This is a genomic window from Streptomyces scabichelini, assembly GCF_011045015.1.
Classification (GTDB): domain Bacteria; phylum Actinomycetota; class Actinomycetes; order Streptomycetales; family Streptomycetaceae; genus Streptomyces; species Streptomyces scabichelini.
On sequence record NZ_JAAKZY010000080.1, the window covers coordinates 1 to 42,930 of the forward strand.

The following is a 42,930-nucleotide window of genomic DNA, read 5'->3' on the forward strand; positions in this document are numbered from 1 at the left end:
CCGGGCGGGGTGCGGGACGGGGCGGCGCTGCCGTTCCGTCCCGCCGGACTTCGCTGTCATCCCGCAGGGCGCGGGCGGGCGACGATTCCGAGTACCGACGCCGACAAGGTCACCGCGGGCGCGAACCCGCCAGCGTCGAGCGCCCCGGTCACCTTCGCGACGATCTCGTCCGTACGCCGGCCGGGCGGCTCGTAGAACACGTGGAGGGTGCCGCCCGGTGCGAGGAGGTTCTTGGCGAGAGCCAGTTCGTCTCGGGCGGGGCCCGTCCAGAACAGGTTGACATTGATCGCAAAGATCTTGTCGAACCGCCTGCCGCCGATGCCCGAATCGGCCAGCTCACCCACCGAGAACGCGGCGGTCACGATGGTGACCCGGCCGGCATGGACGTGATCGGCATTACGGCGCCGGGCCCGCGCGGTCATTGTCGCGGAACGATCGATCGCGGTGATGCTGCCGGTGGACAACAGGGAGCAGATCGTGGCCACCGCGACGCCACCGCCGCACCCGATCTCCAGCAGCCGGTCACCCGTGCGCGGGGAGTTCCCATCCCGTCCACCGCCGACCCAGGCAGAGCCGAGCAGTCGCGGCCCAGGGCGTCAAGGTCGTTCGTACACTGGCGCGCTCCACCTTGACGCCCTGAACCACGCCCGCTCCACGGTGTGTGGGTCGACGGCGGACGGGATGGGAGCTGAGGTGAGTGGTGAGTTGAGGGTTCTGGATCAGGTGTCGACGGCGTGGAGGAGCGACGCTTTGCCCCTGCTGGTGGCTATCCCTCACCCAGCAGCGGGGCGAGGGGGTCCTGGGTGAGCGGGACCGGCGCGGCCAGGGTCTCCTCGTAGGCCGAGCGCGGGAAGACGTAGGGGCCCAGGGTCAGTTCGCCCCACTCCGGCCGGTGTGGCTGGTAGAAGCCGGACCAGATGATCTCCGTTGCTGTGGCGCGGACCGTAGCAAGCAGGGGCCAGCAGGCGTCGATCCCGCAGGAGCAGCCCAGGAGGCACAGGGCGCCGGTGTCGCGGTCACGGAGATCCGGCGGGGCGTCGCCCATGAAATGAGCCCGGGCCCGGGCGCCGTCGGCGTCGTCGTCCAGGTACAGCGGAGCGTGCTGCCCCAGCAGGAACTCCTCGCGCTCCTGCAGGGTGTCGTCATCCTCGTCGAGCTCCCGACTCCAGAGCGCGCGCGTCGCCTTCGCGACCAGGACGCGCAGGTCAGTGCCGTCTATCCGGATGCCCCAAGCCGTGAGGTGTGGGTAGCCGGGGTGAGGGTGGCGCAGAAACTCCACCCGGTGCGTGACGGTCGGCAGGCTCATACGCCCATCCTGAGACGCCTACCCAACCGACTCCACCGAGTATCGCCACGAGGGGGGCACCTGCTGGGCGGACCAGCAGACCGGCCGTGCCCCATCCGTGCCCGATAGGCCGGGGACTCACGGGGAATCGCGGTCACCAGCAGGCAGCTCACGCGACGAAGGCCCCCGACCGATATCGCTGGTCAGGGGCCGTTCATGTGCGGTGGGTGTGGGATTTGAACCCACGGTGACATCGCTGCCACGACGGCTTCAAGACCGTCGCACCCTGAGCCTCCGCAGCGCTCTGACCTGCCTCGATACGCGGTCAAGCGGCTCAACTGCCCGTACTGGCCCACACATGGCCCACAGCCTTCTGTACGGCGAGACGAAATGAAGCACGCCGCGTGGGTCGACACCCGCTTTAGGAGCGAGGTGGGGCGATCATGGATCTGACCTGCTGATTTCCTACCCTGGGCGAGGTGCAGTCCGGTGGCCTCCTTTTTACCCCGAGTCCCCGTGAGTCCCCGTCCGTTCTGGCACGAGAGTGGCACGGCTGGGGGACCGTACCCCGGCCTCCTCATTGGTGGAGGTTGGGCCCCGACCTGTGTCCCTTTCCCGGCCGCTGCCTCCTCGGCCAGGGGCCAGGCTCCCACACGGGCGGCACCCGCGCCGCGACGCCCTCGGCGGCGGCCACCGGGTGATGGCCGCCGCCAAGACGCGGACGGCTCGTCAGGCCCGGATTCCCCAAGCGTTGATCGGCTTTTTCAGCGACGAGTTGACCGAGGTGCAGTACGCGTACGAGGTGGTGCCGGCCGCAGCCTTCGCTCCTTGCGCCGTCCTCCCGTTCTTGCACTCGGCCACGCCGATGAAGCTGCCGCCTCCCGTACATTTCACGCCGGCGGTGTTGTTGTCGTTCCAGGCCAACGAGCATCGAAAGGCACGCGCTCCGTCGGGAGCCGCGGACGCGGTCGCCGAGGTGGCGGCCACGCCGGACGCCGCCAGGACCAGGGCCGTGAACGCACTCGCCAGTACTCGCTTCATCAGGATGTCCCCTTCGGTTGCGGTAACCGGTAGTCAGTCCGGTCACCGCCAAACGATAGGTCGGGCCCCGATCCACGACGTCAACTCCAGGTTTGACAACCAGGTCAACCCTCGCGGTAGGCACGTCCACCCCGCGCGGTACGCGCCTGCCGGACGCCTCGGCCAAGGAACCCAGCACCGGCCAGAGTGGGCTACTGCCGACCACTGGACCGACTTTGACCACGAAAAGATCACCACAACTCCACCTGAAATCACGCGAGTTGATCCGAATCAGTGTTTCACGTGAAACCAACCACTTGGTGGACCTGTTCATGTTCCGCCGTGAACTTAACAACGGTGAGAGGTCGACTCCGAGACTTTGGGCTGGAGCTGCCATGGGGCGAGTGATCATGGCCCCTTAAGCTTCCGGCGAGTCGGGCAGTCTGTGGACCTGCCCGTTAAAGCACGACGTTGGGGCCATGATCTTCGAGACTCGCCCCATGGTGGCTGCCTAAAGCCTCGGAGCCGACCGGCCCGCCCATGGGCCTTGCGGTGATCGGACTCATGGCTTCCGGCCCTATCCACATGTGGGCGCGCGTCGGCGCAGCGCCCGCAGCGCGGGCCGAAGGCATGAGCGCGGAGGGCGGCGGAGCCGGGAGCGCGCCCGGCGGAGCGGAGCGCAGCCGGGGCTTGATGAGGCAGAGAAAGTTTGACCGCGCTCGGATCAGGGACGTCCTCAAGAGCGCTCCGCTGTCGGGACCAAACCCCCTCCTGACCTGCGTCGGAGCGCAACAGCGGCATCGTCAGGTGGACGCTGGCCCACGGCTCCCGAGATCACCGTGTACCGGGGGTGCTCCCGGCAGTCTCGGGAACGAGTCGGCTCGTGAAGCCGCGGGACGCGAGCCGTTCGTACGCGCGGATCACCTCGTCGGGCACGTCCTGCGCGACCATGAAGCCCTGCGCGGGGTAGATCAGCAGGCGTTGCAGTGACCCAACAAGCATGTCGATGACGAGACGTGCGTCCTGGATCGAGTCGACGTATTCGGGGAGCGTCATAGGAGTGGACGCGCTGACGAATTCGACGTCCGGCCACAGCTTCCGAGCGGTGGCATACGCCCGCCGCTCCTCGTACGGCTTGCTGACGAGAAGCACAGACGAAACGCCGATCCCGCGCTCTTCGAGGAGAGCGCGAGACAGAGTGATGTTCTGGCCCGTGTTGCGGGCACGCGGCTCTACGAGGACGGCGTCCGCTGGTACGCCCAACTCAAGGGCGCGGTCCCGGTAGTGCTCGGCTTCCCCGCGCGGCATACGGTCCTGGGTCGTTCGGCTGGTCGCTCCGGTGAAGACGATCAGCGGCATCATGCCGCGCCGGTACAGGTCGACGGTGGTGTCTGCGACGCCCAGATCGTGACTGCCGAGACCGATTCCGACCGAGCAGGGGCGCGGCTCGTGGTGCATCTGCTGGTAGTCCCACAAGAGTTGGGTGTCCTCCCAGTCCCGTACCGAGATCACGCTGAACTCTCCTTGCCCTTGCTGTCGTCGTTGGCGGAGTCGGGCACCTTGAACTCGTACTCCGACGCGAAGCGTGAGGCCGCATGGATGCCCACTGCGAACTCAACCACCGTGCCATCTGCCGTGTACGTGGTCCGGTGTAGTTCAACCACGGGTTCGCCGGGCGGGAGTTGGAGAAGCTTCACCTCGTCTGCGGTCGGGACCCTGGCGAACAGCCCCTCTGTCATGTGGTCGATCTCGTATCCGGCGTCGTACAGGACCCGGAATCCGCCACCACGGCCGGCGGGTCCTGGGGTGGGGTCAACGATGCGCGTCCCCTCGACATGCTCCGGCCTGTAGTAGCTGGTCAGGGTGTGAGTCGGCTGCGTCCCCTCCTTCACGAGTCGGGCGCGTGCGTACACGTCCGAGCCGACTGGGACGCCTAGCCCCTCGGCTACGAGGCCGTCCGCCTGGACGCGGCTCACGGTCTGCGGCCGCGTAGCGGACCCCACCCGATGTAGCGGCTACACACACCCGCGCCACGGGGTCCGGCACGCCCGCAGGGGCCGGACCCCGTGGCGAGTCGTAGCCGCTACATCTCATCCCCCCGCTACACAGAACCCGCCGCTGACCTGCGATGTAGCGGCGAAGCGGATGTAGCGGACTTCTGAACCCCCGAGCCGACTACTCGCCAAGGAGTCGCACCGTGGCCCGCCCCCAAGCTCCGTGAAGTCCTCGAAGAGATCGACATGAGCCGCGCCGCCTTCTACCGCATGCGCGCCCGTGGCGAGGCGCCCCGGATCCGCAAGCTGCCGAACGGTCAGGTCCGCGTGAGCCGTCGCGACCTGGACGCGTGGTGGGAGCGCTGCGAGCAGAACGCCGCCTAGTTCAACGCCAACCGATCGAGGGGCCCGCTGATTCAGCGGGCCCCTCCCCCTTGGGAGACACATGCTCACGTACGACGTCGATATCTGGTCCATCCGCAAGTGCGCGGGACGGCAGAAGCCCTACGAGCTACGTTGGCGCGTCGGCTCTCGCCCACACTCGAAGAGCCTCAAGCCACAGGCGGATGGGCGCCGTTCGGAGCTGATGACGGCGCTCCGGGAGCGCGAGCAGTTCGACGAGGACACGGGTCTGCCGGCGCGTGAGCTGGCAGCGCTCACCTCGCCCTCGTGGTACGAGCACGCCATGGCGTACGCACTCATGAAGTGGCCGCGAGCGGCGGCCAAGCACCGTGCCAGCATCGCCGAATCACTCGCGATCGTGACGCCCACGTTGGTCACGACCACACGAGGCGCCCCGAATCCGAAGACCCTGCGGGCGGCCCTCTATCAGTGGGCATTCCGCGCCGTGCCGGGGCCCGACGGCCAATTGACCGCGCGCCACGTGGTCGAAGAGCCGCCAGAAGAGATCCGAACGGCCCTGACCTGGATCTCTGAGCACTCGATGAAGGTCAACGCCCTCGAAAATCCTGCCCTGCTCCGCCCCGCCCTCGAAGCGCTCTCGCGACGGCTGGACGGCAGGAAGGCCGCAGAGAACACGGCGCGCAGGAAGCGCATGGTCCTGAGCAACTTCCTGCGGTACACGGTGGAGGAGAAGGGGCTTCTGTCTGCCAACCCCCTTCCCCGCGTCGACTGGACACCGCCGGAGACGGATGACGAGATCGATTTCCGGTACGTGCCCGGCCCCACGCTGGCCCGCGCATTCATCGACGCTGTGCGGGACTCTGGAACGCGCGGGCAGCACCTTGCAGCGTTCTTCGGGTGCCTGTACTACGCCGCGATGAGGCCCGCCGAAATCGCCTCGCTCAAAGCCGCCGACTGCACGTTGCCCCCGGACACCGAGGAAGCCGCGGAGCAATGGGGGGAGCTGATGCTGGGGGAGAGTCGCCCGGAAGTCGGGGGCGGCTGGACGGATGACGGCGCGTCGTACGAGGCGCGCAGCCTCAAGCGGCGGGCCCGTGGGGCGACACGGTCCGTGCCGATTCCGCCGGTCCTCGTGCGGATGCTGCGGGACCACATCGCCACCTACGGGACGGCCTCAGACGGTCGGCTCTTCCGGGCCGCGAAGGGTGGTCGGGTCCGGTCTACCGAGTACTGCGATCTGTGGGACGCGGCGCGCACCGCCGTACTGTCGACGGCGGACGCGGCGACTCCCCTCGCGGAAGTGCCGTACTAGCTCCGCCATGCCGGGGTGTCCCTGTGGATCAAATCGGGGGTCGATCCCGTGGAAGTCGCGCGCCGGGCGGGCCACAGCATCGCCGTACTGTTCCGCTTCTACGCCAAGATCCTTCGGGGTGAGCAATCGCGCTCCAATCAGCTCATCGCGCGGGAGCTGAACAAGGGCGGATAGGGGGCCCACGTTGGCCCACAGATGGCCCATACGTACTGGTCAAACCTGGGACACGGGCGAGTCAGGGTGAGACAGAGTGCATGCAGAAGGGGCGCCGCTCCGGAGAGTGGCACCCCTTCTGACCTGCATAGCTTCTGACCTGCGCGGTGGGTGTGGGATTTGAACCCACGGTGACATCGCTGCCACGACGGTTTTCAAGACCGTTCCCTTAGGCCGCTCGGGCAACCCACCCCGCGCCGACCGTAGATCGGCGCGGGATCAAGACTAACGGGTCGGCTGTCGTAACGGGTCAGCTGTCTCCCTTGCGCTCGCCGAGGGTGACCTCGGCCGTCTGGGTCTTGCCGTCGCGGGTGTACGTGAGCGTGACCGTGTCGCCGGGCTGGTGGGTCCAGATCTCGCCGATGAGGGCGGGGCCGCTGTCGATCGCCGTGTCGTCGATCTTGGTGATGAGGTCGCCCGGCTTGAGTCCGGCCTTGTCGGCGGGGCCGCCCTGCTCGACCGGGTCCGCGCCGCCCGCGCCCTCCTCGGTGATCCTCGCGCCGCCCGTGCCCTCCTCCAGGGAGACCGAGGCGCCGATCACCGGGTAGACCGGCTGGCCGGTCTTGATCAGCTGCTGCGCGACGTTCTTCGCCTGGTTGATCGGGATCGCGAAGCCCAGGCCTATGGAGCCGGACTGGCCGGTGCCGCCCAGGCCGTTGCCGGAGGACTGGATGGCCGAGTTGATGCCGATCACCGAGCCGTTCGCGTCCAGGAGCGGACCGCCGGAGTTGCCAGGGTTGATCGAGGCGTCGGTCTGCAGCGCGCTCATGTACGAGGCCTTGCCGCTGGAGCTGCCGTCGCTGGAGGCCACCGGGCGGTTCTTGGCGCTGATGATGCCGGTGGTCACCGTGTTGGACAGGCCGAAAGGCGCGCCGATCGCGATCGTCGAGTCCCCGACGGTCACCTTTTCGGAGTTGCCTAGCGGCAGCGGGTTCAGGTCCGAGGGGGCGTTGTTGAGCTTGATGACCGCGACGTCGTACCCCTGCGCGTTGCCGACCACCTCGGCGTCGTACTTCTTGCCGTTGGGGAAGGTCGCGGAGAGTTTGCCGCCGTCGACCGCCTCCGCCACCACGTGGTTGTTGGTGAGGATGTGGCCCTGCTTGTCGAAGACGAAGCCGGTGCCCGTGCCGCCCTCTCCGCTGCCGCTCTCCGCCTCGATGGTGACGGTGCTCGGCAGGGCCTTGGCGGCCACGGCCGCGACCGTGCCGGCGTCGCGCTTGAAGTCACCGCCGCTCTGCGAGGCGGACACCGTCGTCGAACCCGTGGAGGTGTCGTTGCTGTCGGCCGCCCAGTAGCCGATGCCGCCGCCCACGCCGCCCGCGACGAGCGCGGCCACCAGGACCGCGGCGAGCAGACCGCCGCGACCGCCGCCGGACTTGGGCGCGGGCTGCTGGTACGAGGATCCCCAGCCGGCCCCCGAGCCGCCGTCCGCGTACGCCGGCGTGGCAGGCGGAGGAGGAGGCGGCCAGGAGCCCGCCTCGGGACCGGGACCGGGAGCGGGAGCTGCGCCTGCGCCTGCGCCTTCCGGCGTACCGGAGGGCATCTTCGGCAGCGCGGCCGTCGGATCACTCTCCTGGGACGGGGACGAAGCCGTTCCATGAGGTGAGGCCGCGCCCTGGGACGGATCCGTCCCCTGGTACCCGGCCGCTTCCGGTCGGGACTCCGTCCGCGGTGGAACCCCATGCTCCGGATGCGCGGAAGCAGCGGGAGTGTCCACCGGCACAGGAGGTGCAGACGGGGCCGGGGGTACCGCAGTGCCCTCGTTCTCGGTGCTCACAGCTCTTCCTCTCGATCCACGGCTGCTCTTTCCGATCGCACTCGGCCACGCTCGCTCATACGTGTTCGCGACCGGCGCGATTCAGCTGTGCATGTGCTTCTTTTGTATGCCGTCAGCTTTTCCCACGGGACGTCAGGGCGCCATAAGCGGTGCCTGTGGGTCCCGGACCTTCCTTTATATAGGACCAGTCAGACATAACCACCGCAGCTCCTGAGCCGCCGCCCTTGGCGCGTACCCACGCGCGTGGGGACCCATGACGCAGCGACACGCGCGCGGTGGCACCATGACGCGGTGACCCACGCACGACAGCACCTGATCCAGGTCGTCGCCCATCGCGGCGCCTCCGAAGAGGCGCCCGAGCACACCCTGGCCGCCTACGAGAAGGCGATCGAGGACGGGGCGGACGCCCTCGAGTGCGATGTACGGCTGACCGCGGACGGCCATCTCGTCTGCGTCCACGACCGCCGCGTCAACCGCACCTCCAACGGCCGCGGCGCCGTCTCCGCCCTGGAGCTCGCCGACCTCGCCACCCTGGACTTCGGTTCCTGGAAGAACCGCGACGAGGCGCCCGACTGGGAGCAGCAACGGCCCCCGTCCTGGGAGCAGCAGTCCGTCCTCACGCTCGAGCGCCTCCTCGGACTCGTCGCCGACGCCGGCCGCCGCGTCGAGCTGGCCATCGAGACGAAGCACCCCACCCGCTGGGCGGGCCAGGTCGAGGAGCGTCTGCTGTACCTCCTGAAGCGCTTCGGCCTGGACGCCCCCGCCTCCGCCGCCGAATCGCCCGTACGGGTCATGAGCTTCTCGGCGCGCTCGCTGCACCGCGTTCAGGCGGCCTCCCCGACGCTGCCGACGGTCTACCTGCTCCAGTTCCTCTCGCCCCGGCTGCGCGACGGACGGCTGCCCGTGGGGGTGCGGATCGCGGGCCCGTCCATGCGGATCGTGCGCAACCACCCGGCGTACATCGAGCGCCTGAAGCGGGCCGGGCATCACGTTCACGTATGGACCGTGAACGAACCGGAGGACGTCGCTCTCTGCGTCGAGCTGGGTGTCGACGCGATCATCACCAACCGCCCGCGCGCGGTGCTCCGTCAGCTGGGGCGCTGACCTGCGAGGTCCAGGGCTTCGGCCATACCGTCGAAATCCGGCCATCCGGTCACGGGGAGTGCTCCGGCGCGTTCGGTCCGTATTCGATCGTTACGAGTGCGTCACTGCATGTGCATTGGCCGGTTTCCGGTCCAGTCCAAGAGGGCATCCACACCGTGGCGTGGGGCGAAGGAGGTCTCGGGGGTGGCGTTGGTGGTGGCACAGGAGGTGCCCACGTCGTCGAGCATGGCCGTACCCCATGGCCCTGCGGGCGTGGGGAAAGCAAGACAGCGGATGCGCACTCAGTTGCGCTCCGGTGGTGTGGCGGATGCGGTCATCGACGATGCCGTACTGATCCTTTCCGAACTGCTGAGCAACGCGTGCCGGCACGGCAGGCCGCTGGGCGACGCGCTGGCCGGCGACGGTGATGTCCGGGCCGCATGGCGCGTGGACCCCGGCGGACGACTCACCGTCGAGGTGACGGACGGTGGTGGTCCGACCCGTCCGGTTCCGGCCACGCCCTCGGTCACCGCGCACGGCGGCCGTGGGCTGAACATCATCACCGCGCTGGCCGACGACTGGGGCGTCAGGGACGACGTCCACGGTGAGGTCACGGTGTGGGTGGTCGTCCAGAAGGACGCGCGCGCGGAGCGTCGCCGCGACGATTTCGCCACGCGCTCCGCCGCTCTCGACTTCGCCCGCGCGGGAAGTGCCCCCGTCGGCCCCCCGGTGTCCGCGATGCCCGACCTGGACTTCGGGGACTCATTCGACGATTTGGGCTGAAGCTTCGACGATTTGGACTGAAGCGCCGGTTCCGCGACGACCCGGCGGTTGTCCACAGGGTCCCGTCGGTCCTCGTACGAGCGGCTAGGCTCGCGCCCGTACGAGACGAGCCGTAACCGGGAGACACCCACGATGGCCAAGAAGCGATCCCAGACGAAGGCCAGGCAGCCGCGGCCGCAGGACGGCGACATCCCGGTTGTGGGTGCCCGCGAACCCTGCCCCTGCGGCAGTGGCCGCCGCTACAAGGCCTGCCATGGACGGAGCGCGTCGCATGCCGTGACCGAGCTGGTGCAGCGCCCCTTCGAGAGGCTGCCGGGCGAGTGCGACTGGGTCGCGCTGCGCGAGCTGGTGCCCGCGGCCACTGTCGAGCTGCCCCTCAAGGAGTCCCTGCCGGAGGGTGTTCCTTCGGTCACGCTGGCGACCGTCCTGCCGATGGCGTGGCCCGCGCTGCGCCGCGACGACGGCTCCGTGATGATCGGTCTCCAGAACGACACCTCTTCCGGGGACATCAGCCGCGACCTTGCCGACACCCTGCAGCGCGCGCTGACCGCCGAGCCCGGCACTCCGGTCCAGGGCCGGCGCGCCCCGGCGGACGGGCCGCGGCTGCAGGACCTGCTCGACCCCGAAGGCGCGTTCGAGCCAGTTGTGCACTCGGGCTTCGAATTCTGGGTTCCGGACTCGGAGAACGCGTCTACGGAGGTGACCGCGTCCCTGGAGCGTGCCAACGCCGCCGCCATCCCGACGGTGAAGCTGTCGGGCGTCGACGCCGCGTACTGGTGCGAGACCCCGGACAAGAACCACCTGCGCTGGGTCATGCCGCACGCAGAGGAGCAGCTTCTGGACGCGCTCGCGCGGCTGCACGCGGCCGGCCGGTCGAGCCTCGGAGAAGGCACCCGCCTCGTGGGCTCCTTCCGTGCGCACGGCCTCACGGTGCCGGTCTGGGACCTGCCGACGGGCGTCACGGCGGAGGACATCGAGAAGCCGGCGGCCGAGTTCGCCGAGCGGCTCGCCGCCGCACTGGCCACGGACGCACCGCTCACCGCGGACGAGCGCCGGGCGCGTGGTGGCCTCACCAACCGCCAGGTCACGCTCAGTTGACGCCCCTTCGACGCCCCGCCTTCGGCTGACCGACCGGTCAGCCGACAGGGGAATCGCGGAACTGGTGACTCCTGTCACAACTCCCTGTTGCGGCAGGAGAATCGGTGTCCGAATAGCCGAGTTCGAATTTGCGAACTGCCGATCTCTTGTTACCGTTCCAATAGCCCGGTTGCTGGTGCATCCCCCGTCGCCAGCAACCGGGTCTTTCCGTTTCCGGATCCCGGCCCGCCGTCGAGACAGTTCTCAACCCGCCCTCCACGCAGGCGAGTTGGCCTCTACGCAGCGGAGTTGCTCCCCGAGCGCAGCAGCAGCGGTCCGTCGGCGCCCGCCGCGAACTCCGTGACCGCCGCGTACGCCCGCGCGTCTCCCGTCGTGCGCTCCCGAGGCGTCTCGCACGCCCCCGGCTCGTCGTCCGCGCCCACCGCGCAATGCATCTGAACGGTGCGGCCGCCGGGCGCCATGAGGGTCAGTACGGCAGCCAGGTCGTCGCCGGTGGCATTGCGGTAATACGTACGCGCCCAGGTGTCCCGCTCCTGGGTCAGCACGCAGGTCTGCGCCTCGATGCCGTCGGGCGAGGCGAGTTCGGGACCGCAGCGGGAGATGCCCGCGGGGCTCAGGCCGAGCAGCAGCGAGCTCGGGCCGGGCTGCGATGCGGCCGCATCGTCGTCGACGCGCTCGGATGTACGTACCGCCGCGGGCCTCTCGTGGCCGACGGGCCCGGCGGAGGCCACGGCCAGCGGCAGCGCGGCCATGAGCGCGACGACTCCGGTCAGCACCGGCAGACGAACTCTTCGGTGATCTGAGGGTCGCCCCCCAGAAGAAAGCAGCATGAAAAGGAAGATAACGACCAAGAGAGGGCGCTCGGTTCTCCGCGCGCCCGATTCCCCTACAACTCGGGCGCGCTCACACCCGGACGAGTGAGGGCCTCCACCACAGCGTCCACTACGGCTTCCACATCGGGCACCCACGGCGCGGCCGAGCCGGGCAGCGGCGCACGCTCCCAGCAGATCTGGCCCTGGCCGGTCTCGGACGGGGGCAGCGCGAGATAGCCGCCCTCTCCATGGAAGCGCAGTGAGCCGGGCACGAAGTCCTTGGCGTAGAGCAGCTCACCCAGCTGCTCGAACGAGTACGGCTGCACGAGCAGCGCCCAGCGCGTGGGGGACGCGATCACCGGGCCGAGGCGCATGCCCATGTGGTCGAGTGCACCGAGCGCGCGAGAGGCGGCGAGAGCCGGCAGGCTCACCGCACACGGGGCCGTGCCTCCGGTGGCGAGGACGATCGGCGCCGCGGGGCGGTTTGTCCACCACCAGCGCACCATGCGCTCGTCGGTGGTGGCCGCGAGCAGGCCGGGGTCGAACGGGTGAGCGCCTGGAACCGTGCACTCCGGATCGGGGCATGCGCAGCGGGCCCGCCCCTGCGGGTCCGGCGCGACGCCGGGGAGTACGGGCCACTGCCATGCGGTCGCGAATGTCAGGGCCGCGCTGAGCATCTCAGGCCTTCCATTGTTTCGCCTGGAAAGGAGCCTGCGTCGCCTTCCGAGGATCTCGCGCATGAGCGCTCGTTCCTTTCCGTTGCACGCCTGGCAACACCGAGGACCACATCACACCATGTGTCGATCACTTCACTGTGCGTACCTACTGGCGCATCACACCCCCGTCCAGGACAAGGGGAACCCCTATGGGCCGAGCATTGGCTGCGTCCGCGTCCATACTGCGCCTATCAACAGCATGGGCATGGCGTGGGGGTGGCGGCGCCTGGCGTTTGCCGTCTCGCGTATTGCTTGCCGCCTCCGCCACGGGAGGATGGGGCACGGTCGTCGGTGGTTAAGACGCCCGGGTCCGTCGCCAGGTTCCGGGACGATCCCAATCACCCCTGGCCTTCACCGAGTACGTACCCATCACGACCGCTGTGACGCTCCGTCGAACAAGGCCAGTCGACCGCAATACACCGTAACCCGAGGCGGTTTTAAGCCAACTTTGCTTTTCTCGAGTTCCTCTTGGACACCAGGAAACCCAGCAGGACAATGCTGGACATCCCCTCACGAGTACGTGTACATGTGGAGACACTGCTAGCGGCGCAGAATGACATGGGGGTTTGCGATGCTTTTGAGCAATACGCACCGGTCGGAAAGCCGGACGCCATGAACGCCCCTCACCTTCCGAAAGTGGCCGGAATCGATTCTACGGTTCCGGCCCCCACACACACTGGCGCGCCCGCGCCTGCCGCCACGGGTACCTCTTCGGCCACTCCTCCAAACGCCCCGGGAGCCGTTCTCCAGGACCGTCTCGCCGGCTGGGTCTCCGATCTCACGACCCTGCACGAACTGACCGAGCGGCTGGTGCGCACCGCGTCCCTGGGCGAGGCACTCCATGAACTGCTGCGCGCGGGAGCCGCCCTCGTGGGCGCCCGGCGCGGTCTGGTCGTACTGGAACCGGGTGACGGTCTCGGCCCGGACACGACCGTCGGCCTGGGACTCGCCCGGGCGGATCTCGGGCACATCGAAACGATTCCGCGCAGCTGCATGTCGTACGGGAAGCTCCTCGACACGCCGGCCGGACTGCCCGGCGGGGAGGCGGAGATCGCACAGCCCGACCTGTTCTCCGAGGACGGTCTCGACCCACGCCACCGCGAGGTGGCCGCCCGGCTCGGCTACGCCGCCAGCTACGCGCTCCCGCTGTCCACGGACGCGGCGGGCCGCCTGGGCGCCGCCGTCTGGCTCTACGACGAGCCCGCCGAGCCGGTCGAGCGGCAGCGGCACCTCGTCGGCCTGTACGCCCGGTACGCCGCCGAGCACCTGGCCCGGCTGGTCGAACTGGAGCGCACGCGCGCGTGCATGACGACGATCACCGAGGAGCTGCTGCCCCCGCGGCTGCCCCGGGTCTCCGGCGTCCAGCTCGCCGCCCGGCATCGCACCGGTCCGCGCGGCGGCGGCGACTGGTACGACGCGCTGCCCCTGCCGGACGCCGCGCTCGGCCTCGCGGTCGGCTCCGTCACCGGCACGGGACCCAGCGCGGTCGCCGCGATGGGACGGCTGAGAGCGTCCCTGCGGGCGTACGCCGTGATGGAGGGCGAGGACCCCGTCGCCGTCCTGTCCGATCTGGAACTGCTGCTCAGGCTGACCGAGCCCGCCCGCTGTGCCACCGCCCTCTTCGCGTACTGCGAGCCCGCTTCGCGCAAGATCACGATGGCCGGGGCCGGGCACAGTCCGCCGCTGCTGATCGGCGGGCGGCGCACCGAGTTCGTGGAGACGTCGCTGTCGGCGCCGCTGGGCATGCTCGCCTGCTGGGAGGCGCCGAGCGTGGAGTTCCAGGCGGAACCCGGAGAGACGGTTCTGCTGTACACGGACGGTCTGCTGCAGCGCACCGGCGACCCCATGGACCGGGCCTTCGCACGGCTGCACGCGGCGGCCGCGAGCGTACCCAGGACGTTGCGGGCGGACCCGGGGGCGCTCGCCGACCATGTGCTGCGGACGGTGCTCCCGGAGGGGCTCGACGCGGCCGACGGACGAGAAGACGTGGTGCTGCTGGCGGCGCGCTTCGAGTAGTCCTCCAGTCCTCCGTAACAGGTCTTCGGCCCTGGGCCCCCTTCCGTACGACCGTACGATGATGAGGGTGCCCCTGCTTCGAGCGCAGCCGAGAGCTCGGGGGAGGGTCCAGTGCCGTATCTAGGAGGATGACCGTGGCCGAAGAGCTCACTCCGGAGACCCCGGCTGAGGAGCCGATCAAGAAGCGCAAGAACGGCCTGTACCCGGGCGTGTCCGACGAGCTGGCCGAGAGCATGAAGTCCGGCTGGGCCGACACGGAGCTGCACGGCCTGGAGCCCATCCCCCAGGCCGAGTACACCGCCGCCCGCCGCGCCGCGCTCTCCGCGCGCTTCCCGGGCGAGCGCCTGGTCATTCCCGCGGGCAACCTGAAGACCCGCTCGAACGACACCGAGTACCCCTTCCGCGCCTCCGTCGAGTACGCGTACCTCACCGGCAATCTCACCGAGGACGGCGTCCTGGTGCTGGAGCCCGAGGGCGACGGCCACAAGGCGACGATCTACCTGCTGCCGCGCTCGGACCGGGAGAACGGCGAGTTCTGGCTCTCCGGGCACGGCGAGCTGTGGGTCGGCCGCCGCCACTCCCTGGCCGAGGCCGAGCAGCTGTACGGCATCCCCGCCGCCGATGTCCGCGAACTCGCCGACAAGCTGCGCGAGGCGACCGGTCCTGTCCGTGTCGTCCGCGGGTACGACTCCGGGATCGAGGCGGCGCTCACCGACAAGGTGACCGCCGAGCGCGACGAGGAGCTGCGGGTCTTCCTCTCCGAGGCCCGGCTGGTCAAGGACGACTTCGAGGCCGGCGAGCTGCAGAAGGCCGTCGACTCGACCGTCCGCGGCTTCGAGGACGTCGTACAGGTCCTCGACAAGGCCGAGGCGACCAGCGAGCGCTACATCGAGGGCACCTTCTTCCTGCGCGCGCGGGTCGAGGGCAACGACATCGGTTACGGATCCATCTGCGCGGCCGGCGCGCACGCCTGCACGCTGCACTGGGTGCGCAACGACGGTCCCGTCCGCTCCGGGGACCTGCTGCTGCTGGACGCGGGCGTGGAGACCCACACCCTCTACACGGCGGACGTGACCCGCACGCTGCCGGTCAACGGCAGGTACAGCGAGATCCAGAAGAAGATCTACGACGCCGTGTACGAGGCCCAGGAGGCCGGTATCGCGGCGGTGAAGCCGGGCGGCAAGTACCGCGACTTCCACGACGCCGCGCAGCACGTGCTGACCGAGAAGCTCGTCGAGTGGGGCCTGGTCGAGGGGCCCGTCGAGCGCGTCCTTGAGCTGGGACTGCAGCGCCGCTGGACGCTGCACGGCACCGGTCACATGCTCGGCATGGACGTCCACGACTGCGCGGCCGCGCGGACGGAGTCGTACGTGGACGGCACGCTGGAGCCGGGCATGTGCCTGACGGTCGAGCCGGGCCTGTACTTCCAGGCGGACGACCTGACCGTGCCCGAGGAGTACCGCGGCATCGGCGTCCGTATCGAGGACGACATCCTGGTCACCGGGGACGGCAACAAGAACCTCTCGGCAGGGCTGCCGCGCCGCTCCGACGAGGTGGAGGCGTGGATGGCGTCCCTGAAGGGCTGATTGTGCCGGGGCCCCTTCCGCGGGGCCGAAATGGCCTCCCTGAAGGGCCGATACACGAGTGATGACCGGGTGCCCTTCTGGGTACCCGGTCCTTTGGTGTGCCTAGGGGGGCGGCTTTTGTGGACGACTTCTGGTCCGGCGTCGGCGTTGATCTGCATCTGGAGCCGGACGCGAGGGCAGGGCGCCGGGCGGGGCTCGAGCGGGCTCTCCGGGATGCCGTACGCGACGGGCGGCTCGCTCCGGGCATGCGGCTGCCCGCCACCCGGCGGCTCGCGGCCGAACTGGGGGTCTCGCGGGGGACCGCGAAGGCGGCGTACGACCAGCTGGTCGCCGAGGGATACCTGAAGGCCCGGCAGGGGTCGGGGACCGAGGTGGCGGTGCTGCCCACGGCAACCCTGGACACGTCGGGGAACGGGGCACGCGCGCGTGCGCCCCGTTTCGATCTGCGGCCCGGCAGCCCGGACGTCGGTACGTTCCCGGCGGCGGCCTGGCTGCGGTCGTTGCGGCGGGCCATCGCGACCGCGCCCTCCATGGCGTACGAATACGGCGATCCGCGGGGACGCGTCGAGCTGCGGACGGCCTTGTCGGGATATCTGGGGCGAGCGCGCGGGGTGATCGCGCCGCCCGAGCGGATCATCGTCACCTCCGGTTACGTGCAGGGGCTCGCGCTCCTCACGCGCGTCCTGGAATCCGGAGTCATCGCGATGGAGGATCCCGGGCTGCCCTTCCACCGGAACGTGGTGCGGCACAACGGCGGGACCGTGGCCCCTGTGAGCGTCGACGAACGAGGTGCCCGCGCCGTGGAGTTGGGCGACGCGGCCGCCGTCGTCGTCACACCCGCGCACCAGTACCCGACCGGAGTGACACTCCACCCGGAGCGGCGGCGGGCTCTCACGGACTGGGCACGCGCGCGTGGAGGACTGATTGTCGAGGACGACTACGACGGGGAGTTCCGCTACGACCGGCAGCCCGTGGGCGCACTCCAGGGAATGGCACCGGGACAGGTGGCCTACCTGGGGACGGCCTCCAAGACCCTCGGACCCGCGCTGCGGCTCGGCTGGATGGTGCTGCCGCCGCACCTGGTCGACGCGGTCGCCGACGCCAAGCTGCACAGCGACCACCACACCGAGTCCATCGGCCAGTTGGCCCTCGCGGAGCTGATCACCAGCCACGCCTACGACCGGCACGTACGCGCGTGCCGACTGCGGTACCGGCGGCGGAGGGATCAGCTACTGGCCCGGCTGGGGCCACGTCGGAGTGTGCACGGGATCGCAGCCGGGCTGCACGCCCTGGTGGACGTGGCGGACGAGAGCGCGGTGCTCGCACGGGCCGCCGAGGAGGGGCTCGCGGTGGGACACCTCGGGGAGCACTGGCACGGACCGGGTGAAGGGCGGCCGCAGGGATTGGTCGTGGGGTACGGGACACCTCGGGAGCGCGTCTATCCAGAGGCGCTGGAGGTGTTGGGGAGGGTGCTGGAGGGTTGAGGCGGCGGGCGCGCAGGTGCTGAATTGGGTCACGAAATGACGTACTGATTGGTTCTGTTGAGGGGTCCACTGCGTCCGTAGCGTCGTGCCCATGACGAACTCGCTTCTCCCGCGCAGGGGCCCGCAGCGTGTCCTGGCACTGGCCCAGTTGAGCAACTCCATCGGAGACGGCGCCTTCTACGTCACGTCCGCCCTGTACTTCACCCATGTCGTCGGGCTCGCCCCCGCGCGCGTGGGGCTCGGCCTCACGGTCGCCTGGGCGGTCGGCTCGGTGGTGGGGGTGCCATTGGGGCGGCTCGCCGACCGGCGGGGGCCGCGCGGCACGGCGGTGCTGCTGGCGCTCGCGACCGGCCTCGCGGTGGCGTCCTTCCTCGTCGTACGCGGCTTTGTGCTGTTCGTGCTCGCGGCGTGCGCGTACGCGGCCGCGCAGTCGGGGCTCGCGGCGGCCCGGCAGGCGCTGCTCGCCGGGCTGGTCTCCCGGGAGGAGCGGACGGAGTTGCTGGCGCATCTCCAGTCGACGCTCAACGCAGGCCTGGCGGTCGGTGCGGGCCTCGGCGGACTCGCGCTGCACGCGGGGACCCGGGAGGCCTACCTGGGGGTGTTCGCCCTGGACGCGATGAGCTTCCTGTTGTGTGCGGTGGTGCTGCTGCGGCTGCCGGCCGTCGCCCCCACAGGCGCCCCCGCGGGTGTGGACCGCGGCAACAAGCCCGGAGTGCTGCGTGATCGCCCGTACGCGCTCGTCACGCTGCTCAATACCGTGCTGCTGCTACGGATGCCGCTGCTCAGCCTGGGCATCCCGCTGTGGATCGCCGAGCGGACCGAGGCCCCCGCCTGGCTGGTCTCCGCGCTGTTCGTGCTCAACACCGGTGCGGTGATGCTCTTCCAGGTGCGGATGGCGCGCGGGGTGACGGGCCTCGCGTCGGCCACGCGCGCGGTGCGGCGTTCGGGGCTCGTGATGCTGGCGTCGTGCGCGGTGTTCGCCCTGTCGGCCGGGGTCTCGACCTGGGTGGCGGTGGGCGTGCTGACCGCGGGTGCGGTGCTCCAGGTCGTCGCCGAGATGCAGCAGTCGGCCGGTTCCTGGCAGCTCTCCTTCGATCTCGCCCCGGCCGACCGTGTCGGCGAGTACCAGGGCTTCTTCGGTACGGGCGTGACGGTGGCGCGCACGGCGGGGCCGCTGGTGCTGACGGCGCTGCTCGTGGGGTGGGGGACGCCGGGCTGGCTGGTCCTGGGCGGACTGATGCTGGCGGCTTCTTACGGGATGGGGCCGGCCGTGCGGTGGGCGGCCGGCAGCCGGGCCACCGCACCACAAACAGAGCAGATCAGGCAGCCGGTGCCCGTGAACTGACCACAGCCGGGAGGGAGTCCAGGAACAAGGCCCCCGCGAGCAGCCCGCTGCTGCCGCGGGGGCTCCACGCGCGCGCGTGGAGGTCGTCGTCGAAGGCGGCGAGGGCCGCACGGCCCGCTTCCGTGGACGTACTGCCCGCTTCGAGAACCCCGCGGGCGCCCGCCTGAACATGACGCAGGCCCTGCGGGCCTGCCGTGTACAGCAACTCCGTGTCCTGGAGCGTGGACATGACGGTGAGCAGGGCGTCGAGCCGGGCGTACGGCTCGGGGGCACCCGCCGAGCGCGCCACGGCCAGCGCATCCAACGCCCGCCGTACGTGCGGGAATCCGGCCCGTGCCTCGCCTCGCGCCCCGGCGGCCCCGTACTTCGCCGAGACCGAGGAGCCCCGGGAGGGCCGTCGCGGCGCCTGCCGGTCGGGGTGTGCCGCAAGCCGCTTGGCGGTCGCGGCGAGGTCGCGGGCCGGGGCACGTGGCTCCAGGGTCGCCGCGGCGACCAGCAGGCCGAGCACCCACAGCGCCCCGCGGTGCCCGCCGCCCGCGAGGCCCACCGAGTGCTCGGTGGACCGTCCGATCGCGCCCAGTTCGGCACGGAGCCCGGGCGTCGCCGAACCGGTGCGGCGGGCGGCGGCCGCCATCGCCGCCAGACCGGGCGCCAGCGCCTTGGCCGACCAGCGCAGGGAGCAGTGGTCCTGTCCGGTGGCGCGGGCGCCGAGATCGCGCGGGTCGGGCAGTCCGGGCTTGGGGGCCAGCGCCAGTTGCCCGGTCAGTGCGGTCACGGCGGCCTGCGCCAGCGTCTCGTCCTCACGTCGAAGCACGGCGCCGCCTGATCGTCTTCTTCCTGTGGTTTCCCGTCATGCGGGGCAACCTAGGTACGGCAACCGTCAGAGGCCTGATGGTCGGCTGTGAAGACGCTGAGCGTCAGGGCGGGCGTCAGCGCGGCGCGGACCTGTGCGACGTATGCGGATCTATGCCGTCAGGAGCGGCGCGTCTTCCCTCCACTTGAGCACCTTGTCGAAGCTGACCACCGCGCCGCCTCTGCCCGATTTGTTGCCGATGTGGACATGATCGGCGAGTTCCTGGATCAGGCACAGGCCCCGGCCGTGCTCGGCGTCACTGTGAGCGGGCCGAAAGGGCACGCGCCCGCGGCCGGACGGGAACCCGGGGCCGGAATCGGCCACTTCGATCCGGCACTTCTCGCCGTCGAGGTAGGCCGTGACCCGGAAGGCCTCGGCCGGCTGTCCTTCGTCGGAGTCGCCCCCGTGCTCGACGGCGTTGGCGCAGGCTTCGCTCAGCGCGACGGAGAGATCGTACGAAATATCCGGATCCACCCCCGCGGTCTCCATCGTGCCGATCAGGAGGCGCCGGGCGAGCGGGACGCTCGCGGCTTCGCGCCGGAGATGGAGGGACCACCAGATGCTCATGCTCCAGCCTCCTGGCCGCGGCTCGACATACCGTTACGTATTGCCGCAAGGGGCGGAGTGTAAGCGTGCGGCTGACGTGATGCCGCCCATACGGCGGATGTGCCGACGACTGCGATCGGTGTAGACGAGGGCGACTCCCACCAGAACGTGATCTTCCGGGCCGTACGGAACCTTGCGGACCTGCCGTATGGAGGGGGCAGGCCCAGTGCGATGATGAGCCCGCAATGAGTGCCCCCCACAAACGTGCGCATCCCGGAGGTGATCTCCGGGTTCCGAGGGCCGCGATGTTCGCCGCGGTCTGCGTCGTGCTGGCCGCTGTCGGGCACGTGGTCGCTTCCTGCGCCGCCGTTCCGCTGTGGTCGCTGGGGGCCGGATTGCTCGCCGTCTTCGCCGTCGCGGCGCCGCTCGCCGGGCGTGAGCGCTCGCTGCCGGGCATCGCCGCACTGCTCGCGGTCGGCCAGACCGTGCTGCACACACTGTTCGGTCTTGGCCAGCACGGCACGGCTGTGCAGGCCGGGAGCGTGGACACCTCGCTCGTGGCGCGGGCCGCGCGACTGGTGTGCGGGGCGTCCGTCGCGGCGATCAGCCCGGCGCAGGCGCAGCGGATCCTCGCCGACGCGCGGATCGACGCGGGCACGGGCGTGGGTGCGGGTGCTGGTGCGGGTCCTGGTGCTGGTGCTGGTGCTGGGCATGCCGTGCAGCACCACTCCGTGGACGCCATGACGGCCGCCGCGGGCTCCTCCGCATCGGTGCTGCCCTCCCTGCCCATGCTGCTCGGCCACGTTCTCGCGGGCGTCGCCGCCGGGTGGCTGCTGCGCCACGGGGACATCGCGCTGCGGCGCCTCATGCGGCTGTCGGTGCAAGGGGAGGGGCCCGTCCGAGCCCTGCGCGGGGCCCTCGCGCTCGTACGGGCTCTGCTGGCGGGCCTTCCAGGTACGCCCGAGGTGCCGCCACGCGTAGCGGGCGCCACGCGGCTCGGGCCGCCCGCACCGCGTACGACCGTTCTTCAGCACTCGGTGATCAGACGCGGACCGCCGTCCGCCGTGGACCTCGCCCTCGCCGCCTGACGCGACGCACCACCACTCCCAGGGGTGCCGTCGTGCGGCACGCGCGCGTGCCCGTCTTTCCGCACGCGCAACCCCTGTTCTTTCACCGAACCAGTGCTGAAAGTGGAGTGTTCTCTGCCATGAAGGCTTCCCGTATCGCCGCCACCGGTGTCATCGCCGCCTCGGCCGTCCTCGTCCTGTCCGCCCCCGCCTTCGCGCACGTCAGCGTGACGCCGGAGGGCACGGCCACCAAGGGCGGCTACGCGACGGTGAACTTCAAGGTGCCGAACGAGCGCGACGACGCCTCGACCACCAAGCTCGAAGTGAACTTCCCGACCGACCACCCGCTCGCCTCGGTCATGCCGGCGCCGGTCGACGGCTGGAAGGTCGAGGTCACCAAGTCCAAGCTCGCCAAGCCGGTCGAACTGCACGGCGAGAAGATCGACGAGGCCGTGAGCAAGGTCACCTGGACCGCCGACGGCAAGGGCATCGAGCCCGGCTACTTCCAGAAGTTCCCGCTCTCCATCGGTGCGCTGCCCGAGAACACCGACGAGCTGGTGTTCAAGGCGATCCAGACGTACTCCAACAAGGAGGTCGTGCGCTGGATCGAGCCCCAGCAGAAGGGCGAGGAGGAGCCCGAGACGCCGGCGCCGGTGCTCGCGCTGTCCGCCGCCGAGGACGACCACCACGGGGCGGACGCCTCCGACAGCGACTCCGGTGACGCCGAGGACGCCCAGGCCGCCTCCAGCGAGTCGACCGAGCAGGCCGCCGACTCATCCGCTGGCAGCGACACCACGGCCCGCGTCCTGGGCATCGTCGGCATCGTCGTCGGCGTGGCGGGCGTCGCGTTCGGCGTTCTGGCCGGTCGCCGGCGTACCGACGCCTGACGCCCAAGTACATCTCTGGCGCGCGCCTTCGGGGTCGTACGACGACGTACGACCCCGGTGCGGGCCGCACCTCTCACATCTGGGACATTTTCCTATGCGCAAGAAGACGTTTGCCGCCGCCCTGGTCGCCGCGGCCGCCCTGACCCTCACCGCCTGCGGCGCCAGCGACGACAGCAGCACACCCGTCGCCGAGGTGTCCGCCGAGTCCGGCTCGGAGAAGGCCGCGACGGTGCTCGACAAGCCGTTCGAGAAGCCCGACCTCGTCCTCACCGACACCCAGGGCAAGTCGTACGACCTCCGCAAGGAGACCAAGGGACAGCCGACGCTGATCTACTTCGGCTACACCAACTGCCCCGACATCTGCCCGCTGACGATGAACAACATCGCCGTCGCCAAGAAGCAGCTGCCCAAGGCCGAGCAGGACAAGCTCCGCATCGTGTTCGTCACCACCGACCCGGAGCGGGACACGCCCACCGAACTCGGCAAGTGGCTCAAGGGCATCGACCCCGCCGTCGTCGGCCTGACCGGCTCCTTCTCCACGATCCAGGGGGGCGCGCGGCAGCTCGGCATCTCCATCGAGCCGCCGACGAAGGACAAGGAGGGCAAGGTCACCTCGATGCACGGCACCCAGGTCATCGCGTTCTCGCCGAAGACCGACGGGGGCTATGTGCTGTACGGGGAGGACGCGACCGTCGACGACTACACCAAGGACCTCCCCAAGCTGATCAAGGGGCAGAAGCCGTGAGGCGCCTCATCGCGCCGGCCGTCGTCATGGCGGGCGCTCTGGCCCTCTCGGGCTGCGGCGGCTCCGCCGACGGCGCCGACGCGGCCCCTGACCTGTCGGTCGAGTCCGCCTACATGCCCCAGCCGGTCACCGACTCCCTGGCGGCCGGCTACCTGACCGTCGTCAACAACAGCGACGCCTCCGACGACCTCGTCTCCGCCACCAGCGACATCGCCGAGGACGTCACCGTCCACCAGACGTCCGGTCAGACGATGAAGGAGGCCGGCCGGCTGAAGATCCCCGCGGACGGCCGGCTCGTCCTCGAAAGCGGCGGCACACACCTGATGTTCGAGAAGCTGAAGCGCAAGCCGAAGGAAGGCGAGACGGTGTCCGTGGAGCTGCGCTTCACCAAGACCGACCCGATCAAGGTCGAGATGCCGGTGAAGTCCGCCACGTACCGGCCGGCGTCCGCGCAGTCCTCATCGTCCTCGTCGACGTCGCAGTCGACGTCGCACCACTGAGGGAGGGACCACCGTGAGGCAGGCCATCGCTCCCCGCGTACGGACGCTGCTGTTGCTGCTCCTCGCCGTCACCGGCGCACTCTTCGCCCAGGCCGCCCCCGTCTCCGCGCACGCCGCGCTGACCGGGAGCGACCCGCAGCAGGGAGCGGTGGTCGACGAGGCGCCCTCCCAGGTGTCGCTCACCTTCTCCGAGAAGGTCGCGATGTCCGACGGCGCCGTGCGCGTACTGGACCCGAAGGGCAAGCAGGTCGACACGGGCAAGACCTCCGACCTCGGCGGCAACACGTACGCCGTGCAGCTGCACTCGGGCCTGCCCGACGGCACGTTCACCGTCGCCTACCAGGTGGTGTCCGCGGACAGCCACCCCATATCGGGTGCCTTCACCTTCTCCGTGGGCGCGCCCTCCAAGACCTCCGTCGCACTGTCCGACCAGTCGGCGGGCGGCGGAGTCGTGGGCGGACTCTACGGCTTCGCCCGCTATGTCTCGTACGCAGGATTCGTTCTGTTCGTCGGCGGCGCGGCCTTCGTCCTCGCCTGCTGGCAACGCGGCGCCGGGGTACGGCCGGTGCAGCGGCTGGTGGTCTCCGGGTGGCTCGCGCTCACCGCGGCCACCCTCGCCATGCTGCTGCTGCGCGGCTCCTACACCGGGTCCGGCAAGGTCGGGGACATCTTCGACCTGAGCCTGCTCAGCCAAGTGCTGCAGACCAAGACGGGCGCGGCGCTCGTCTCACGGCTGCTGCTGCTCGCCGCGGGCGCGCTGTTCATCGCCGTACTCTTCGGGGCCTTCGATAAACGCGAGGACGAGAAGGAAAAGCAGGACCTGACCTTCGGACTCGCCATCGGCGGGATCGTCGTGGCGGCGGGCCTCGCCGCGACCTGGGCGATGGCCGAGCACGCCTCGACCGGCATCCAGACCGGCATCGCGATGCCCGTCGACGTCCTGCATCTGCTGGCCGTCGCCGCCTGGCTGGGCGGCCTGTCGACGCTGCTCATGGCGCTCTACCGCGCGCCGTCGATCGAAGCGTCCGCCGTACGCCGCTTCTCCGGCGTCGCGTTCGGCAGCGTGGCCGCCCTCGCCGCGACCGGCCTCTACCAGTCATGGCGCCAGGTCGGCTCCTGGTCGGCACTCACCGGTACGTCGTACGGGCAACTGCTGCTCGTCAAGATCGGCCTTGTGGCCGTCCTCGTCGGCGTCGCGTGGATCTCACGGCGCTGGACGGCCCGGCTGACATCAGCTCCGGAGGCCGTCGAGGCGGCCGACGCAGAGGACCGTACGGCCGAGGAAGTGCCTACGGCCGAGAAGGAGCCGGCCACCGCGCAGGTAGGCGGCGGTGACAACAAGCGTGCGGCCCAACTGGCCCGGCAGCGGGCCGCCGTGGCCACCGCGCGCGAGAAACGCGTCCGCGACGCCGATCCACTCCGCTCAGGCCTACGCCGCTCAGTGCTCGCCGAGGCGGGCGTCGCCGTGATCCTGCTCGCCGTGACCACCGTGCTGACGTCCACCGAACCCGGGCGCACGGTGGAGGACACCGAGGCCGCCACCGCCGCATCGCAGACGGAGTCCGCAGCGCTGTCCCTGGACCTTCCGTTCGACACAGGCGGCCAGGACGGCAAAGGCATCGCACGGCTCGAACTCGACCCGGCACGCGTCGGCGGCAACGACATGCACGTCTACGTAGAGCGGCCCAACGGCAAGGCCTTCGACATCCCCGAGGTCAAAGTCGCCTTCACCCTCGAGTCGAAGGACATCGGACCCCTGCCCGTGGTCCCCGACCGCATCGCCACCGGACACTGGACGGCGAGCGGGGTGCAGATCCCCATGGCGGGCAACTGGCACATCGAGGTCACCGTACGGACCTCCGACATCGACCAGGTGACCGTGGACAAGAACGCGCAGATCGGCTGAACCTCACCATGGCAGAACAGTCCACTCCGGACACGTCCCCCCCGGCGGCATCCTCCCCGGCAGCCGCTACCGAGGAAGCCGTTTCCCAGGAGCCCTCTCCCAGAGGGGTCATCTCGCGGCGGCGGCTGCTCGGTACCGCCGGTGCCACCGGGCTCGCACTCGGCGCGGCAGGCGGAGCCGCCGGGTATGCCGCCGCGCCCTCCGCCGACCGGACCGCTCCCCTCACCTCGCTCGGCACGGACCAGGTGATGTTTCACGGGAAACATCAGCCGGGCATCACCACGGCCCTCCAGGCACACGGCCACCTCATCGCCTTCGACCTGACGGCGGGCGCGAGCCGCAAGGAGGCGGCCGCGCTCCTGCGCCGCTGGTCGACCACGACCCAGCGGCTGATGGCAGGCGAGACGGCAGGAAGCGACGACACGGATGTCGCGCGCGACGCGGGCCCGTCGTCCCTGACCGTCACCTTCGGCTTCGGACACAGCTTCTTCGCCCGTACGGGACTGGAGAAGCAGCGCCCAATCGCCCTCGACCCGCTGCCCGACTTCTCCTCGAACCACCTCGACAAGGCACGCAGCGACGGCGACCTGTGGGTGCAGATCGGCGCGAACGACGCCCTCGTCGCCTTCCACGCCCTGCGCGCGATCCAGAAGGACACCGGCTCGACAGCCCGGGTCCGCTGGCAGATGAACGGCTTCAACCGCTCACCCGGCGCCACCGCGCAACCGATGACGGCCCGCAACCTGATGGGACAGATCGACGGCACCCGCAACCCGAAGCCGTCCGAGGCCGACTTCGACCAGCGGATCTTCGTACCCGACCCGGGTGAACCATCATGGATGGCCGGCGGCTCGTACGCCGTCGTACGCCGCATCCGCATGCTCCTCGACGACTGGGAGAAGCTCTCCCTCAAGGACCAGGAGAACGTCATCGGCCGGCGGAAGTCGGACGGGGCACCGCTGACCGGTGGCACGGAGACGACCGAGCCGGAACTGGAGAAGACGGATGCGGCGGGCCGGCTCGTCATCCCCATCAACGCACACGCGCGCATCACCCGGCCCGACCAGAACGGCGGTGCCGCGATGCTGCGCCGGCCGTTCTCCTTCCACGACGGCTTCGACGTGGACGGAGCACCGGACGCGGGCCTCCTCTTCGTCTGCTGGCAGGCCGACCCGCTGCGCGGCTTCGTACCCGTGCAGCGCAAGCTCGACCGGGGCGACGCGCTGTCCACCTTCATCCGGCACGAGGCCAGCGGGCTGTTCGCGGTGCCGGGCGGGGCAGCGGAGGGGGAGTACGTGGGGCAGCGGTTGCTGGAGGGATGAGGGCGCCCACTGGAGCACCGGGCGGTCCTGGAGTGACTCGCCGAAATGTGCGAGATGTGCGAGCCGAGTGGCTGACGGGGCCCTTGGTCCTGCGGGGGCGAGAAGCATGAGCCCAGCAGCGCAAGGCCCATTAGGGTGAGGCCATGCCAGCCAGCTACGCATATCTCGGTCCCGAGGGCACCTTCACCGAAGTCGCCCTGCGCACACTCCCGGAGACCGCCACCCGGGAACTCGTCCCGATGGTGTCCGTGCCCGCCGCGCTCGACGCGGTCCGAGGCGGCGAGGCCGAGGCCGCCTTCGTCCCGATCGAGAACTCCGTCGAGGGCGGCATCACCACGACGCTCGACGAACTGGTCGCCGGCGAACCGCTGATGATCTACCGCGAAGTACTGCTCTCGATCACCTTCGCACTGCTGGTCAGGCCGGGCACCAAGCTCTCGGAGATCAAGACGGTGACCGCACACCCGGCCGCCCAGCCGCAGGTGCGCAACTGGATGAAGAACAACCTCCCGGACGTGATCTGGGAGTCTGCGGCCTCGAACGCGGACGGCGCGCGCCTGGTGCAGGAGGGGCGCTACGACGCGGCCTTCGCAGGCGAGTTCGCGGCCCAGAAGTACGGCCTGGAACCGCTGGAGACCGGGATCCACGACGCGGAGAACGCGCAGACCCGGTTCGTGCTGGTGGGCAAGCCCGCCCGGCCCGCGGCCCGGACCGGTGCGGACAAGACGTCCGTGGTCGTCTGGCAGCGCGACGACCACCCGGGCGCCCTCGTCGAACTGCTCCAGGAGTTCGCCGTACGCGGGGTCAACCTGGTGCTGCTGCAGTCCCGGCCGACCGGTGAGGGCATCGGCAACTACTGCTTCGCCATCGACGCCGAGGGCCATATCGCCGACCGCCGGGTGAGCGAGGCACTGATGGGCCTCAAGCGGAGATGTCCTCAGGTGCGGTTCCTCGGGTCCTATCCGCAGGCCGAGGCCGACCCCCAGGACGCACGCATGCCGAGGGCCGGTACGTCCGACGGCGAGTTCGCGGCAGCCTCCGACTGGCTGGCGCGCTGCCAGGACGGCCGGTTCTAGCCCGGTCCTACCAGCTGGTCTTCTTCGTCCACAGAAGTTATCCACAGGTGATGTTCTCGACCTGGGGACAAGTCGACAACGAAGTGCGATGCAGTCGACAAATCGCCCTACGACCCCCAACTGCGTCCACAGCCTGGCAGGTCACCCTTCGTCCACCCGTTTCCGTCAACCAATCCCTTGGGGCGAACCATTTCCACTCGAAAGTGGGTGGAGAGGGGGTGAGGTTCGGGAGTTTTTCGCCCCCGCATACGGGTTTCGGAACGATCGGCTCCGTAGTCCACAGATCTTTCGCACAGCCTGTGGATAACTCTTGGAGGGGGCGGACTCCTGTGGACAACGCCCGCATCAAGTCCCGTTTCCCGCAAGGGAATCGAGTCAACTCACCGAATCCCACCTGCACCATTCCAGGGATTCACACTCCTTTTATTGACAGAGTTGATCAATTCCCCCATAACGTGACAGAGCAGGCAGATCGGAATACCGAGTCGTGGGCCCGAACCCCGCACCGGTAGCCTTGAGGGGTGATTGACCTTCGCCTGCTCCGTGAGGACCCCGACCGTGTGCGTGCGTCGCAGCGCGCCCGTGGAGAGGACGTCGCGCTCGTCGACGCCCTGCTCTCCGCCGACGAGCGGCGCAGGTCGTCCGGCGTCCGCTTCGACGAGCTGCGCGCCGAGCAGAAGGCTCTCGGCAAGCTGATCCCCAAGGCTTCCGGTGACGAGAAGGCCGAGCTCCTGAAGAAGGCGAGCCAGCTCGCCGCCGACGTCAAGGCGGCCGACGCGGCACAGGACGAGGCCGCGGCTCAGACCCAGGAGCTGCTGCTCCAGCTCGGCAACCTCGTGCACCCAGGCGTCCCGGTCGGCGGCGAGGAGGACTTCGTCACGCTGGAGACGCACGGCACGATCCGTGACTTCGCGGCCGAGGGCTTCGAGCCCAAGGACCACCTGGAGCTCGGCACGACGCTCGGCGCGATCGACGTCGAGCGCGGCGCCAAGGTCTCGGGCTCGCGCTTCTATTTCCTGACGGGCGTCGGCGCGCTGCTCGAACTCGCCCTCGTCAATGCGGCGATGACCCAGGCCACGGCCGCCGGCTTCACGCCGATGCTGACCCCGGCGCTGGTCCGCCCGCAGGCCATGGCCGGCACGGGCTTCCTCGGCCAGGCCGCGCAGGACGTGTACCACATGGACAAGGACGACCTGTATCTGGTCGGCACGTCCGAGGTGGCTCTGGCCGCGTATCACATGGACGAGATCATCGACGGCGACCGCCTCCCGCTGCGGTACGCGGGCTTCTCGCCCTGCTTCCGCCGCGAGGCCGGCTCGCACGGCAAGGACACCCGCGGCATCTTCCGCGTGCACCAGTTCGACAAGGTCGAGATGTTCTCGTACGTCGACCCGGCGGACTCGGAGGCCGAGCACCAGCGTCTGCTGGAGTGGGAGAAGCAGTGGCTGACCTCGCTGGGGCTGCCGTTCAGGGTGATCGACGTGGCGACGGGCGATCTCGGCTCGTCGGCGGCCCGTAAGTTCGACTGCGAGGCGTGGATCCCCACCCAGGGCAAGTACCGCGAGTTGACGTCGACGTCGGACTGCACGGAGTTCCAGTCGCGCCGCTTGTCGATCCGTATGCGGGACGGGAAGACGGTCAGGCCGCTCGCGACGCTGAACGGCACGCTGTGCGCCGTGCCGCGCACGATCGTGGCGATCCTGGAGAACCACCAGCAGGCCGACGGCTCCGTACGCGTGCCGGAGGTGCTGCGTCCGTATCTGGGCGGCCGGGAGATTCTGGAGCCGGTCGCCAAGTGAGCACCTCTGCTTCCGCCTTCCCGTACAGACTTGTCGCGACCGATCTCGACGGAACGTTGCTGCGCTCCGACGACACGGTCTCGGAGCGCACGCGTGAGGCGCTCGCCGCGGCCACCGCGGCGGGCGCCGCGCATATTGTCGTCACTGGGCGAGCGGTGCCCTGGACCCGGCACATACTGGACGAACTCGGGTACGACGGGATCGCGGTGTGTGCTCAGGGGGCGCAGGTGTACGACGCGGGGGCGCACCGGCTGCTCACCTCGCTGACCCTCGACCGGCAGCTGGCCGGTCTGGCGCTCGCGAAGATCGAGGCGGAGGTCGGTGCGCTGGCCCTCGCCGCAAGCCGTGACGGTCTCGACGGTGACGTCCTGATCGGCCCTGGCTACCGGGTACAGGGACAGCTGCAGGCCGTCCCGTTCACCGACCTCGCGGAGCTCTGGGCCGAGCCGCTGACCAAGATGTACATCCAGCACCCCCGCCTGTCCGACGACGAACTGGCGGATGCCGCCCGTCAGGCCGTGGGCGGTCTGGTGTCCATCACGATGGCGGGCGAGGGGATCGTCGAGATCCTCCCTCTCGGCCTCTCCAAGGCCACGGGTCTCTCCCTGGCGGCCCGGCGCCTGGGCGTCAGGGCCGCGGACACCATTGCCTTCGGCGACATGCCCAACGACATCCCGATGTTCAACTGGTCCGCCCATGGCGTGGCCATGGCCAACGCCCACGAGGAACTCAAGGCGGTCGCCCACGAGGTGACACTGTCCAACGAGGAGGACGGGATCGCGGTGGTGCTGGAGCGGTTGCTGGGCTGAGTGCGCGACGCTGTCGCTGTGACTCGGCAGTGGCCACGTCACAGCGACGGCGTCGCGTCAACGTCGGGGAGGGCGGCCCGCGCGAGATGCGCGCTCGAAGCGGCCGCCCCGGGCAGCTCCCCGTGCGGGGCGGACTCGACGGAGCGGTAGCTACTCCGGAGTGCGCCGCGGGCTGCCCTGTCGGGAGCTCGACGGACTGCTGCTGATGGGCATCGTCGCGCTCCTCTCCCAGAATTCGGCGCCGGAGGAACCCGGCGACCTGGACATAATTACTCTGCCCGTACGCCGAGTTGGGCGCCACCGAATAAAAAGGGGAGCCTCCGGGATGGGCGCTCCGGGAACGGCTACCGGCGGCGCCACCTGCGCCGTCGCGCCTTGCTGAAGAACCAGCCCGCGGGAGGCTCGTCGGACCGCCAGGGCTGCGGTTCGGGGCCTCTGTCGCGCCAACGGGCGGCGAGCATACGGGCTCGTGCCGACGGTTCGGCCGTCTCGGCGGACCGTATGAAGTCCTCGTCCAGGACAAGTTCGTCCCAGGTGTCCTCGGACTCCCCCTGACCGTCCTGGCCGTCGCTCCGCGATGCCTGCCCTGCCATCCCCGTTCCTCCTCGCTGTGCATCCCTTTGCCACAAGTGTGCCGTTGCGCGTGTAAAGCCGATCTCAAGATCAAAAGCGGCCTCACATCACCCCACATCAAAAGCGGCCCCACGCGCGCGTGCACCCGAACAGCGGTCACGCGCGCGTGGAGCCGCCCCGACTCCCCGGAGGGCTTATTCCTCCCCGGCCAGTGTCAGCGTCCGCAGTTTCTGCCCCGCGAACCATGTGGCGGCGACAGTCACCGCGACCAGCAGTACCGTCCCCGTCGTCAGGCCGACGTCCGAGGTGACGAGGTCTCCGCCGGTGACCTCATGGGCCACGGCGAGCGACCACTGCTGGACGCTGAGCGTGCGCGCCCCGGACACCAGCGACCCGAAGAGGGCCTCCCAGACGAGGGCGTAGACGAGCCCGAAGACCACCGCGTGCCGCGTGACCGTGCCGAGCAGCAGGAAGAGGGCGGCGTACGCGATGGAGGCGACGAGCGCGGCCACGGTGTACGCGACGGCGATCTGCTGTCCGTTGCCGTTGAGGATCATCCCCGCGATGAACGTCGGGAGCGCGGAGAACGCCATGGTCACGGCGATGGCGACGATCAGCTTGGTGAAGATGATCGTGGGCCGCTTGATCGGCTTGGCCAGCAGGTACACCACCGAGCCGTCGTCGATCTCCGGCCCGATCGCGCCCGTACCGGCGATGACGCCGATGATCGGCACCATCGTGGCGAGCGCGAACCCGCCGAGGACATCGGCGGCCACCTGGTCGTCGGTGCCGGTGAAGGCACGGACCGCCACGGAGATCACGATCAGCAGGACGGGCAGCGCGCCCAGGATGAGGGCCCGGCGGCGGCCGAGCAGGCCACGGTAGGTGAGTCGGGCGACTGTGGGGTCGTACATCTTCGGCCTCCTACGCCGCGACGAGATACGAGAAGACGGACTCGAGGGACTCGTCCGAGGGCGAGACCGTCAGCAGCCGGATGTCGTGGTCCCGGGCCACCCGCGGCAGCAGTGCCGTGAAGCGCCCGAAGTCGACCGCCTGGATGCGCAACGCGCCCTCCTGGAGGTCCACTTCGATGCCGGCGGTCGAGGGGTCGGCGATGAGGGCGGCCGCGAGCGCGCGGTCGTCGCTGGAGCGCACGAGGTAGCGGTGCGGGCGGTCGGTCATCAGTCGGCGGATGCGCCGGAAGTCGCCGCTCGCTGCGTGCCGTCCGGCGACGATCACCTCGATGTGCGAGGCGAGTTGCTCGACTTCTTCGAGGATGTGGGACGAGAACAGCACCGTGCGTCCCTCGTCTCCCATGCGGCGCAGCAGGTCCATCAGCTGCATGCGCTGGCGCGGGTCCATTCCGTTGAAGGGCTCGTCGAGCAGCAGCAGGGACGGCTCGTGGACGAGCGCGGAGGCCATCTTCACGCGCTGCCGCATGCCCTTGGAGTACGTCGAGATCTTCCGGTCCTGCGCGTACTCCATTTCGACGGTGGCGAGTGCCTTCTGGGCGGCCTTCTTGCCGAGGCCGTGCAACTCGGCGTTGGCGACGACGAATTCGCGGCCGGTGAGGAAGTCGTACATCGCCTCGCGTTCGGGGACGATGCCGATCTTCTTGTAGATCTGTTCGTTGCGCCAGGTCGGCTGTCCGTCGAGCGTGACGGAGCCCGTGGAGGGGGCCAGGAAGCCGCCCATCATGTTGATGAGGGTGGACTTTCCGGCGCCGTTCGGGCCGAGCAGGCCGGTGACGCCGGGGCCGATCGTCATGGTGATGTCGTTGACGGCGACCACGTTGCCGAACCAGCGCGAGACGTGGTCGATGTTGAGCGTGGTCACAGTCCGACCTTTCGGTAGCGGCGCATCAGGAGGCCGTAGCAGCCGGCGATGAGGCCCAGGACGGCGAGGAGGTAGACGACGCCCTCGCCGTTCGACGGGCCCACTGCTCCGGGGAACGAGGATGAGGCTCCGAGGAAGGCGGTCTGCACTCCATCGATGAGCGTGATGGGCGAGAAGAGGCCGAGCCAGGCGATCGCGTCGGTGCTGTTCTGCTCGTACGCGATGGCCTGGACTGTGGAAACGGCTCCGTAGGAGATGGTCAGCGTGGCGATGACGGCCGCGATGCCGAAGCCGCGGCGCGGGGTGATCGCCGAGATGACCAGGCCGATGCCGGCGAAGAGCAGTGAAAGCAGTGCCACGGAGACGAGCCCCTGTGCGAATCCCTTGGTCTGGTCGGCGAAGTCGAGTTTGGCCAGCAGTGCGCCCACATAGAGCACGAGCAGCGGTGCGGCGGTGAGGATGAACATCGCCGAGGCCAGTGCCGCGTACTTGGCGCGGACGTAGTCGGCCGTCTCGATGGGGCGCGAGAAGTACAGCGGTACGGTCTTGAAGCGCAGGTCGCGCGAGACGGACTGCGGTGCCTGCGAGGCCACGTACAGGCCGATGACCGCCTGCAGGAAGATCGCATAGCGCGTGTAGTCGACCGGCAGATCCTTCGCCGTGGTGGCGACCGCGACGGCCACCATGATGGCCGCGGGCACGCACATCACCACGAAGAGCAGCATCGGCAGGACCTTGGACTTGGCCGAGCGACCGAGGCCGTACGCGCCGCGCAGGGACTGCGAGTAGAGCGAGCGGCGGGCGTATGCGCGGCCCAGGCGCGGGCCGTCGTAGTTGCGGTAGCCGATGTTGTGGATCCGGGTCTGCTCGCCTGCCCGGGCCGGGGTCTGCTCAACCGCCATGGCCGACCGCCTCCTTCCGCTCTTCGTCCCGCGCTTCGTCGGCGTCCTTGAAGACCTCCGAGATGTGGTGCCTGCGCTGTTCCATGCGGACCAGGCCGAGGCCGAGGTCGGCGACAACGTCGCGTACGAGGTCGTACGTCTCCTCGCCGTCAGCCGTGAGCAGCAGGATGTGGCCGGCGCCCGGCAGGCCGCTGCCGTCGTGGGTGTCGATCCCGCGCGCGTGCAGCACGTCGCGCACCGCGCGGGTGCCGTCCGGGTGGTCTTCGGTGTCGGTGACCTCGATCGCGAGGGTCGTCGTGGTCTGGGTGAAGTCCGTGGTGGAGCTGGACCGCAGGAGCTTGCCGCCGTCGATGACGACGACGTGGTCGCAGGTGCGCTCCAACTCGCCCAGCAGGTGCGAGGTGACCAGGACCGAGATGCCGAAGTCGGTGTGGATACGGCGGATCAGGCCGAGCATCTCGTCACGGCCGCCGGGGTCGAGGCCGTTGGTCGGCTCGTCGAGGAAGACCAGCTGGGGGTCGTGGACGAGGGCCTGCGCGAGCTTGACGCGCTGCTTCATGCCGGTCGAGTAGCCGCCGATAGGGCGATAGCGCTCTTCGTACAGGCCGACGTGGCGCAGCGTGTCCGCGGTGCGCTCGCGGGCCGCCGCAGGGGGCAGGCCGGACATGCGCGCCATGTGGACGACGAACTCGGTGGCGGAGACGTCGGGCGGCAGGCAGTCGTGCTCGGGCATGTACCCGACGCGCTCGCGGATGTCGCCGCCCTTGGTGGCGACGTCGAGGCCGAGCACTTCGGCACGGCCCTCCGTGGCGGGGGACAGACCCAGCAGGATCTTGATCAGTGTGGACTTGCCGGCTCCGTTGGCTCCGACGAGTCCCGTCACACCGGGCCCGACGTCCAGGGACAGCCGGTCAAGCGCGGTCACCCTCGGGAACCGCTTGCTCAGGGTTTCGGTCGCGATCACAGTCACGCTTCGAAAGTAGTGGCGCAGGCCACAGCGGTGCGTCACCCCAGGGAGCTGTATCGGTGTCACTCTCCGGTATTACGGGCCCGTAAGGGTCCCCCTGAAGTCGAACAGCCGGGGCGGTCATCCACATCGGACGGGTTGTCCACAGGCTCCGCTCACGCCTGTTGACGCGGCTTCCAACAATTGCCACATTCGTCAGGGCCCGGCACGCAGCCGCTGACGGGCCGGGTCGGCATGCGTGAGGGGGATCGCGTGAGCAAGATGGATCCGGTGACGGGTCAGGGTCTGCTCAAGGGAGCGCGTGAGCGCTGGGTGCGTACGGGCGGGGTCGAGCTGTGCGTCGCCGAGCTGGGCGACCCGTCGCAGCCCACGGTGCTGCTCGTCCACGGCTATCCGGACACCAAGGAGGTGTGGTCGGAGGTCGCGGCACGCCTCGCGGAGCTCCAGGGATTTCACGTGGTGCTGTACGACGTCCGGGGGCACGGCAGGTCGACGGCCCCGCGGCCGCTGCGCGGCGGGTTCACGCTGGAGAAGCTGACGGACGACTTCCTCGCGGTCGCGGACGCGGTCAGCCCGGACCGGCCGGTGCATCTGGTCGGGCATGACTGGGGCTCGGCCCAGTGCTGGGAGTTCGTCACGGTCGAGCGGACCGAGGGGAGGATCGCCTCCTTCACATCGATGTCGGGCCCGTCCCTGGACCACTTCGGGCACTGGATCAAGAAGCGCATGGCCCGCCCGACCCCGCGCAGGGCCGGTCAGCTCCTCGGCCAGGGCGCCAAGTCCTGGTACATCTACCTGCTGCACACCCCCGTCCTGCCGGAGCTCGTCTGCCGTGGCCCGCTCGGCAGGCAGTGGCCGAAGATCCTTCGGCGGATCGAGAAGATTTCCACGGACGACTACCCGACCGCCTCGCTGCCCTCGGACGCGGCACACGGCGTGTGGTTGTACCGGGACAACGTCCGGGCGCGCCTGCGCAACCCGCGCCCGGACGCGTACGCACACGCGCCCGTGCAGCTCATCACGCCCTTGAAGGACGCCTTCCTGTCCGAGCGGCTCTACGACGAATTGGAGCAGTGGGCCCCGCAGCTGGTCCGGCGCACGCTCCCGGCCAAGCACTGGATCCCGCGCACCCGGCCGGATCAGCTGGCGACCTGGATCACCGAGTTCGTGACGTCCGCCGAGGGCGGGAGGCCCGCGCCGGTGGCGACAGGCAAGTACGCGGACCGGTTCGGCGGGCAGCTGGTACTGGTCACCGGGGCGGGCAGCGGCATCGGGCGGGCCACGGCCTTGGCGTTCGCGGAGTCCGGCGCGCGCGTGGTGGCCGTCGACCGGCACGCGGAGAGCGCGGTCCGCACCGCGGAGCTGTCCCGTCTGGGCGGTGCCCCCAAGGCCTGGGCCGAGACGGTCGACGTCTCCGACGAGCGGGCCATGGAGGAGTTCGCCGACAAGGTCGCCGCCGAGTACGGGGTGGTGGACGTGCTGGTGAACAACGCCGGGATCGGGCTCTCCGGCTCGTTCTTCGACACCACCGCGGAGGACTGGAAGAAGGTCCTCGACGTCAACCTGTGGGGCGTGATCCACGGCTGCCGGCTCTTCGGCAAGCAGATGGCCGAGCGCGGGCAGGGCGGTCACATCGTCAACATCGCGTCGGCTGCGGCGTATCTGCCCTCGAAGGCACTGCCCGCCTACAGCACCTCCAAGGCGGCCGTGCTGATGCTCAGCGAGTGCCTGCGCGCGGAGCTGGCGGGCCAGGGCATCGGCGTCTCGGCGATCTGCCCGGGCTTCGTCAACACCAACATCACCTCGACCGCGCACTTCGCGGGCGTCGACGCCGACGAGGAGAAACGGCGCCAGAAGAAGACCGCACGGCTGTACGGGCTGCGGAACTACCCACCGGAGAAGGTGGCCGACGCCGTCCTGCGCGCCGTCGTCCGCAACCAGCCCGTGGTGCCCGTGACCCCCGAAGCCCGCGGCGCCCGCCTGATGTCCCGCTTCACGCCCAGGGTGCTGCGCGTGATCGGACGAATAGAGCCACGGCTGTGAGGAGAAGGGCGGCGAAGGCTGAGGAAGGCGAAGGCTGAGGAAAACGTCGGCAAGGAAGGAGAGTTGTCCACAGGTAACATCAACTTGCCCTGTGGATAACGCACTTGGCTGTGGATCAAACCTCGGCACCAAAATTTAATGCGTGATCAGCGTCTCGCCAGGCACTCTGGCGAAATGAACGAATCCGAGCTGGAGGAACGGCGCACCGTGAAGGTGTCGAAGTACCTCTCCAAACACCTGCGGCATCAGCCCGAGAGAATCGGGCTCACGCTCGACGAGGGCGGCTGGGTCGAGATCGAGACGCTGATGGCCGCGGCGGCCGCGCACGGCTTCCGGTTCACTCGCGAAGAACTCGATCACGTGGTGGCCACCAACGACAAGCGGCGCTTCGCGATCGAGGGCACCCGGATCCGTGCCAGCCAGGGCCATTCTGTCGAGGTCGACCTCGGACTGCCCCCGGCGACACCGCCCGCGTACCTCTACCACGGGACCGTCGCCCGCAACCTGGACGCGATCCGCGCCGAGGGTCTGAGGCCCATGAACCGGCACGACGTGCATCTCTCGCCGGACCGCGAGACCGCGACTCGCGTCGGAGCCCGTCGCGGCCGCCCCGTCGTGCTCTCCGTGGACGCCGCCGCCATGCACCGCGGCGGCCACGTCTTCAGGGTCAGCGCCAACGGCGTCTGGCTCACGGCCGCCGTGCCGCCCCGCTACCTGCGGTTTCCCGGCCCGCACTGACCCGTCGTGCCGGCGCGCGTCCAGGCTGCGCTTAGGCTCTGTGCCATGAGTCTGCGCCTGAGCACCGTGATCCTGCCGTATCTCCGCTGGCATGAGGGAGGGCGTTCCGCGTGGCAGCGCGCGGAGCAGCTGGGCTTCCACACGGCGTTCACGTACGACCATCTGTCGTGGCGGACGTTCCGCGAGGGTCCGTGGTTCGGCGCCGTGCCGACACTGACGGCCGCCGCGGGCGCCACCGACCGTCTGCGCCTCGGCACGCTGGTGACCTCGCCGAACTTCCGGCACCCGGTGACCCTCGCCAAGGAGCTGATCTCGCTCGACGACATCTCCGGTGGCCGCGTCACCCTTGGCATCGGCGCGGGCGGCAAGGGCTTCGACGCCAAGGCACTCGGCCAGGAACCGTGGACGCCGCGCGAGCGGGCCGACCGCTTCGGGGAGTTCGTGCCGCTGCTGGACCGGCTGCTCACCGAGGACTCCGTCTCGTACGACGGCCGGTTCTACTCGGCGTACGAGGCCTTCAACATCCCCGGCTGCGTCCAGCGCCCCCGGCTGCCCTTCGCGGTGGCCGCCACCGGGCCGCGCGGGCTGAAGCTCGCCGCCCGGTACGGGCAGGCGTGGGTGACGACGGGCGACCCGAAGCTGTTCGAGACGGGCACTGCGGAGCAGTCGGTTCAAGCCCTTCGCGGACAGGCCGAGAAGCTGGCCGCCGCGTGCGACGCGGTCGGCCGTGACGCCGACGAGCTCGACAAGATCCTGCTCACCGGTTTCACCCCGGACCGCGGCCGTCCGTTGGAGTCCCTCGACGCGTTCGTCGACTTCGCCGGCAAGCACAGGGAACTCGGCTTCACGGACATCGTGATCCACTGGCCCATCCCGGACTCGGACTTCGCGGCGGACGAGAAGGTCTTCGAGCAGATCGCGATGGAGGCGCTCGGGCAGCTGGGCTGATGTTCTTCCGGGGCCCGGGGGACGCATGGCACCACAGATGAGGACGCGGGGCCCTCAGATGTGCGGTCTGCCACAGAGCCGCGTGGCCATATGCGGGACAATGGCGGCGTGACCTCAGCGACCCGCCGGCCCCAGACCCCGGCCTCCACCCTCCCGCCCCGGCTGATCGCCACGGATCTGGACGGCACCCTGCTGCGCGACGACAAGTCCGTCTCGCAGCGCACGGTCGCCGCACTGGCCGCCGCCGAGGAGGCCGGCATCGAGGTCTTCTTCGTCACCGGCCGCCCGGCCCGCTGGATGGACGTCGTCAGTGACCATGTCCACGGCCACGGCCTGGCCATCTGCGGGAACGGCGCCGCCGTGGTCGATCTGCACGGCGGCCCCGGCAGTCACCGCTTCGTCAAGATCCGCGAGTTGGCGCGCGAGAACGCCCTCGAGGCTGTCCAGCTGCTGCGCGAGGCGGCGCCCGGGACCGTGTACGCCGTCGAGCAGACGTACGGCTTCCACCAGGAGCCCGCGTATCCGAAGCTGCACATGGAGATCCCCGACAACCTCGCCCCCGCCGAGAAACTCCTGGCACCGGACGCCGCCGACGCCGACGAACCGGTACTCAAGATCCTCGCGTACCACCACGAGATGGATCCCGACGCCTTCCTCACCCTCGCCCGCCTCGCCGTCGGCGACCGGGCCACCATCACCCGCTCCAGCCCGAGCGCCCTGCTGGAGATCAGCGGCCCCGGCGTCTCCAAGGCCAGCACGCTCGCGCTGTGCTGCGCCGAGCGCGGCATCTCGCACGAGGAGGTCGTCGCCTTCGGGGACATGCCGAACGACGTGGAGATGCTCACCTGGGCAGGCACGTCGTACGCGATGGGCAACGCGCACCCCGACGTGATCGCCGCGGCCTCAGGGCGCACCGTCGCCAACAACGATGACGGGGTGGCGGTCGTGATCGAACGAATACTCGCGGAGCGGCGGTAACGCGCCTAGAGCTGCACCCCGCGCTCGGCCAGCCACCCCAGCGGATCCACACCCGACCCGTGATACGGCGTCAGGCGCACCTCGAAGTGCAGATGCGGTCCGGTCGAGTTGCCGGTCGTGCCCGACTGGCCGACCCACTGCCCGGGTACCACCCGCTCCCCCTGATCGACGGCGACGGCCGCGAGGTGTGCGTACTGCGTGTAGTAGCCGCCGGGGTGCCGCACCACGACCTCGATGCCGAACGGGCCGCCGCACGCCACCTTCACCACCTTCCCCTCGCCCACCGACCGCACCGGCGTGCCGATGTCCACCGCGAAGTCCTGCCCGGTGTGCCGGCTCGCCCACCGCTCGCCGCCGCTGCCGAAGCCCGCGGAGAGTTCGTACGTCTCCACCGGCGCGACCCACGCCTGCGTGCGGCTCGTCTCCGGCTGGTCGAGCCGGACGGCACCGCGGCACGCGCCCGCGGCGACCGAGGCGTCCGCCTGCCCTTGAAGCGTCGACTGCGCCGCTTCGAGCTTCTGCTCGATCCCCTGCTTCATCTCGGCGAGCTGGGCGTTGCGCTGTTCCAGCTCCTGCCAGGCCTGCGCGGCCTTCGCCTCGTCGGCGGCGAGCCGTGCCTCGGCGCGGCGGCTCTTGGTGACGGCGTTGTTGACCGCAAGGTCCGCCTGCCACACGGCACGCTGACCGCGCATCAGCTCCTCGGGGCTGTCCGCGAGCAGCATCTGCGCGGTGTGCGGAAGCCCACCCCCGCTGCGGTACTGGGCGCGCGCGATGCGGCCGAGATCCCCGCGCAGCACGGCGATGCCCCGCCGTTCCCGCGCGAGCAGCCGCTCCAGCCGCTCCGCCCGGGCCCGCTGCACCTCGGCTTCCCTGCGCCCCTCCTCGTACTGCCGTGTCGTGACGGACGCCTCCTCGAACAGCCGCACCACCTCGGCGCTGACGCCACCGGGGCCGTCGCCGTCACCGGTGGCCGCCGTGGGCCGGGCCGTCAGGACGGCCAGCGCACACAGCAGCGCCGGTACGAGCAGGGGATGGCGGCGAGGTGAGCGCATGACACGGATCGTGTCCCGCGCCGGGGGCGCGGGCCTGTTCAAGGCGTACGCCTGGGGGACCGAATGCCACGGACGGACCACCGCACTGCTCCGAACAGCGGCTCCGAACAGCGGCCTGGTTCGCGGCACTTCAGGGGCGGCGGTCTCCCCGCTAAACAGCGTCGGCGAAGTCGGGTGCCGCCGCCAGGAGCTCCGTGGCGTCCTCCCGCTCCCGCATCTCCCGCAGCGGTCCGTCCACCGCTGCCAGTTCGCCGTACGGGCCCCGCTGCACCACACGCCCCTCCGCCAGCACGATCACCTCGTCCACGGCCTCCAGGCCCGCCAGCCGGTGCGTGATCAGGAGCGTCGTACGGCCCTCGGTCGCGGCGAGCAGATCGGTGGTGAGCGCGTCGGCCGTCGGAAGGTCGAGGTGCTCCGCGGGCTCGTCGAGGACGAGGACCGGGAAGTCCGCGAGCAGCGCGCGGGCCAGCGCGAGCCGCTGCCGCTGCCCGCCGGACAGCCACGCCCCGTGCTCGCCAATCAGCGTGTCGAGCCCGTCGGGCAGCCCGTCGGCCCAGTCGAGCAGCCGGGCCCGCTCGAGCGCGGCACGCAGTTCGGCCTCGGTCGCGTCCTTCCGGGCGAGCAGCAGGTTCTCGCGCACCGAGCTGTCGAAGAGGTGCGCGTCCTGCGCGCACAGCCCGACCAGACGCCGTACGTCGTCGCTGTCCAGGTCGTACGCGTCCACGCCACCCAGCGTGTACGTCCCCGCGTCAGCGTCCAGGAACCGCAGCAGCACCTGAGCGAGGGTCGTCTTGCCGGACCCGGACGGCCCGACGACGGCGACCCTGCGCCCCTGTTCGAGCGTCAGGTCGAGCCCGGCCAGCGCGTCCCGGTCCTGCCCGTGGTGGCGGGCGGACAGCCCCTGGAGGACGAGCGGGAACGGCGACGCCGGTGCCTCCCGCGGCCGCTCCGGTTCGCGTACGGGATCGGGGGCGTCCAGAACCTCGTACACGCGCTCCGCGCTCTTGTGCACCCGCTGCCGGTACTGGACCGCCAGCGGCAGCCCCAGGACGGCCTCGAACGCGGCGAGCGGGGTGAGGACGACGACGGCCATCAGCACGCCGCTGAGGCGTCCGTCGGTGACCGCCTGGGCGCCGACCAGCGCGGTGGCCGCCACGGTGAGCCCGGAGATGAGGGCGGTGAGCCCGTCGCCGAGCGCGGTGGCGGTCGCGGTGCGCGATGCGATGCGGGTGAGCGCGGAGTCGGCCTGCCGCGCTTCGGCGGTACGCGCGGGCAGCGCACCGGCGACCGTCAACTCGGCCGTCCCGGTGAGGAGATCGGCCACGCGGGTCGCGAGGACGCCGCGGGCGGGGGCCAGCCTGCGCTCCGCGCGGCGCGCGACGGCGCCGGTCACCAGGGGGACGCCGATCCCGGCGGCGAGCAGTCCGAGGGCGAGGGCGGCTCCGGCCTCGGGCAGCAGCCAGGCCGTGAACCCCACGGAGGCGGCGGACACGACGACCGCGGCCGAGGCGGGCAGCAACCAGCGCAGCCAGTAGTCCTGAAGTGCGTCGACATCGGCGACGAGCCGCGAGAGCAGGTCACCGCGCCGGGTGGTCCGCATCCCCGCGGGAGCGAGCCGTTCGAGCCGCCGGTACACGGCGACCCGGGTGTCGGCCAGCATCCGCAGCACGGCATCGTGCGACACCAGCCGCTCGGCATACCGGAAGACTGCCCGCCCGATCCCGAACGCCCGCGTGGCCGTCACGGCGACCATCAGATAGAGCACGGGCGGCTGCTGCGAGGCCCGCGAGATCAGCCACCCGGAGGTGGCCATCAGCCCGACGGCGCTCCCGAGCGCGAGACTGCCGAGCAGGAGAGCGAGCGCGAGCCGACCACGCCGGGGCCCGGCCATGGCGCGGACGCGCGCGAGGACACCGCCCCGCCCCTGCGGGGATACGGGCAGCTCCTTTGCCCCGGCCGTGGGCACCGCCTGCGGTAGGCCGGTGCCGGACACACCTCCGGAGTCCACGGAACCGGATACCGCGACGGACTCACGGGGCTCCAGCCGCACCACCCGGTCCGCGACCCCCAGCAACGCCGGCCGATGCACCACGAGCAGCACCGTCCGCCCCACCGCCAAGCGCCGGACGGCCTCGACGACCTCGGCCTCGGTCTCCCCGTCCAGCGAAGCCGTCGGCTCGTCGAGCAGCAGCACGGGCCGGTCCGCGAGGAACGCCCGGGCCAGCGCGATCCGTTGCCGCTGCCCGGCGGACAGCCCGGCCCCGTCCTCACCGAGTACCGTCCGCATCCCGTCGGGCAGCGCGTCCACGAACTCGAGTGCGCCCGCGTCACCCAGCGCCTTCCGCACATCGGAGTCGTCGGCGTCGGGCCGCGCCAGCCGTACGTTCTCGGCGATGGACCCGGCGTACAGATGGGGCCGCTGCGGCACCCATGCCACACGCGAACGCCACTGCGTCAGGTCGGCCTCGGCGAGATCGACTCCCCCGATACCCACCC

At 70.2% G+C, this 42,930-nt stretch carries 39 protein-coding genes, 1 tRNA gene and 2 pseudogenes; 23 read left to right on the top strand and 19 right to left on the bottom strand.

Annotated features, from left to right (window positions below):
• Window positions 1–56: 56 nt before the first annotated feature.
• The 5 genes and pseudogenes from G5C60_RS24335 to G5C60_RS24355 form a co-directional block, all read right to left on the bottom strand.
• Entirely contained in the window at window positions 57–581 is a 525-nt protein-coding gene (locus G5C60_RS24335) for an SAM-dependent methyltransferase (RefSeq protein WP_338145912.1), read from the bottom strand.
• Window positions 582–766: 185 nt separating this feature from the next.
• The gene (locus G5C60_RS24340; RefSeq protein WP_165262823.1) at window positions 767–1,306 is read right to left on the bottom strand and encodes a hypothetical protein; all 540 of its coding nucleotides are present in this window, start codon (window positions 1,304–1,306) and stop codon (window positions 767–769) included.
• 708 nt (window positions 1,307–2,014) lie between these two features.
• On the bottom strand, window positions 2,015–2,326 hold the full coding sequence (locus G5C60_RS24345) for a hypothetical protein (RefSeq protein ID WP_165262825.1): 312 nt from the start codon (window positions 2,324–2,326) through the stop codon (window positions 2,015–2,017).
• 813 nt (window positions 2,327–3,139) lie between these two features.
• Window positions 3,140–3,817, bottom strand: coding sequence for an ElyC/SanA/YdcF family protein (locus G5C60_RS24350; protein ID WP_165262827.1), 678 nt, complete (start codon window positions 3,815–3,817; stop codon window positions 3,140–3,142).
• A pseudogene (locus G5C60_RS24355) lies at window positions 3,814–4,287 on the bottom strand (UTRA domain-containing protein); the annotation flags it as partial. The pseudogene G5C60_RS24355 and the gene G5C60_RS24350, both read right to left, overlap by 4 nt.
• A 228-nt stretch (window positions 4,288–4,515) precedes the next feature.
• On the opposite strand from G5C60_RS24355, the pseudogene G5C60_RS24360 reads away from it, so the two are divergent.
• From G5C60_RS24360 to G5C60_RS53725, 3 genes and pseudogenes are all read left to right on the top strand, one after another.
• Window positions 4,516–4,683: pseudogene (locus G5C60_RS24360) on the top strand (helix-turn-helix transcriptional regulator); the annotation flags it as partial.
• 61 nt (window positions 4,684–4,744) lie between these two features.
• A complete protein-coding gene (locus G5C60_RS24365) occupies window positions 4,745–5,974 on the top strand; it encodes a site-specific integrase (protein ID WP_338145909.1) in 1,230 nt (409 codons plus the stop codon).
• 15 nt (window positions 5,975–5,989) lie between these two features.
• Window positions 5,990–6,148 carry a site-specific integrase gene (locus G5C60_RS53725; protein ID WP_338145910.1) on the top strand — a complete coding sequence of 53 codons (159 nt, stop codon included), beginning with the start codon at window positions 5,990–5,992 and terminating at the stop codon, window positions 6,146–6,148.
• Window positions 6,149–6,292: 144 nt separating this feature from the next.
• On the opposite strand, the gene G5C60_RS24370 is transcribed toward G5C60_RS53725, so the two are convergent.
• Both G5C60_RS24370 and G5C60_RS24375 read right to left on the bottom strand, forming a co-directional pair.
• Window positions 6,293–6,379: transfer RNA gene (locus G5C60_RS24370), tRNA-Ser, on the bottom strand.
• A gap of 58 nt (window positions 6,380–6,437) precedes the next feature.
• Entirely contained in the window at window positions 6,438–7,964 is a 1,527-nt protein-coding gene (locus G5C60_RS24375) for a trypsin-like peptidase domain-containing protein (protein ID WP_165262831.1), read from the bottom strand.
• A 291-nt stretch (window positions 7,965–8,255) separates the two neighbouring features.
• Between G5C60_RS24375 and G5C60_RS24380 the strand changes: the two genes are divergently transcribed.
• Window positions 8,256–9,068, top strand: coding sequence for a glycerophosphodiester phosphodiesterase family protein (locus G5C60_RS24380; protein ID WP_165262833.1), 813 nt, complete (start codon window positions 8,256–8,258; stop codon window positions 9,066–9,068).
• Between the two features lie 101 nt (window positions 9,069–9,169).
• Here the strand turns inward: G5C60_RS24380 and G5C60_RS53235 are convergent, their stop codons facing one another.
• Entirely contained in the window at window positions 9,170–9,295 is a 126-nt protein-coding gene (locus G5C60_RS53235) for a hypothetical protein (RefSeq protein WP_277611372.1), read from the bottom strand.
• Here G5C60_RS53235 and G5C60_RS24385 point away from each other — a divergent pair.
• Together G5C60_RS24385 and G5C60_RS24390 are read left to right on the top strand one after the other, a co-directional pair.
• On the top strand, window positions 9,252–9,830 hold the full coding sequence (locus G5C60_RS24385) for an ATP-binding protein (protein WP_420907403.1): 579 nt from the start codon (window positions 9,252–9,254) through the stop codon (window positions 9,828–9,830). The two genes, G5C60_RS53235 and G5C60_RS24385, sit on opposite strands and share 44 nt — an antisense overlap.
• Before the next feature lie 132 nt (window positions 9,831–9,962).
• Window positions 9,963–10,928: a DUF5926 family protein gene (locus G5C60_RS24390; protein ID WP_165262837.1), complete on the top strand. Its 966-nt coding sequence runs from the start codon at window positions 9,963–9,965 to the stop codon at window positions 10,926–10,928.
• A 275-nt stretch (window positions 10,929–11,203) separates the two neighbouring features.
• Here the strand turns inward: G5C60_RS24390 and G5C60_RS24395 are convergent, their stop codons facing one another.
• Together G5C60_RS24395 and G5C60_RS24400 are read right to left on the bottom strand one after the other, a co-directional pair.
• Window positions 11,204–11,758: a hypothetical protein gene (locus G5C60_RS24395; protein ID WP_420907404.1), complete on the bottom strand. Its 555-nt coding sequence runs from the start codon at window positions 11,756–11,758 to the stop codon at window positions 11,204–11,206.
• A 56-nt stretch (window positions 11,759–11,814) separates the two neighbouring features.
• Complete coding sequence (locus tag G5C60_RS24400; protein ID WP_165262839.1) at window positions 11,815–12,480, bottom strand: bifunctional DNA primase/polymerase; 666 nt, start codon at window positions 12,478–12,480, stop codon at window positions 11,815–11,817.
• A 471-nt stretch (window positions 12,481–12,951) separates the two neighbouring features.
• On the opposite strand from G5C60_RS24400, the gene G5C60_RS24405 reads away from it, so the two are divergent.
• The 4 genes from G5C60_RS24405 (at window position 12,952) to G5C60_RS24420 (ending at window position 18,887) form a co-directional block, all read left to right on the top strand.
• Window positions 12,952–14,472 (top strand): PP2C family protein-serine/threonine phosphatase, encoded by a 1,521-nt coding sequence (locus tag G5C60_RS24405; RefSeq protein ID WP_165262841.1) that lies wholly within the window; start codon window positions 12,952–12,954, stop codon window positions 14,470–14,472.
• 128 nt (window positions 14,473–14,600) lie between these two features.
• Window positions 14,601–16,058 carry an aminopeptidase P family protein gene (locus tag G5C60_RS24410; protein ID WP_165262843.1) on the top strand — a complete coding sequence of 486 codons (1,458 nt, stop codon included), beginning with the start codon at window positions 14,601–14,603 and terminating at the stop codon, window positions 16,056–16,058.
• Window positions 16,059–16,177: 119 nt separating this feature from the next.
• The gene (gene pdxR / locus G5C60_RS24415; RefSeq protein WP_165262845.1) at window positions 16,178–17,542 is read left to right on the top strand and encodes a MocR-like pyridoxine biosynthesis transcription factor PdxR; all 1,365 of its coding nucleotides are present in this window, start codon (window positions 16,178–16,180) and stop codon (window positions 17,540–17,542) included.
• 91 nt (window positions 17,543–17,633) lie between these two features.
• The gene (locus G5C60_RS24420) at window positions 17,634–18,887 is read left to right on the top strand and encodes an MFS transporter (RefSeq protein WP_165262847.1); all 1,254 of its coding nucleotides are present in this window, start codon (window positions 17,634–17,636) and stop codon (window positions 18,885–18,887) included.
• Here the strand turns inward: G5C60_RS24420 and G5C60_RS24425 are convergent.
• Both G5C60_RS24425 and G5C60_RS24430 read right to left on the bottom strand, forming a co-directional pair.
• Window positions 18,862–19,701, bottom strand: coding sequence for a triphosphoribosyl-dephospho-CoA synthase (locus G5C60_RS24425; protein ID WP_165262849.1), 840 nt, complete (start codon window positions 19,699–19,701; stop codon window positions 18,862–18,864). The genes G5C60_RS24420 and G5C60_RS24425 overlap by 26 nt on opposite strands.
• A gap of 150 nt (window positions 19,702–19,851) precedes the next feature.
• A complete protein-coding gene (locus G5C60_RS24430) occupies window positions 19,852–20,307 on the bottom strand; it encodes an ATP-binding protein (protein ID WP_165262851.1) in 456 nt (151 codons plus the stop codon).
• 224 nt (window positions 20,308–20,531) lie between these two features.
• On the opposite strand from G5C60_RS24430, the gene G5C60_RS24435 reads away from it, so the two are divergent.
• The 9 genes from G5C60_RS24435 to G5C60_RS24475 all read left to right on the top strand — a co-directional run bounded on the left by G5C60_RS24435 (window position 20,532) and on the right by G5C60_RS24475 (window position 30,397).
• Window positions 20,532–21,374: a hypothetical protein gene (locus G5C60_RS24435; protein ID WP_165262853.1), complete on the top strand. Its 843-nt coding sequence runs from the start codon at window positions 20,532–20,534 to the stop codon at window positions 21,372–21,374.
• A gap of 119 nt (window positions 21,375–21,493) precedes the next feature.
• Window positions 21,494–22,240 (top strand): YcnI family copper-binding membrane protein, encoded by a 747-nt coding sequence (locus G5C60_RS24440; protein ID WP_165262855.1) that lies wholly within the window; start codon window positions 21,494–21,496, stop codon window positions 22,238–22,240.
• 94 nt (window positions 22,241–22,334) lie between these two features.
• Window positions 22,335–22,985 (top strand): SCO family protein, encoded by a 651-nt coding sequence (locus G5C60_RS24445; RefSeq protein ID WP_165262857.1) that lies wholly within the window; start codon window positions 22,335–22,337, stop codon window positions 22,983–22,985.
• Window positions 22,982–23,485: a copper chaperone PCu(A)C gene (locus G5C60_RS24450; RefSeq protein ID WP_338145911.1), complete on the top strand. Its 504-nt coding sequence runs from the start codon at window positions 22,982–22,984 to the stop codon at window positions 23,483–23,485. The genes G5C60_RS24445 and G5C60_RS24450 overlap by 4 nt, the downstream gene beginning before the upstream one ends.
• Window positions 23,486–23,498: 13 nt before the next feature.
• The gene (locus tag G5C60_RS24455; protein WP_165262859.1) at window positions 23,499–25,391 is read left to right on the top strand and encodes a copper resistance protein CopC; all 1,893 of its coding nucleotides are present in this window, start codon (window positions 23,499–23,501) and stop codon (window positions 25,389–25,391) included.
• An 8-nt stretch (window positions 25,392–25,399) separates the two neighbouring features.
• Window positions 25,400–26,713 (top strand): iron uptake transporter deferrochelatase/peroxidase subunit, encoded by a 1,314-nt coding sequence (gene efeB / locus G5C60_RS24460; RefSeq protein ID WP_165262861.1) that lies wholly within the window; start codon window positions 25,400–25,402, stop codon window positions 26,711–26,713.
• Between the two features lie 143 nt (window positions 26,714–26,856).
• Entirely contained in the window at window positions 26,857–27,789 is a 933-nt protein-coding gene (gene pheA / locus G5C60_RS24465) for a prephenate dehydratase (RefSeq protein WP_165262863.1), read from the top strand.
• A gap of 521 nt (window positions 27,790–28,310) precedes the next feature.
• Window positions 28,311–29,588: a serine--tRNA ligase gene (gene serS, locus G5C60_RS24470; protein WP_165262865.1), complete on the top strand. Its 1,278-nt coding sequence runs from the start codon at window positions 28,311–28,313 to the stop codon at window positions 29,586–29,588.
• The gene (locus tag G5C60_RS24475) at window positions 29,585–30,397 is read left to right on the top strand and encodes a Cof-type HAD-IIB family hydrolase (RefSeq protein WP_165262867.1); all 813 of its coding nucleotides are present in this window, start codon (window positions 29,585–29,587) and stop codon (window positions 30,395–30,397) included. The genes serS and G5C60_RS24475 overlap by 4 nt, the downstream gene beginning before the upstream one ends.
• A 344-nt stretch (window positions 30,398–30,741) precedes the next feature.
• Here G5C60_RS24475 and G5C60_RS24480 read toward each other — a convergent pair whose 3' ends face one another.
• The 5 genes from G5C60_RS24480 to G5C60_RS24500 all read right to left on the bottom strand — a co-directional run bounded on the left by G5C60_RS24480 (window position 30,742) and on the right by G5C60_RS24500 (window position 34,672).
• A complete protein-coding gene (locus G5C60_RS24480) occupies window positions 30,742–30,990 on the bottom strand; it encodes an SGM_3592 family protein (protein ID WP_165262869.1) in 249 nt (82 codons plus the stop codon).
• Window positions 30,991–31,164: 174 nt separating this feature from the next.
• The gene (locus G5C60_RS24485) at window positions 31,165–31,884 is read right to left on the bottom strand and encodes an ABC transporter permease (RefSeq protein WP_165262871.1); all 720 of its coding nucleotides are present in this window, start codon (window positions 31,882–31,884) and stop codon (window positions 31,165–31,167) included.
• A 10-nt stretch (window positions 31,885–31,894) separates the two neighbouring features.
• Window positions 31,895–32,806 carry an ATP-binding cassette domain-containing protein gene (locus G5C60_RS24490; protein ID WP_165262873.1) on the bottom strand — a complete coding sequence of 304 codons (912 nt, stop codon included), beginning with the start codon at window positions 32,804–32,806 and terminating at the stop codon, window positions 31,895–31,897.
• Window positions 32,803–33,708 carry an ABC transporter permease gene (locus tag G5C60_RS24495; RefSeq protein WP_165262875.1) on the bottom strand — a complete coding sequence of 302 codons (906 nt, stop codon included), beginning with the start codon at window positions 33,706–33,708 and terminating at the stop codon, window positions 32,803–32,805. Before G5C60_RS24495 ends, G5C60_RS24490 begins: the two co-directional genes overlap by 4 nt.
• Window positions 33,698–34,672: an ATP-binding cassette domain-containing protein gene (locus G5C60_RS24500; RefSeq protein ID WP_165262889.1), complete on the bottom strand. Its 975-nt coding sequence runs from the start codon at window positions 34,670–34,672 to the stop codon at window positions 33,698–33,700. The genes G5C60_RS24495 and G5C60_RS24500 overlap by 11 nt, the downstream gene beginning before the upstream one ends.
• A 264-nt stretch (window positions 34,673–34,936) precedes the next feature.
• On the opposite strand from G5C60_RS24500, the gene G5C60_RS24505 reads away from it, so the two are divergent.
• The 4 genes from G5C60_RS24505 to G5C60_RS24520 all read left to right on the top strand — a co-directional run bounded on the left by G5C60_RS24505 (window position 34,937) and on the right by G5C60_RS24520 (window position 39,382).
• Window positions 34,937–36,718, top strand: coding sequence for an SDR family oxidoreductase (locus tag G5C60_RS24505; protein ID WP_165262891.1), 1,782 nt, complete (start codon window positions 34,937–34,939; stop codon window positions 36,716–36,718).
• A 174-nt stretch (window positions 36,719–36,892) separates the two neighbouring features.
• Complete coding sequence (locus G5C60_RS24510; RefSeq protein ID WP_206439946.1) at window positions 36,893–37,456, top strand: RNA 2'-phosphotransferase; 564 nt, start codon at window positions 36,893–36,895, stop codon at window positions 37,454–37,456.
• Window positions 37,457–37,501: 45 nt separating this feature from the next.
• Window positions 37,502–38,404 (top strand): LLM class flavin-dependent oxidoreductase, encoded by a 903-nt coding sequence (locus tag G5C60_RS24515; protein WP_165262877.1) that lies wholly within the window; start codon window positions 37,502–37,504, stop codon window positions 38,402–38,404.
• A gap of 90 nt (window positions 38,405–38,494) precedes the next feature.
• Entirely contained in the window at window positions 38,495–39,382 is an 888-nt protein-coding gene (locus G5C60_RS24520; RefSeq protein ID WP_206439947.1) for a Cof-type HAD-IIB family hydrolase, read from the top strand.
• Between the two features lie 5 nt (window positions 39,383–39,387).
• Here G5C60_RS24520 and G5C60_RS24525 read toward each other — a convergent pair whose 3' ends face one another.
• Together G5C60_RS24525 and cydC are read right to left on the bottom strand one after the other, a co-directional pair.
• The gene (locus G5C60_RS24525) at window positions 39,388–40,434 is read right to left on the bottom strand and encodes a M23 family metallopeptidase (RefSeq protein WP_165262881.1); all 1,047 of its coding nucleotides are present in this window, start codon (window positions 40,432–40,434) and stop codon (window positions 39,388–39,390) included.
• A gap of 151 nt (window positions 40,435–40,585) precedes the next feature.
• Window positions 40,586–42,930, bottom strand: a 2,345-nt coding sequence (gene cydC, locus G5C60_RS24530; RefSeq protein WP_165262883.1) for a thiol reductant ABC exporter subunit CydC, incomplete at its 5' end; no start/stop codon positions are given.

Coding starts and splice junctions, on each gene's coding strand:
- G5C60_RS24340 (WP_165262823.1), bottom strand. CDS start 1,306: ATGAGCCTGCCGACCGTCACGCACCGGGTGGAGTTTCTGCGCCACCCT.
- G5C60_RS24345 (WP_165262825.1), bottom strand. CDS start 2,326: ATGAAGCGAGTACTGGCGAGTGCGTTCACGGCCCTGGTCCTGGCGGCG.
- G5C60_RS24365 (WP_338145909.1), top strand. CDS start 4,745: ATGCTCACGTACGACGTCGATATCTGGTCCATCCGCAAGTGCGCGGGA.
- G5C60_RS53235 (WP_277611372.1), bottom strand. CDS start 9,295: ATGCTCGACGACGTGGGCACCTCCTGTGCCACCACCAACGCCACCCCC.
- G5C60_RS24390 (WP_165262837.1), top strand. CDS start 9,963: ATGGCCAAGAAGCGATCCCAGACGAAGGCCAGGCAGCCGCGGCCGCAG.
- G5C60_RS24395 (WP_420907404.1), bottom strand. CDS start 11,758: ATGCTGCTTTCTTCTGGGGGGCGACCCTCAGATCACCGAAGAGTTCGT.
- G5C60_RS24400 (WP_165262839.1), bottom strand. CDS start 12,480: ATGCGCGAGATCCTCGGAAGGCGACGCAGGCTCCTTTCCAGGCGAAAC.
- G5C60_RS24405 (WP_165262841.1), top strand. CDS start 12,952: ATGCTGGACATCCCCTCACGAGTACGTGTACATGTGGAGACACTGCTA.
- G5C60_RS24410 (WP_165262843.1), top strand. CDS start 14,601: ATGACCGTGGCCGAAGAGCTCACTCCGGAGACCCCGGCTGAGGAGCCG.
- G5C60_RS24420 (WP_165262847.1), top strand. CDS start 17,634: ATGACGAACTCGCTTCTCCCGCGCAGGGGCCCGCAGCGTGTCCTGGCA.
- G5C60_RS24430 (WP_165262851.1), bottom strand. CDS start 20,307: ATGAGCATCTGGTGGTCCCTCCATCTCCGGCGCGAAGCCGCGAGCGTC.
- G5C60_RS24435 (WP_165262853.1), top strand. CDS start 20,532: ATGAGTGCCCCCCACAAACGTGCGCATCCCGGAGGTGATCTCCGGGTT.
- G5C60_RS24440 (WP_165262855.1), top strand. CDS start 21,494: ATGAAGGCTTCCCGTATCGCCGCCACCGGTGTCATCGCCGCCTCGGCC.
- G5C60_RS24445 (WP_165262857.1), top strand. CDS start 22,335: ATGCGCAAGAAGACGTTTGCCGCCGCCCTGGTCGCCGCGGCCGCCCTG.
- efeB (WP_165262861.1), top strand. CDS start 25,400: ATGGCAGAACAGTCCACTCCGGACACGTCCCCCCCGGCGGCATCCTCC.
- pheA (WP_165262863.1), top strand. CDS start 26,857: ATGCCAGCCAGCTACGCATATCTCGGTCCCGAGGGCACCTTCACCGAA.
- G5C60_RS24480 (WP_165262869.1), bottom strand. CDS start 30,990: ATGGCAGGGCAGGCATCGCGGAGCGACGGCCAGGACGGTCAGGGGGAG.
- G5C60_RS24485 (WP_165262871.1), bottom strand. CDS start 31,884: ATGTACGACCCCACAGTCGCCCGACTCACCTACCGTGGCCTGCTCGGC.
- G5C60_RS24495 (WP_165262875.1), bottom strand. CDS start 33,708: ATGGCGGTTGAGCAGACCCCGGCCCGGGCAGGCGAGCAGACCCGGATC.
- G5C60_RS24505 (WP_165262891.1), top strand. CDS start 34,937: ATGGATCCGGTGACGGGTCAGGGTCTGCTCAAGGGAGCGCGTGAGCGC.
- G5C60_RS24510 (WP_206439946.1), top strand. CDS start 36,893: ATGAACGAATCCGAGCTGGAGGAACGGCGCACCGTGAAGGTGTCGAAG.
- G5C60_RS24515 (WP_165262877.1), top strand. CDS start 37,502: ATGAGTCTGCGCCTGAGCACCGTGATCCTGCCGTATCTCCGCTGGCAT.
- G5C60_RS24520 (WP_206439947.1), top strand. CDS start 38,495: ATGCGGGACAATGGCGGCGTGACCTCAGCGACCCGCCGGCCCCAGACC.
- G5C60_RS24525 (WP_165262881.1), bottom strand. CDS start 40,434: ATGCGCTCACCTCGCCGCCATCCCCTGCTCGTACCGGCGCTGCTGTGT.